At 62.8% G+C, this 57029-nt stretch carries 51 protein-coding genes and 2 pseudogenes (2 of these 53 cut by a window edge); 14 read left to right on the plus strand and 39 right to left on the minus strand.

Features of this window, described 5'->3' with window-relative positions:
• Both AC5O5R_RS13900 and AC5O5R_RS13905 read right to left on the minus strand, forming a co-directional pair.
• Positions 1-557, minus strand: the 5' end (the start) of a protein-coding gene (locus AC5O5R_RS13900; protein ID WP_172227475.1) for a glycerate kinase. Its footprint begins 583 nt before the window's first position; only the first 557 of its 1140 coding nucleotides appear in the window; the start codon lies at positions 555-557; its stop codon lies beyond the left edge, outside the window.
• Positions 558-725: 168 nt separating this feature from the next.
• On the minus strand, positions 726-1823 hold the full coding sequence (locus AC5O5R_RS13905) for a sugar diacid recognition domain-containing protein (RefSeq protein WP_172227473.1): 1098 nt from the start codon (positions 1821-1823) through the stop codon (positions 726-728).
• Positions 1824-1987: 164 nt separating this feature from the next.
• On the opposite strand from AC5O5R_RS13905, the gene AC5O5R_RS13910 reads away from it, so the two are divergent.
• Positions 1988-3316 carry an MFS transporter gene (locus AC5O5R_RS13910; RefSeq protein ID WP_172227471.1) on the plus strand — a complete coding sequence of 443 codons (1329 nt, stop codon included), beginning with the start codon at positions 1988-1990 and terminating at the stop codon, positions 3314-3316.
• A 113-nt stretch (positions 3317-3429) separates the two neighbouring features.
• Here the strand turns inward: AC5O5R_RS13910 and AC5O5R_RS13915 are convergent, their stop codons facing one another.
• Positions 3430-4278 carry an RHS repeat-associated core domain-containing protein gene (locus AC5O5R_RS13915; RefSeq protein ID WP_172227469.1) on the minus strand — a complete coding sequence of 283 codons (849 nt, stop codon included), beginning with the start codon at positions 4276-4278 and terminating at the stop codon, positions 3430-3432.
• Between the two features lie 166 nt (positions 4279-4444).
• Here AC5O5R_RS13915 and AC5O5R_RS13920 point away from each other — a divergent pair, with 166 nt between their 5' ends.
• A complete protein-coding gene (locus AC5O5R_RS13920) occupies positions 4445-5986 on the plus strand; it encodes an FAD-dependent oxidoreductase (RefSeq protein ID WP_172227467.1) in 1542 nt (513 codons plus the stop codon).
• A 100-nt stretch (positions 5987-6086) separates the two neighbouring features.
• Here AC5O5R_RS13920 and AC5O5R_RS13925 read toward each other — a convergent pair whose 3' ends face one another.
• Complete coding sequence (locus tag AC5O5R_RS13925) at positions 6087-7046, minus strand: RHS repeat-associated core domain-containing protein (RefSeq protein ID WP_172227465.1); 960 nt, start codon at positions 7044-7046, stop codon at positions 6087-6089.
• Between the two features lie 488 nt (positions 7047-7534).
• Here AC5O5R_RS13925 and AC5O5R_RS13930 point away from each other — a divergent pair, with 488 nt between their 5' ends.
• A complete protein-coding gene (locus tag AC5O5R_RS13930; RefSeq protein ID WP_172227463.1) occupies positions 7535-8632 on the plus strand; it encodes an alkene reductase in 1098 nt (365 codons plus the stop codon).
• Between the two features lie 99 nt (positions 8633-8731).
• Here AC5O5R_RS13930 and AC5O5R_RS13935 read toward each other — a convergent pair whose 3' ends face one another.
• From AC5O5R_RS13935 to AC5O5R_RS14000, 14 genes and pseudogenes are all read right to left on the minus strand, one after another.
• Positions 8732-8944 carry a cold-shock protein gene (locus AC5O5R_RS13935; RefSeq protein ID WP_172227461.1) on the minus strand — a complete coding sequence of 71 codons (213 nt, stop codon included), beginning with the start codon at positions 8942-8944 and terminating at the stop codon, positions 8732-8734.
• A gap of 237 nt (positions 8945-9181) precedes the next feature.
• Positions 9182-10093: a LysR family transcriptional regulator gene (locus AC5O5R_RS13940; RefSeq protein WP_172227459.1), complete on the minus strand. Its 912-nt coding sequence runs from the start codon at positions 10091-10093 to the stop codon at positions 9182-9184.
• Between the two features lie 116 nt (positions 10094-10209).
• Complete coding sequence (locus AC5O5R_RS13945) at positions 10210-10902, minus strand: TraX family protein (protein ID WP_172227457.1); 693 nt, start codon at positions 10900-10902, stop codon at positions 10210-10212.
• A 3-nt stretch (positions 10903-10905) separates the two neighbouring features.
• Positions 10906-11982 carry a metal-dependent hydrolase gene (locus AC5O5R_RS13950; RefSeq protein WP_172227455.1) on the minus strand — a complete coding sequence of 359 codons (1077 nt, stop codon included), beginning with the start codon at positions 11980-11982 and terminating at the stop codon, positions 10906-10908.
• 81 nt (positions 11983-12063) lie between these two features.
• Complete coding sequence (locus AC5O5R_RS13955; protein ID WP_494514461.1) at positions 12064-13314, minus strand: OprD family porin; 1251 nt, start codon at positions 13312-13314, stop codon at positions 12064-12066.
• Positions 13315-13368: 54 nt separating this feature from the next.
• Positions 13369-14568 carry a benzoate/H(+) symporter BenE family transporter gene (locus AC5O5R_RS13960; protein ID WP_172229742.1) on the minus strand — a complete coding sequence of 400 codons (1200 nt, stop codon included), beginning with the start codon at positions 14566-14568 and terminating at the stop codon, positions 13369-13371.
• Between the two features lie 20 nt (positions 14569-14588).
• On the minus strand, positions 14589-15917 hold the full coding sequence (locus AC5O5R_RS13965; protein ID WP_494514462.1) for an MFS transporter: 1329 nt from the start codon (positions 15915-15917) through the stop codon (positions 14589-14591).
• 57 nt (positions 15918-15974) lie between these two features.
• Positions 15975-16736 (minus strand): 1,6-dihydroxycyclohexa-2,4-diene-1-carboxylate dehydrogenase, encoded by a 762-nt coding sequence (locus AC5O5R_RS13970; protein ID WP_172229738.1) that lies wholly within the window; start codon positions 16734-16736, stop codon positions 15975-15977.
• Positions 16737-16880: 144 nt separating this feature from the next.
• Entirely contained in the window at positions 16881-17891 is a 1011-nt protein-coding gene (benC, locus tag AC5O5R_RS13975) for a benzoate 1,2-dioxygenase electron transfer component BenC (protein ID WP_172286438.1), read from the minus strand.
• Positions 17892-17963: 72 nt separating this feature from the next.
• Positions 17964-18449, minus strand: a complete 486-nt coding sequence (benB, locus tag AC5O5R_RS13980) for a benzoate 1,2-dioxygenase small subunit (RefSeq protein WP_172229734.1) — start codon at positions 18447-18449, stop codon at positions 17964-17966.
• The gene (gene benA, locus AC5O5R_RS13985; RefSeq protein ID WP_172286439.1) at positions 18446-19804 is read right to left on the minus strand and encodes a benzoate 1,2-dioxygenase large subunit; all 1359 of its coding nucleotides are present in this window, start codon (positions 19802-19804) and stop codon (positions 18446-18448) included. The genes benB and benA overlap by 4 nt, the downstream gene beginning before the upstream one ends.
• A 581-nt stretch (positions 19805-20385) precedes the next feature.
• A pseudogene (locus tag AC5O5R_RS13990) lies at positions 20386-20622 on the minus strand (RHS repeat-associated core domain-containing protein); the annotation flags it as partial.
• Between the two features lie 129 nt (positions 20623-20751).
• Positions 20752-21708: a benABC operon transcriptional activator BenR gene (gene benR / locus AC5O5R_RS13995; protein ID WP_172231575.1), complete on the minus strand. Its 957-nt coding sequence runs from the start codon at positions 21706-21708 to the stop codon at positions 20752-20754.
• Between the two features lie 357 nt (positions 21709-22065).
• A complete protein-coding gene (locus tag AC5O5R_RS14000; RefSeq protein ID WP_256678540.1) occupies positions 22066-22953 on the minus strand; it encodes a quaternary amine ABC transporter ATP-binding protein in 888 nt (295 codons plus the stop codon).
• Between the two features lie 415 nt (positions 22954-23368).
• Here AC5O5R_RS14000 and AC5O5R_RS14005 point away from each other — a divergent pair, with 415 nt between their 5' ends.
• Together AC5O5R_RS14005 and AC5O5R_RS14010 are read left to right on the plus strand one after the other, a co-directional pair.
• Positions 23369-24349: a LysR substrate-binding domain-containing protein gene (locus tag AC5O5R_RS14005; RefSeq protein ID WP_494510999.1), complete on the plus strand. Its 981-nt coding sequence runs from the start codon at positions 23369-23371 to the stop codon at positions 24347-24349.
• Between the two features lie 94 nt (positions 24350-24443).
• Positions 24444-25328 carry an alpha/beta hydrolase gene (locus AC5O5R_RS14010; RefSeq protein WP_172286441.1) on the plus strand — a complete coding sequence of 295 codons (885 nt, stop codon included), beginning with the start codon at positions 24444-24446 and terminating at the stop codon, positions 25326-25328.
• Between the two features lie 2 nt (positions 25329-25330).
• Here the strand turns inward: AC5O5R_RS14010 and AC5O5R_RS14015 are convergent, their stop codons facing one another.
• Positions 25331-26062, minus strand: a complete 732-nt coding sequence (locus AC5O5R_RS14015; protein WP_172233025.1) for a hypothetical protein — start codon at positions 26060-26062, stop codon at positions 25331-25333.
• Positions 26063-26196: 134 nt separating this feature from the next.
• Positions 26197-26988, minus strand: coding sequence for a histidinol-phosphatase (hisN, locus tag AC5O5R_RS14020; RefSeq protein WP_494511001.1), 792 nt, complete (start codon positions 26986-26988; stop codon positions 26197-26199).
• Positions 26989-27150: 162 nt separating this feature from the next.
• Here hisN and AC5O5R_RS14025 point away from each other — a divergent pair.
• The 3 genes and pseudogenes from AC5O5R_RS14025 to AC5O5R_RS14035 form a co-directional block, all read left to right on the plus strand.
• Positions 27151-27564 (plus strand): annotated as a pseudogene (locus AC5O5R_RS14025) (TolC family protein); the annotation flags it as partial.
• 126 nt (positions 27565-27690) lie between these two features.
• The gene (locus AC5O5R_RS14030) at positions 27691-28581 is read left to right on the plus strand and encodes a universal stress protein (protein WP_172230213.1); all 891 of its coding nucleotides are present in this window, start codon (positions 27691-27693) and stop codon (positions 28579-28581) included.
• Positions 28582-28852: 271 nt separating this feature from the next.
• The gene (locus tag AC5O5R_RS14035) at positions 28853-30973 is read left to right on the plus strand and encodes a TonB-dependent siderophore receptor (protein WP_172230210.1); all 2121 of its coding nucleotides are present in this window, start codon (positions 28853-28855) and stop codon (positions 30971-30973) included.
• A gap of 32 nt (positions 30974-31005) precedes the next feature.
• On the opposite strand, the gene AC5O5R_RS14040 is transcribed toward AC5O5R_RS14035, so the two are convergent.
• From AC5O5R_RS14040 to ptrR, 3 genes are all read right to left on the minus strand, one after another.
• Entirely contained in the window at positions 31006-31527 is a 522-nt protein-coding gene (locus AC5O5R_RS14040; RefSeq protein WP_172230208.1) for an acyloxyacyl hydrolase, read from the minus strand.
• Between the two features lie 312 nt (positions 31528-31839).
• The gene (locus tag AC5O5R_RS14045) at positions 31840-32283 is read right to left on the minus strand and encodes a flagellar hook assembly protein FlgD (RefSeq protein ID WP_172230206.1); all 444 of its coding nucleotides are present in this window, start codon (positions 32281-32283) and stop codon (positions 31840-31842) included.
• Positions 32284-32404: 121 nt separating this feature from the next.
• Positions 32405-33274 (minus strand): putrescine utilization regulator PtrR, encoded by an 870-nt coding sequence (ptrR, locus tag AC5O5R_RS14050; protein WP_494514463.1) that lies wholly within the window; start codon positions 33272-33274, stop codon positions 32405-32407.
• A 108-nt stretch (positions 33275-33382) separates the two neighbouring features.
• On the opposite strand from ptrR, the gene AC5O5R_RS14055 reads away from it, so the two are divergent.
• Positions 33383-34768, plus strand: a complete 1386-nt coding sequence (locus AC5O5R_RS14055; protein WP_172288362.1) for an aldehyde dehydrogenase family protein — start codon at positions 33383-33385, stop codon at positions 34766-34768.
• Between the two features lie 127 nt (positions 34769-34895).
• Here the strand turns inward: AC5O5R_RS14055 and AC5O5R_RS14060 are convergent, their stop codons facing one another.
• Entirely contained in the window at positions 34896-36806 is a 1911-nt protein-coding gene (locus AC5O5R_RS14060) for a DEAD/DEAH box helicase (RefSeq protein WP_172231719.1), read from the minus strand.
• Positions 36807-36948: 142 nt separating this feature from the next.
• Positions 36949-37848 carry a helix-turn-helix domain-containing protein gene (locus AC5O5R_RS14065; RefSeq protein WP_172231716.1) on the minus strand — a complete coding sequence of 300 codons (900 nt, stop codon included), beginning with the start codon at positions 37846-37848 and terminating at the stop codon, positions 36949-36951.
• A gap of 182 nt (positions 37849-38030) precedes the next feature.
• On the opposite strand from AC5O5R_RS14065, the gene AC5O5R_RS14070 reads away from it, so the two are divergent.
• The 3 genes from AC5O5R_RS14070 to AC5O5R_RS14080 all read left to right on the plus strand — a co-directional run bounded on the left by AC5O5R_RS14070 (position 38031) and on the right by AC5O5R_RS14080 (position 41955).
• A complete protein-coding gene (locus AC5O5R_RS14070) occupies positions 38031-39389 on the plus strand; it encodes a glutamine synthetase family protein (RefSeq protein ID WP_172229930.1) in 1359 nt (452 codons plus the stop codon).
• Positions 39390-39557: 168 nt separating this feature from the next.
• Positions 39558-40646: a polyamine ABC transporter substrate-binding protein gene (locus tag AC5O5R_RS14075; RefSeq protein WP_172229927.1), complete on the plus strand. Its 1089-nt coding sequence runs from the start codon at positions 39558-39560 to the stop codon at positions 40644-40646.
• Between the two features lie 13 nt (positions 40647-40659).
• Positions 40660-41955, plus strand: coding sequence for an NAD(P)/FAD-dependent oxidoreductase (locus AC5O5R_RS14080; protein WP_172229924.1), 1296 nt, complete (start codon positions 40660-40662; stop codon positions 41953-41955).
• Between the two features lie 33 nt (positions 41956-41988).
• Here the strand turns inward: AC5O5R_RS14080 and AC5O5R_RS14085 are convergent, their stop codons facing one another.
• Together AC5O5R_RS14085 and AC5O5R_RS14090 are read right to left on the minus strand one after the other, a co-directional pair.
• Entirely contained in the window at positions 41989-42294 is a 306-nt protein-coding gene (locus AC5O5R_RS14085) for a helix-turn-helix domain-containing protein (protein ID WP_172229921.1), read from the minus strand.
• On the minus strand, positions 42275-42658 hold the full coding sequence (locus AC5O5R_RS14090) for a type II toxin-antitoxin system RelE/ParE family toxin (protein WP_172229918.1): 384 nt from the start codon (positions 42656-42658) through the stop codon (positions 42275-42277). Before AC5O5R_RS14090 ends, AC5O5R_RS14085 begins: the two co-directional genes overlap by 20 nt.
• A gap of 180 nt (positions 42659-42838) precedes the next feature.
• Between AC5O5R_RS14090 and AC5O5R_RS14095 the strand changes: the two genes are divergently transcribed.
• Positions 42839-43516: a DUF3313 domain-containing protein gene (locus tag AC5O5R_RS14095; RefSeq protein WP_172229915.1), complete on the plus strand. Its 678-nt coding sequence runs from the start codon at positions 42839-42841 to the stop codon at positions 43514-43516.
• A gap of 116 nt (positions 43517-43632) precedes the next feature.
• Here AC5O5R_RS14095 and AC5O5R_RS14100 read toward each other — a convergent pair whose 3' ends face one another.
• Entirely contained in the window at positions 43633-45009 is a 1377-nt protein-coding gene (locus AC5O5R_RS14100) for an L-serine ammonia-lyase (RefSeq protein WP_172229933.1), read from the minus strand.
• Between the two features lie 146 nt (positions 45010-45155).
• On the opposite strand from AC5O5R_RS14100, the gene AC5O5R_RS14105 reads away from it, so the two are divergent.
• Entirely contained in the window at positions 45156-46097 is a 942-nt protein-coding gene (locus tag AC5O5R_RS14105; protein WP_172229180.1) for a LysR substrate-binding domain-containing protein, read from the plus strand.
• Between the two features lie 25 nt (positions 46098-46122).
• Here AC5O5R_RS14105 and AC5O5R_RS14110 read toward each other — a convergent pair whose 3' ends face one another.
• The 11 genes from AC5O5R_RS14110 to AC5O5R_RS14160 form a co-directional block, all read right to left on the minus strand.
• The gene (locus AC5O5R_RS14110; protein ID WP_172229178.1) at positions 46123-47544 is read right to left on the minus strand and encodes an undecaprenyl-phosphate glucose phosphotransferase; all 1422 of its coding nucleotides are present in this window, start codon (positions 47542-47544) and stop codon (positions 46123-46125) included.
• A gap of 176 nt (positions 47545-47720) precedes the next feature.
• On the minus strand, positions 47721-48479 hold the full coding sequence (locus tag AC5O5R_RS14115; RefSeq protein WP_172229169.1) for a WecB/TagA/CpsF family glycosyltransferase: 759 nt from the start codon (positions 48477-48479) through the stop codon (positions 47721-47723).
• On the minus strand, positions 48479-49666 hold the full coding sequence (locus tag AC5O5R_RS14120) for a glycosyltransferase family 2 protein (protein ID WP_172229167.1): 1188 nt from the start codon (positions 49664-49666) through the stop codon (positions 48479-48481). The genes AC5O5R_RS14115 and AC5O5R_RS14120 overlap by 1 nt, the downstream gene beginning before the upstream one ends.
• Positions 49663-50865: a glycosyltransferase family 4 protein gene (locus AC5O5R_RS14125; RefSeq protein WP_172229165.1), complete on the minus strand. Its 1203-nt coding sequence runs from the start codon at positions 50863-50865 to the stop codon at positions 49663-49665. Before AC5O5R_RS14125 ends, AC5O5R_RS14120 begins: the two co-directional genes overlap by 4 nt.
• Positions 50866-50914: 49 nt before the next feature.
• On the minus strand, positions 50915-51919 hold the full coding sequence (locus AC5O5R_RS14130) for a VirK/YbjX family protein (RefSeq protein ID WP_172229163.1): 1005 nt from the start codon (positions 51917-51919) through the stop codon (positions 50915-50917).
• Between the two features lie 9 nt (positions 51920-51928).
• Positions 51929-52906 (minus strand): glycosyltransferase family 2 protein, encoded by a 978-nt coding sequence (locus tag AC5O5R_RS14135; protein ID WP_172229161.1) that lies wholly within the window; start codon positions 52904-52906, stop codon positions 51929-51931.
• A gap of 5 nt (positions 52907-52911) precedes the next feature.
• Positions 52912-53436: a serine O-acetyltransferase gene (locus tag AC5O5R_RS14140; RefSeq protein WP_172229159.1), complete on the minus strand. Its 525-nt coding sequence runs from the start codon at positions 53434-53436 to the stop codon at positions 52912-52914.
• Positions 53437-53444: 8 nt separating this feature from the next.
• Complete coding sequence (locus AC5O5R_RS14145; RefSeq protein WP_172286228.1) at positions 53445-54401, minus strand: glycosyltransferase family 2 protein; 957 nt, start codon at positions 54399-54401, stop codon at positions 53445-53447.
• Positions 54391-55008 (minus strand): acyltransferase, encoded by a 618-nt coding sequence (locus tag AC5O5R_RS14150; RefSeq protein WP_172232421.1) that lies wholly within the window; start codon positions 55006-55008, stop codon positions 54391-54393. The genes AC5O5R_RS14145 and AC5O5R_RS14150 overlap by 11 nt, the downstream gene beginning before the upstream one ends.
• Positions 55009-55114: 106 nt before the next feature.
• A complete protein-coding gene (locus AC5O5R_RS14155; RefSeq protein WP_172232424.1) occupies positions 55115-56581 on the minus strand; it encodes an FAD-dependent oxidoreductase in 1467 nt (488 codons plus the stop codon).
• A 236-nt stretch (positions 56582-56817) separates the two neighbouring features.
• A protein-coding gene (locus AC5O5R_RS14160) for an oligosaccharide flippase family protein (RefSeq protein ID WP_172225046.1) crosses the window boundary here: on the minus strand, positions 56818-57029 show its 3' portion. Its footprint extends 1165 nt past the window's final position; only the last 212 of its 1377 coding nucleotides appear in the window; the start codon falls outside the window, past its right edge — the gene reads right to left on this strand; the stop codon is at positions 56818-56820.

The raw sequence follows: 57029 nt of genomic DNA on the forward strand, positions 1-57029 counted from the left end.
ACCTCGGCCAGGCGCGGGTCGAGGTCGCTGGCATCGATGCGGGCCAGCCTGGCCAAGGCCAGGCCGCCCTCTTCCAGCGTTTGCCCTTCGGCATCCAGCAGGCGCAAGCCCAGCGCCCGCAACATGCCGCTGCCGGCATCGTTGGTGGCGCTGCCGCCGATGGCCAGCACCACCCGCTGCGCGCCGGCGGCCAGGGCGGCGGCAATCAGCTCGCCGGTGCCCCAGGTGCTGCTGCGGCAGGCGTCGCGCTGGCTGGTTGGCACCAGCTGCAGGCCACTGGCCTGGGCCATTTCGATGATTGCCGTGCGGCTTTGCGGCAACCAGCCCCAGCCGGCTTCGACACTTTGCCCCTGCGGGCCGCGTACGGCCTGGCGGCGCAGTTCGCCGTGGCTGGCAGCAAGGATCGCCTCCATGGTGCCTTCCCCGCCATCGGCCATCGGGCACTCGACCAGCTCGGCCTGCGGCCAGGCCTCGGCCAGGCCGGCGGCGATGGCGCGGGCGACACCGGCAGCGTCGAGGCTGTCCTTGAACGAGTCGGGGGCAATGACGATTTTCATGGGGATTCTCCTGTCCTGATGAGCGGCATGCTGACAGTTGTGCGCCTGGGGGGCCTCGGTCAAATGCACAAAACGCGGGACGGGTTGTTTGGGCAGATGCATTTGTGCCTGCTTCGGGGCTATTTGCGGCAGGCCAGCTGCCGCCGACGCCCGCCGCAGCTCACCCCATCACCCAGCCGGCAACAACTGCAACCCCAGATACAAGCTGAGCATCCCTTCCATGCGCAACGGATCAACCTCGCCCAGTTCGGCAATCCGCTCTAGCCGGTAACGCAGGCTGTTGCGATGTATACCCAGGGCATCGGCACACGCCTGGCTCTGGCCGTCATGCGCGCACCAGGTGCGCAGGGTGGTCAGCAACTGGCCGCTGCCGTCCTTGGCGCGGATGCGCTGCAACGGTTCCAGCAGCTCATCTAGCGCATCATCGTTGCGGTGCCGCCACAACATGGCCGGCAACCGGTAGCGCTGCAGGCTGAGCAACCGTTCGCCGGGCAGTACCTCGCGCCCGTATGCCAGCAAGTCACGCACCCGGCGATAACCTCGGCGCAGTTGCTCCAGGCTCTGCGCAGCACTGCCCACGGCGAGCCGCTCCACTTCCCAGCCATGGCGTTGCAGGCGCTCGAGCAGGCGGGGCTCGTCCAGCGCCGCGCCGGCCGGGCGACACCACAGCAACGACTGGCGAGCCGGGCTGACACACCAACTGTCCGGGTAACGGCTCATCAACCATGCCGACAGCGCCTCGGCGGGAGGGCCCGAGGCCAGTTCAAAAAGGCACGGTACCCGCGGCAACTGGGGTTTCAGGCCCAGTTGCCGGGCTTCATCGAGCAGCCGTGGGGAGTCGCCGCTGCCGCCGAGCAACAGCGCCAGCAGGTCGTCACAGCGCTGCCGACGCCATTGCTGGTCGGCCTGCAAATGGCGCTGGGCCAGCAGCATTTCAGCGGTCATGCGCACCAGCTCGCCATAGGTACGCACCTGTTGCGGCTCACCAGTCAGGCCCAGTACACCCATCAGCCGGCCATCGAGCATCAGCGGCAGGTTCACCCCCGGCTGCACGCCCTTCAGGCATTTGGCCGCGTCGCTGTCCAGCTCGACGATCCTGCCGTTGGCCAACACCAGTTGCGCGCCTTCATGGCGGGTGTTGATGCGCTCCGGTTCGCCACTGCCCAGGATCAAGCCCTGGCTGTCCATCACGTTGACGTTGCACGGCAAGATAGCCATGGCCCGGTCAACGATATCCTGTGCCAGGTCATGGTCGAGTTCGAACATTGCAGGGTCCTTAGGGGTGTTAGGCTTTTGGGCCCGGGCACAGCAGGCTGGCCCAAGCGCTGTGCAAAAGCACAAAGACAGGTACGCCGCCGTCCCCGAGACTCGTCAGGGCGAGCGCCGAAACAGGCGACGCGGCGACAACCATAACAACAGAGAACCCGATCATGGCACACAGCCCCGCCCCTGACCAAGGCACGGACTCCACCCGCAACGCGCTGTACCGGCGCATCACCCTGCGGCTGATTCCGTTCATTTTCATCTGCTACCTGTTCAACTACCTTGACCGCGTCAACGTCGGCTTTGCCAAGCTGCAGATGCTCGACGCGCTGAAGTTCAGCGAAACGGTGTACGGCCTGGGGGCCGGCATCTTCTTCATCGGCTACGTGCTCTGCGGCTTGCCGAGCAACCTGGCGCTCAACCGCTTCGGACCGCGGCGCTGGATTGCGCTGATGATGATCGCCTGGGGCAGCCTCTCCACCTGCCTGCTGTTCGTCACCACGCCCACCGAGTTCTACACCCTGCGGCTGCTCACCGGCGCTGCCGAAGCCGGCTTCTTCCCGGGCGTGGTGCTGTACCTTTCGCGCTGGTTCCCGGCTGCCCGCCGTGGTCGCATCATGGCCCTGTTCATGTCGGCGATCCCGGTGTCCGGCCTGCTTGGCGGGCCGTTCTCGGGCTGGATCCTGCAGCACTTCGCTGCAGGCCAGCACGGCCTGGCCGGCTGGCAATGGATGTTCCTGATCCAGGGCCTGCCCACCGTTGCCCTTGGCATGCTGGCCGTGTTCCTGCTCAGCGACGGCTACCAGAAAGCCGCCTGGCTGAGCCCGGCAGAACGCCAGATGATCGCCAGCGACCTGCAGGCCGATGCCGCTGGCAAGCCCGGCACCAGCGGGGACCGCGTGCTGGCCGTGCTGACCAACCCGCTGATCTGGGCCTTCGGTTTCGTCTACTTCTGCATCCAGAGCGGCGTATACGCGATCAACTTCTGGCTGCCCTCGATCATCAAGAGCATGGGCTTCGACAACCCGCTGCTGATCGGCTGGCTCAGCGCCATCCCGTACCTGCTGGCCGGTGTGTTCATGATCCTCTGCGGGCGCTCGGCTGACCTGCGCAACGAGCGGCGCTGGCACCTGGTGGTGCCGATGCTGATGGGTGCCATCGGCCTGCTGATTGCGGTCAACTTCGCCGGCAACCCTGCCATCGCCATCCTCGGCCTGTCGATCGCCACCATGGGTGCCCTTACCGGCCTGCCGATGTTCTGGCCTATGCCCACTGCGCTGCTCAGCGCCGGTGCAGCGGTGGCGGGCCTGGCGATCATCAACTCGGTGGGCCAGATGGCCGGCTTCCTCAGCCCGTACCTGGTGGGGTTCATCAAGGACCAGACCGGTTCCACCGATGCCGCGCTGTACTCGCTGGCGGCGCTGATCGTGGTCGGTAGCCTGGTGGCCTTGCGCATCACCCGCGCGGGTGCGTTGAGCTCTGCAAAAGCCAGTTGAACTCATTCGGGGGTAAATCGGAGCGGCGGTGCGCAATTCGATTTACCCGCGAAGAGGTCCGCCCAGGCCACATAAAAGAACCATCCCCGCCGCTCGTCAGCCTGACATTATCGCTAAACGGTGCTGACCATTACCTCCAACAGCTCTTTAGTTGCCGGCATGTTCCGGAGGTTGCGCATTTCATCGGGCAGTTCAATGCGAACAATGCCCGATTCCCTTGCGCGTAGCATATTCACACCGAACATTTCCTGCGCCACCTCACTCGCAATCTGCGCGTAGCTGATGTTGTACTGCGAGATGTCTGCGAGTGTACGCTTCGAGGAGCTCCAGGCCTGCATCGCCCGCCCTGTCATGCCCGATGCTCCAGTGCCCAGCCGCGTCCCCGACGAAAACATCGAAGACAATGACGATTGCGCTTGCCAAGCCGCTACGATTCCGGTTGGCGTGCCCAGGATCACACTGGCCACCCCCGATACCGTTGCAATTGAATTGCCGGCGCGAGCCAGCTTAGGGTATTCGGGAATACGCGTGGGAAAGGCGAGGTACTGCTCTGCTGTCATGTTCAACTGCGCGGCATGAACTGACCTTTTGATAATGGGTGTAGCAACCTTGAGCCCTGACATGCCGGTGTTTATCAACCCAGTGAAGCCACTGAAGAACTGCTGCAGGGTACGCACAAAATCATGACCGCTTCTGTCGACATGGTTTACGGGGTCGTCCTGACAGTAGGCATAGCTGTTCAGTCCTCCTTTACCAAAGGGGCTAAATGAGTCAGCGCTGCAGAATCTCATCAAATTCGAACGATACAAGCGCTGGCCATTTCCAGGCAGATAGCCCCCCGTGGCAATGTCTCGCCACTCGCCGACAAAGCCCAAAGCAGCGTTGCTCCGCGAGTTGAACCCATACGCAGTGTGAGGCGTGGCGCCCATTACCGACTGTTGTATATCCACTGTGAGTAGCATGCCGGCTCCTGATAGCGGCGCTCAGTGAAAGGATGGGCAAACGCGGGGCATACTGAAACTGATAAAAATGCCAGTTGCACATACACCACTCCGATCGTCAGATAGGTGCACTTACTCCCGACCCCAGGCGTCAAATGGTTGCAAAGGCCCCCTTTGGAGAAGCCCGATGACCCAGCACGCCGTCGCCCGCCTGGCCCAGCTCGATCAACACCGTCCCCTACGCGTACAAGCCGGCAACGAAGAACTGATCCTGATCCGCCAAGGCGACCAGGTGCATGCCTACCAGGCCACCTGTCCGCATGCGGGCGCCCCGCTCGATGAAGGTGTGGTCTGCGCTGGCCTGCTGGTGTGCCCTTGGCACAAAGCTGCGTTCGCCGTTGACGACGGTGTGGTCTGCGAGCCACCTGCCCTGGCTGACCTGCGGCGTTACAAGGCCTGGGTGAAGGGCGACGAAGTCTGGGTCGAAGATCAACCCCTGCCCGTGATCGAGCCGCCCAGGCACAGCGATGCCCGCTGTTTCGTCGTGGTCGGCGCCGGTGCCGCCGGCAGCGCCGCAGTTGCCACCCTGCTGTCCCACGGCTTTGCGGGCCGGCTGCTGTGGATCGACCAGGAGCGCCAGCCAGCGTACGACCGCACCGCCCTGAGCAAATTCGTGATTGCCGGGGAGATGCCCGCCGACGAAGTGCCCGCATTGCTCGAAGCCGACGCCCTGCGCAAAGGCCATCTGGAACGCAAGCACGGCAAGGTGCGCACCCTGAACAGCCAAAAACGCCAACTCACCCTCGCCGACGGCCAGCAGTTCGACTATGACGCCTGCCTGCTGGCCACAGGTGGCAAAGCAATCCGCCCCGACATTCCGGGTGTCGACCTGCCTGGGGTATTCACCCTGCGCTCAAGGGAGGATGCCGCGCAGTTGCTCGACGCGGCCGAACCTGGCCAGCCAGTGGTGATCGTCGGCGACGGTTTCATCGGGCTGGAAGCCGCCTCGGCGCTGCGTAAGTACGGCGTACACGTACACGTGGTCACACGCCATGAAATCCCCCTGGCCAGGCAGTTGGGGGAGCGCATTGGCCGCAGCATCCGCGCGCTGCACGAACGTAAAGGCGTTACCTTTCATGGCCCCACCGAGGTCGAGCGGATCGAGGGCCAAGACAAGGTGGAAGCCGTGTTGCTGAGCAACGGTGAACGGTTGCAAACGTCACTGGTGCTACTGGGCACCGGGGTAAAGCCGGCCACCGGCTTCCTCCAGGGCGTGCCCCTGACCGAAGACAAATCGCTGCGGGTAGATACCGAAATGCGCGCCGCCGACCGTCTGTGGGCCGCAGGGGACATCGTGACCTTCCCGCTTGCGGGGCGGCCGGTGCGCATCGAGCACTGGCGCCTGGCCCAGCAGCAAGGGGTAATCGCCGCCGCCAATATGCTCGGCGAGCAGCGCCGCTACGCCGATGTGCCGTTCTTCTGGACATACCAGCATGGGCGCACTTACGAAGTGCTGGGGCATGCGCGGGACTGGGATCGTATTGAATTTGTCGGTGAGCCGGAGGAAGGCGACTTCATTGCGTTGCAATGCGTTGGTGATCAGGTTGAGGCAGTGGTAGCAAGGGGGTATTCAGATGCCATGGCCATGCTGTCTCTGCTAATGAAGCGTTCCCTGAGCCTGAAAGACGCGCTTGAACGGATTGGCGAACCTTTCCATTGTTCTCGTTAAGACGATTTATAGTTGTTGGCTCAGCTCTCGCCCCCCCCAAGTTCACAACCCATTCTAACGAGCACACTTGAGTCGATTCAAAACGTTCGAAGCAGGCTCATTAGCGCCTTACAAGATTTCTGGCGTAATAGAAAGCGTCATGCATATATTTTCTATTCAGTACATAAACCAAACCGACTCCCGCTGTTACACCAAATACTGCCGCCACTCCACGGGCGGCAGGACTATTCCCCAAAGCTTCTGCAGCGGTAATTTGAACTACGTATTGCGTTGCATAAGCAACCGGTAGCTTCAGCAGGAATTTTCTGGTTTCGGCCGACATTATCCGGGATGAAGATTCGACGCCTGCCGTGCGCACTGTAGCGGGGCTTGAAGTGCTGCCACTGCCTGCAAGAGAGGAATGAGTAGAGGTTGCCTCAGTGCTTGATGCAGCTATCTGCCTGGTAGCTTGGCTGGGCAGGGGCTCTGACTGCTGATCCAGAGTGGGGGCGGAGGGTCGCAAAGGGTTCATTTCCACATCGACATCCTGTGGTTGAGCGCGACGTCCGAAAGTTCGAGTTAGAAAATTTCTAATTCGCTCCCAGAACCGTCCGCCAGGATCATTTCGATTCACGGGATCAGATTGGCAATAGCTATATCCATTGATCCCGCCCTTCCCGAATGGAGACAGCGCGTCCGGCTGATTGAAGCGCATCGTGCGCGGATTAAAATCACGCTGCCCGTTGCCAAGAGGATAATTCCCCGTGGCCTTGTCGCGACGCTGGCCCACGAATGTTACCAACGTCGTCGGTTCTTGTGATTTTGAAAACCCGTAAGGGGTGTAAATTTGAAAATCGGCCGTTCGGCTGTTTTTCATGATCGTATTTGCTTGGTCACATTGCAGCGCTGAAATGATCTGGTCGTGGATGTTTAACTGTGCGCACGCGATCGAAGCGCCCCAAACCACGCGTGCGCTTGCGCCCCCAATGGTGGTAGACGTACGCCTACCTTGGTAGAAATAGAGTTCCCGTTGCTTTGCCGGCATGATGCTGGAGCTCCAGAGTTTGATGCTCAGGATCATCGGCGATCGCGCTGCAACCTGCTACTGGCAAAAATGTCAGGTTGTCCGATCTGAATTGCTTATCGCGCATGGCGTATCAAGCATTGGCGCCTGGCCCAGCAGCACGGGGTAATCGCTGCCGCCAATGCTGTACCGAACCAGTGAGGCCTGTGCCAATCGTGCGCGACCGCCTTGTCGTACCAACTCGATATCAAGGCAGGCGCCAAGGGGCCGAGCGCCTCGGCCTCAGGAATAATTGGCCCGAAACAGATTGTAGGAGCAGCCTTGTGCTGCGAAGCGCCGCGCGGGCGGCGCTCGATCTCACAGGCGCTGAAATATTGTGGCAAGCACCTGTGAGCCCCCACGCGCGCCCTGTGGCGCTTGCCCGAAAAAAGACCCCAGACAACATACAAGGACCATTGGGGAGCTCTACGCCGGGCTCCCGGTCCCCCCTTTCCCCAATCACCTCGGTATTGTGCGCACCATTGGTTTTGACCTCTGGAGCTGCAATGAAACTGCTACAACCGCTGCAAATCGGCCCGCTCACCCTGCCCAACCGCGTATTCATGGCGCCCCTGACCCGCTTGCGCAGCCTTGAACCGGGCGACGTGCCGACCGCGATGATGGCCGAGTATTACCGCCAGCGCGCCAGCGCCGGGCTGATCATCACCGAAGCCACGCAGATTTCCTTCCAGGCCAAGGGCTATTCCGGTTCGCCTGGTATTCACAGCGCCGAGCAGATTGCGGCCTGGCAGCGCATCAACGCAGGCATTCACGCCGAAGGCGGCCACAGTGCCGTGCAGGTCTGGCACACCGGGCGGGTTTCACACACGTCCCTGCAGCCTGGCGGCGAGGCGCCGGTGGCACCTTCGGCAGTGCCGGCCGGAGCACGTACCACCTTGCGTGACCAGCAAGGCAACCTGGTGCGTGTCGAAACTTCTGCGCCGCGTGCTCTGAGTGAGAGCGAAATTGCCGACATCGTCGCCGATTTTGGCCAGGCTGCGACCAATGCCCGGGAAGCCGGTTTCGACTTCATCGAACTGCACGCTGCCCACGGCTACCTGCTGCACCAGTTTCTCACCCCAAGCGCCAACCAGCGCGAAGACCACTACGGCGGCAGCGTCGAGAACCGCGCGCGCATCGTGCTGGAAGCCGTGGACGCAGCAATCGCCAATTGGAGCGCCGAGCGCGTCGGCATCCGCGTCTTCCCGCTGGGTGGTTTCAATGGCGTCGACAATGGCGAGGACCAGGAGGCTGCCGGCCTGTACCTGATCCGCGAGCTTGCCAAACGCAACCTCGCCTACCTGCACCTGTCCGAGCCTGACTGGGCCGGTGGCAAGCCGCTGCGTGACGGGTTCCGTGAAGCCATCCGCGCCGCCTATCCGGGGGTGATCATTGCTGCCGGCGCCTACACCGCCGCCAAAGGCGAAGACCTGATCGGGCGCGGCCTGATCGATGCCGTGGCATTCGGGCGCAGCTACATTGCCAACCCCGACCTGGTAGCGCGGTTGCGTGAACAGGCGCCGCTGAACGCGCACAGGCCGCAGTTCGATTATGCCAATGGGCCTGAAGGCTATACCGACTACCCGTTCCTGCAGCAGGCGTGAAGCCCCGCAACCCGGATTTCATGCAAAAAAAACGGAGCCCTTGAGGGCTCCGTTTCTCAGTGGTCGATCACGCCTGAGCGTATTCGACACACAGCCGACTTACTCTGGACGCACCTGAGCAGCCTGCATGCCTTTCTGGCCTTTTTCAGCAACGAAAGAAACCTTCTGGCCTTCTTTCAGCGACTTGAAACCGTCCGATTCAATGGCCTTGAAGTGAACGAAGAGGTCGTCGCCACCGCCGTCCGGGGTGATGAAGCCGAAGCCCTTTTCGTCGTTGAACCATTTAACCGAACCGGTTTGTCTGTTGGACATGCTCTGAATCCTCAATGCTGATTGGTGCGTTTTCAGTGAAAGTTGAAGCGGCTGTGTCGTTCGACCAACCTCTGCACGGTACATCTTGGGCGATCCGGAGCAATCTAGCTACTAGCATTTCTGCTAATTCGCATAAAAATATCTGGACACTGAGCGCCACAACTGCGGGGCAGCTATCTGCAACGCCCTCGAATCGTGCGAACGTTGCCGCGCCAGAGCCGTTCGCCGGCCACCCAGTCAGTATTCCCAGGGCACACCCGCTTCCCAACTGGCCACCAGCAGGTCGATGAAACCGCGAACCCGCGGCGACAGGTGGCGCTTGCTCGGGTAGACGATGCGGATCGGATCTGCCGGTGGCCGGTAGACCTGGAGCACTTCTACCAGCGTGCCCGCACGCAAATCGTCGCCGGTGATGTAGGTGGGCAGGTGAATCAGCCCGAAACCTGCGCGGGCGCCGTCCAGCATCGCTTCCGAGCTGTCGATGTTCAGCCGCCCGGGGTCTTCGCACAGGTGCAGCCCCGCTTCGCTGTGAAAGCGCCAGGGCATGGCCTTTTCGCCGGCGAGGAAGGCGATCTTGTCGTGCCCGTAGAGGTCGGCGGGGACCTCGGGTACGCCACGCGCTTGCAGATAGGCCGGCGAGGCACAGGTGACAAACTGCTGCCAGGCTACGGTGCGGGTCAACAGCTGCGAATCTTCTTTTGGCGCACCGATACGCACGGCAACGTCGACGCCCTCCTCGACCAGGTCGACGAAACGGTCGGTGAAGCGAATATCTGCACGCAGTTCCGGCCATTGCTTGAGGTACTGGTCGAGGATCGGCAACACATGCCGCTGGCCGAGCGACAACGGCGCCGTCAGGCGCAGGGTGCCGGTGGGCTTGCCGCGGCGCTGGGCCATGGCGCTTTCCACCTCGTCCAGGTCATCCAGAATCTGCCGCCAGCGCTCGAAGGCCACCAGCCCCTCATCGGTCAGGCTCAGTTTGCGTGTGGTGCGGTTGAGCAGGCGTACCGCCATGCGTGCTTCCAGGCGGGCAATGCTTTTACCCACCGCCGAGCGCGTCAGCCCCAGGCTGGCGCCGGCGGCAGTGAAACTGCCGGCCTTGGCGGCACTGACAAAGGCCGCGATATCGCCGAAGCGGTTGGGTTCCATGGGTTGATCCTGCCTCGATTAAGACCGCTTTAAATGGGTATGAATTGGCCGATTGCAACCGGTCCTGAAGCAGCGGGTTTACTCGCGAATGGCCGCAAAGCGGCCCCATTGCGACCTCAAACCAACCCCCTTATAACCAGCAAATGCACCGGATAAAACAGGTAACCCCAACGCCCGACAGCAGGCACCGCCCAATCATCATGGCGCAGCAACCCCCAGCCAACCGGGATCGCCAAGGCTGCTGCAGCCAGCGTCAACAAAGTAATAGGCGCCAACAGATGCGCCTGCAGCCAGCTGTTGGTCAGGTTCCCGCCCATGGCCAACAGGCAAGGCAAGCACCAGGCCACGCCGCCCTGCCGGCGTGCCATCAGCCAGGCGCCCGGCAGCAACACCCCCGGCAGGCCATACATCAGCTGCTCGCTGAACAGCCACCCCACTCCCAGCCCGGCGAGGCCGAGCACCCGGGCCGAGATCAGTGGGTGATGCACACCCCAGGCTACCAGCAACCCCAACACCAGTGTCGGCATCACGCTGAAGGTCGGCGAGCCACTGTCCAGCCAGCGATACGCCGGTTCCGACAGCACCGCGAACAGCAGCATCAGCCCCAGATAGCGCAGGTTGACGCGGGTATACAGCGCCCCTGCCCTGACGCGCCCAACATTCACCGCGATCGCCAGGCAGAACAGCGGAAATGCCAAACGCCCCAGCACGAACAGGCCATCGGCACTCGGCCACAAAAAGCGCAGGTGGTCGGCGACCATGGTCAGCATCGCCGTCCACTTGACCAGGTCCAGCCCCGCCGAGCGCATGCCTTAGCGCCTGCCCTCGACCGGGCTGACACCCAGGTAGCGGTCAGTCCAGACGGCCAGCGGCAACGGCGGTTGCTGTTCGACGATGCGTCGCCAGATCAGCGCCAGGTCAGCGCCATTGAACATCGTCCCAGGCCCGCTGCCTTGCCATACCGAAGGCACATCCACCGTCCAGCGCCCCTGGCTGTCGCGGTGCGCCATGTTGAAACGGAAGGTGTAGTTGCCCGGGATGCCCATGCGCAGGTCGGTGACCACCAGCGCGTCGCCGACCTGGTCGTAGCGCAGCCAGTCATCGGTGAACCAGCGCAGCCGCTGGTGCAGCGGCGCCCCGGCCAGTGCTTCGGCCAGATCAAGGTTGCGCGACAGGCGTTGCATTTCTGGCGGCTGGCGGTCGAGTACGCTGCTGATGCCTTCGTAATAGTGGCCATCCGGGGTCTTGGCCAGCACGCGCCAGACCAGGCTGTTGAAGGCGATGGGCACGGCACGTACCTCGCTGGCGACGACACCCTGTTGCTCCAACGCCGCCTGGAAGCGCTGCTCGGCCGCCATCCGCCCGGCCAGGCCAAAACCCAGGTAGGCAGTGCTGAACACCAGCGCCAGGGTCAGCAGGCGAGTAGCCCTCTGCGTAACGCCCTTGAAAATGGCGTAACCCACCGCTGCCAGCAGCGGCACCGTGTAGACCGGGTCGATGATGAATACCGCAGCCCAGCTCTGCGGGGTTGTCTGCAGTGGCCAGAACAGCTGCGTACCGTACACAGTGAAGGCATCGAGCAGCGGGTGGGTGATGAGCACCAGCCAGAACGCGAGGAACAGCCTGGGCAGGGTGTAGCCCTTGCCGGGCCAGCATTTGCCGACCAGCCACGCCAGCAGCAACGCCAGCCCGGTGAGCACGAACAATGAGTGGGAGAAGCCGCGGTGGTAGGTCATCTGCGACACCGGGTCGGCGTAGCGGATGATCACATCCAGGTCGGGCAGCGTGCCCAGCGCCGCCCCGTAAAGCAGCGAGCGGCGGCCCTGGATGCGGCCCAGCACGGTACCTTGCAGGGCGGCGCCGAGAACGGCTTGGGTGATGGAGTCCAAGGGTGGCATTCCTGAAAAGGTGGTTTGCCGACGCTACCCTCATCCGGCGCTGACACGCAATCGCGATTGTGGGTGCACGGGCTACAGCAACTGCCAGGTGTACACCAGGGTCAGGCGGTTCTCGTCGATGTCACTGCGGTAGTTGGACCGGGCCATGGCGTTGCGCAGCCGAATCCCCAGGCCCTTCAGCACCCCGCTCTGCACCGCATAGCCGATATCTAGGTCGCGCTCGCGGTCACGCCCTTCATAACCCTGCCCGGTATCTACATTGTTACCGGTGATGTAGCGCACCGTCGTGGTCAGCCCCGGCACGCCCATGGCTGCGAAGTTGTAGTCGTAACGCACCTGGTAGGAGCGCTCGTCGGTGTAGGCGAACTCGTAGGTCGGGACTTCGTTGCCCAGCGGCGAGATGTTGGCGAATACCCGTGGGAACGGGCTGTCGCCGTAGATACCCTGGTAGCCGACATGCAAGCTGTGCCCGCCATGCCGGGCGGTGAACATCGAGAAGAACGCCTGGTTGTCGATGTTGCCGAGCAGCGCCTCGCCCGCTTCACGCGCAGTGAAATACCCCAGGTTGGCGCTGAGTACCCAATCCCCTACCGGTTTGCTGTGCTTGAGCCCGACAAAGCCTTGCTGGTAGATATCTTCCAGTTCCCCGTACCACAGGCTGATGCTGCTCTGGTTGGCGTTGAACGCATAGTCGCCGCCCACGTAGTTGAACGCATCGCTTTGTGCCTGGCGCATCGGCACATGGCCGAGCATGGCGTTCATCTTGCCGTCGCCCCCTTCGTTGCGCAGGTGGGTGCTTTTCAGGTGACCGGCCTGCACCGTCAGCCCGTCGATTTCCGCCGAACTCACGCTCGCCCCCTGGTAGGTCGGCGGCAGCAGGCGGATGTCGCTGAAGGTCAGTACCGGCAGGTTCGGTTGCAGCTCGCCCACGCGCAGCTCGGTCTTTGACAGCCGTGCCTTGAAGGTAGGCGCCAGGCGGCTGTATTCGTCGGCAGCGCGACCATCGCCATGCACCGGTAGCAGGCCGGTGTTGACACGGTCCGGGCTGCTGTCGAGCTTGATCCCCAGCAGCCCCAGGGCATCCACGCCGAAGCCGAGCGTGCCTGGGGTGTAGCCGCTCTTGAAATCGAGGATGAAACCCTGGGCCCACTCCTCGGCCCTGGACTGCTGGTTGGCCCCGACAATGTCGGAGAAGTCGCGGCTGAAGTAGTAGTTACGGGCACTGAGGCTGGCCTTCGAATCTTCGAAGAAACCGCCTTCGGCGGCCAGCAACGGTTGGCTGAGCAAAGTCATGCCCAGGGCGACGCAGGGGGTGTGGTTCATTCCGAAGCTCTCTTGATCTTGTTTTTATGGATAAAGCGTTGGAACAGCAGCGGTTCATGGGTTACGGCGCAGCACCTCCCGTGCCTGTGGCCGGCGCAACCGCAGCAGCGCGTGGGCCAGCAGGCCGAACACCAAGCCCCAGAACGCCGCCGACAGGCCCAGGAAGGCCACCCCCGAAGCGGTGACCAGGAATGTGAACAGCCCGGCATCGCGCTCGGCCGGCTCGGCCAGGCTGCGGGCCAGGGCTTCGCTGATCGCGCCGTACAGGGCCAACCCGGCCAGGGCGGCGATCAGTGCGGCGGGAAAGGCTGCAAACAGCGACATCAGCGTGGCCCCGGCAATGCCCAGCAGCAGGTACAGTGCACTGCCGGCCACTGCCGCCACATAGCGGCGGCGCGGGTTCGCATGGGCTTCGTGGCCGGTGCACAGGCTGGCGGTAACTGCCGCCAGGTTCAGCCCGTGGCAACCAAAGGGCGCAAGCACCGCACCGGCCAAGGCACTGGCGCTGATCAGCGGGCTGGCAGGCGTTGCGTATCCGGCGTTGCGCAGCACCGCCATGCCCGGCATGAACTGCCCGGTCAGTGCCACCAGCACCATCGGCAGCGCCAGGCTGAACAGCGCCGCCAGGCTGAACTGCGGGGTGATCAGTTGCGGCGAAGCCAGCTCCAGCACCAGTGCTTCACTGCGCAACGCACCGCTGGCCACGGTCACCAGCGTGCCGACGCACAGCACCGCTGCCACTGCATAGCGCGGCTGCAGCCGGCGCATCAGCACGTAGGTGACGAACATCGCCATTACCAGCAGCGGCTGTAGCGGCAAGGCGCGGAATACCTCGCTACCGAAGCTGAACAGGATGCCCGCCTGCATGCCGGCGGCGATGGAGCCTGGCAGGCGCGCAATGATGCGGTCGAAGGCGCCGCTGATGCCGATCAGCAGCAGCACCAGGTTGGCCACCAGGTAGGCACCCACTGCCTGTTCCAGGCCGAGCTGCGGCAAGGCGGTTACCAGCAGCGCAGAGCCGGGGATCGACCAGGCGATGACCACCGGCACCCGGTAACGCAGGCTGAGCAGCGCGCCAAGCACGGCGCTGCCCATGGACACCGCCCACACCCAGGACGACAGCTGCTGGTGAGACAGGCCGGCGGCCTCCGCGGCGTGGAAGATGATCACCAGCGGGCCGGCATAAGAGATCATCGTGGCGATGCAGCCAGCGACGATGGCGGACAGCGAGCTGTCCTTGATCAGGGTTTTCATGGCACCTCGCGCAGTTCGATTCAGGCCTGGGCCGCAATGGCCTGGGCATGCCGCCGGCCGCTGGCCAGGTGCACAGCCATGGCCAGTGCGGCAATGGCACCAGGGATGGCGAAGGCGATGAAATTGAGCTGCAGCGGCAGGTTGATTCCCATCAGTGCACCGCCCAGCAGCGGCCCGACGATGGCGCCGTTGCGGCCGATACCGGAAGCCCAGCCAAGACCGGTGGAGCGCACCGACAGACCGTACATTTGCGCGGCGCCGGCATACAGCAGGATCTGCGTACCGATGGTGGTGGCACCGGCAATGAAGATCAGCAGGTAAAGCAGCGGCGTTGGGCTGTTTACCCCCAGCAGGCTGATCGATAGCGCAGCGGCGATGAAGAACGCCATCTTGACCTTGACCAGGTTGTAGCGGTCGCCCAGCCAGCCGCCAAGAATTGCCCCGGCCATGCCGCCGAAGTTCAGCGCCAGCAGGAACGAAAGGCTTGAGCCCAGGCTGTAGCCGGCGTTGGCCATCAGCTTGGGCAGCCAGGAACTCAGCGCGTAGACCATCAGCAGGCAGCAGAAGAACGCCAGCCACAAGGCCAGGGTGCGGATGGCCAGGCCGTCGCGGAACAGGTCGAGCACTGACGCCCCGCTGCTTTTGCGGTCCACCGCCTGCAGCACGTCATCGGCCTGCACGTCGCACGTCGGGTCCAGTCGTTTGAGCAGCTTGCGCGCTTCTTCGGTGCGGCCTTGGCGCACCAGAAAGCCAATCGATTCCGGCAAGTAGTAAAGGATTACCGGCAACAGCAGCAGCGGCACGGCGGCGGCGAAGAACATCGACTCCCAGCCGAACCGCGGCAACATGAAGATGCCCACGCCTGCCGAAAGCATGCCGCCCAGCGAGTAGCCACTGAACATGATCGCTACCAGCGTGCTGCGCAGGCGCTTGGGCGCGTATTCGTTCATCAGGGCCACGGCGTTAGGCATCAGCCCCCCGCAACCCAGGCCGGCGATGAAGCGGTAGATGCCAAACTCGCTGGGGCTGCTGGCGAAGCCGTTGAGAATGGTCGCCCCGGAAAACAGGGCGAAACAGATGGCGATGCCCTTCTTGCGCCCGATACGGTCGGCCAGGCTGCCGAACGCCAGCGCGCCGAACATCATGCCGAACAGCGCGTAGCTGCCCAGCGCACCGGCCTGCAACGGGGTAAGGCCCCACTCTTTCATGATTACCGGCAGTACCACGCCGTAGATGAACAGGTCATAGCCGTCGAAGATCAGCAGCAGGCCGCACCAGGCCATGACCATCCAGTGAAACGGGGTAAAGCGCGCGTTATCGATGATCGGATGTACGTCGAGGGTTCGCATGGCATCTATCGCTCTTGTTTTTGTTGTGGTGAAAAGCTGTTGCCGTGGGGGGGCTGCTCAGCCGAGGTCGCCGCCCCCTACCGGCAAGGTCACGCCGGTGATGTAGGACGCCTCGTCCGAGGCCAGGAACAGAATCGCCCCGACCTGTTCATCGATGCTGCCGTAGCGGTGCATCAGGCTGCTGTCGAGGGTCTGGTCGACGATCTGTTGGTACCAGTGTTTTTCCTGCTCGCTCTGCTCGGCGCTGTTGCGCGGCACCCGCCGCGGTGGCGCCTCGGTGCCGCCGGGTGCGGTGGCGTTGACGCGGATGCCACGGCCGGCGGTTTCGAACGCCAGGCACGCGGTCAGCGCGTTGACGCCGCCCTTGGCCGCGCCATACGGGACACGGTTGACGCCGCGGGTAGCGATGGACGAGACGTTGACGATGGCGCCGGCACCGCGTTCAAGCATGTACGGCAGCGCGGCGTGGCAGCACCACAGGGTGGGGAACAGCGAGCGGCGTACTTCGGCTTCGATCTGCTCGACCTGGTAGTGCTCGAAGGGCTTGGCCCAGATGGTGCCGCCGACGTTGTTGACCAGGATATCGAGGCGGCCGAAGGCCTCTACCGCACTGGCCATGACCCGGGCGCAGTCGCTGTGCTGTTCCAGGTCGGCGGTGAGAGTCAGCATGCCCTCGCCGGCCAGTTCGTGAACCAGTTCGGAGCGGTCCACCGCCACCACCTGCGCGCCTTCGGCCTTGAGCCGCCAGCACACACCCCGGCCGATGCCTTGCGCGGCGCCGGTAACCAGGGCGACCTTGCCTTGGAATCTGTTGTTCATACTCAAATCTCCGCCTGCCCGCGATCCCTGTGGGAGCGGGTTTACCCGCGAATGCGTCCGACCAGGCAATGTCGTTGTACCGGCCGGCCTCTTCGCGGGTGAACCCGCTCCCACAAGGGGCGGTGCTATGTTCGGGTGAAGGAATCAGGCCGCTGCGGCGAACTTCTCGTAGTAGAAGTTGGCCGGGGTAATGCCTTGCTCGCGCACGTACTGGCTGACCGCCTCGACCATCGGCGGCGGCCCGCACAGGTACAGGTCGACGTCGCCATCATTGAGGTGGCGTGGCTCGATGTGCTGGGTCACGTAGCCCTTCTGCGGGTACTGGCTGTCCGGGCTGGCCACGCAAGCGCTGAAGGTGAAGTTGGGGATGCGCGCGGCAAAGGCCTGCAAGCGGTCGAGCTCGACCAGGTCGAAGTCGTTGGTCACGCCATAGATCAGGTGCAGCGGGTGATCGCTGCCCTGCTCGGCGATCTTCTCCAGCATGGCGGTGAACGGTGCCAGGCCGGTGCCGCCAGCCAGCAGCAACAGCGGGCGCTGGATTGGCCGCAGGTAGAAGCTGCCCAGGGGCCCGGCCAGGCTCATGCTGTCGCCAGCCTTGGCCAGGCTGGTCAGGAAACTGCTCATCAGCCCGCCCGGCACGTTGCGGATCAGGAAGCTGACTTCGCCGTCCTTCTGCAGCGAGCTGAATGAATAGGCGCGGCTCTGCTCGCTGCCCGGGACCTTGAGGTTGACGTACTGCCCTGGCAGGAAAGCCAGGCGGCTCAGCGCCTCGCCCTTGATCGACAGGGCAATGGTGCTGGCCGACAACTGGCGCACGTCGCTGATGGCCGCCTCGAAGCTGGCCTGTTCGGTCTTGCACAGTTGCGATGACGCCGGAATGCGGATGACACAGTCGCTTTCGGCGCGCATCTGGCAGGTCAGTACATAGCCTTCAGCGATTTCGTCTTCGTTCAGGGCGTCTTCGATGAAATTGTCGCCCAGGTCGTAGCGCCCGGCCTCGGCCTTGCACTTGCAGGTACCGCAGGCGCCGTCGCGGCAGTCCAGCGGAATGTTGATGCCTTGGCGGTAGGCAGCGTCGGCCACGGTCTCATGGCCGCTGGCCTCGATGAAACGGGTAACACCGTCTTCGAAATTGAGTGCGATCTGGAAACTCATGTTGCACCTCGCGGGCGAGCCTGACCACGGCGCGTCGGCTGACACACCGGGCAGTGCTCGCAAAACACTGGATCAGATGTGGTAGATGTCGATGACCTGACGCACGTAGTCGTTCTTCAGCACCACCTTCTTGGCCAAGATCTGCGGCTGCTCGCCGCGCAGGTCGAGGGTGTAGAAGCTGCTGCCGAAGTAACTGTCGGTGGTCTTGTAGCGGAAGCTCAGGGTGTGCCAGTTGAAGCGCACCTGGCAGCTGCCCTCGCCCTGCTCGACGATCTCGATGTTGCTGATGTTGTGCGAGGTGCGGGTGTCGGGCACGGTCGCACTAGAGCGCTCGGTCTTGATGCGGAACACGCGGTCTTCCAGGCCGCCACGGTTGCCGTACCAGATCAGCGAGATCTCGCTTTGCGGATCTTCGGTGAGGGTGTCGTCATCGTCCCAGCTGGGCATCCAGAACGTTGCGTCGCTGGCGTACAGCTCCAGCCACTGGTCCCACTGGGCATCGTCCAGGTAGCGCGCTTCGCGGTAGAGGAAGTCGCGCACGGTCTCGTACAGGCTCATTGCACGGCCTCCACGGGGATCAGTTGCTGCTCATCCTTGAGCGCCTGGATCATGGTGTCCTGCCAGTACTTGTGTTGCAGCACGAACAGGCCTTCGTCCTCGGTGCGCACGCCAGACAGCAACGGCTGCAGTTCGATCTCCCTGGCCGCTTCGTCGGCGCCTTCAACCCAGTGCGCTGCGCCACGGGACATGTCGTTCCAGCCGGTACCGCCGCCATAGCCGGTCTGGCACGAACGGAACTCTTCCAGGTCGTCCGGGGTGGCCATGCCGCTGACGTTGAAGAAGTCTTCGTACTGGCGGATGCGCTTGGCGCGGGCATCGGCGCTCTCGCCTTTGGGGGCGATGCAGTAGATGGTGATTTCGGTCTTGTTCACCGAAATCGGCCGGGCGACGCGGATTTGCGAGCTGAACTGGTCCATCAGGTACACGTTCGGGTACAGGCACAGGTTGCGCGAGTTCTCGATCATCCAGTCGGCACGCGCCTGGCCGAAGTCAGCGGCCAGCTGCTCGCGACGCTCGTAGGCCGGGCGGTCTTCGGGGTTGGCCCAGCGGGTCCACAGCAGCAGGTGGCCGTGGTCGAAGGAATAGAAACCACCGCCCTGCTTGGCCCAGGCGCCGGCGCTCATGGTCTTGATCTCGTCACCGGCCTCGCGCTGCTTGCGCTGGTTCTGAGTGGCGGCGTAGTTCCAGTGCACGGAGCTGACATGGTAGCCGTCGGCGCCGTTCTCGGCGGTGAGTTTCCAGTTGCCCTCGTAAACGTACGAGCTGGCACCGCGCAGCACCTCCAGGCCTTCAGGCGACTGGTCGACGATCATGTCGATGATCTTGGCCGACTCACCCAGGTGTTCGACCAGGGGTTTCACATCGGCATTCAGGCTGCCGAACAGGAAGCCACGGTAAGACTCGAAGCGCGCGACCTTGGTCAGGTCGTGCGAGCCGTCGCAGTTGAAGCTGTCGGGGTAGCCGGCGTTGCTCGGGTCTTTGACCTTTAGCAATTTGCCGCTGTTGTTGAAGGTCCAGCCGTGGAACGGGCAGGTGTAGCTGGAGCGGTTGCCGCGCTTGTGCCGGCACAGCATGGCGCCGCGGTGGCTGCAGGCGTTGAGGAAGGCATTGAGCTCACCGTCCTTGTTGCGCGCGATGAAAATCGGCTGGCGCCCCATGGTCAGGGTGAGGAAATCGTTTTTCTCGGGGATCTGGCTTTCGTGGGCCAGGTAGATCCAGTTGCCCTCGAAGATGTGTTTCATCTCCAGGTCGAACAGGCGTGGGTCGGTGAACATCTCGCGCTTGCAGCGGTAGATGCCCTTTTCACGGTCGTCCTCGAGCATGGCATTGAGGTAGTCGAATCCCAGGAACATGGCCAGGGTCTCCATTGTTATTGTTCAGACCTGGTCAGGTTAGGGAGACCGCTGGCGGGGGACTATCCGGATTGTGCAGAGTGCTATCCAGCTTTACCGGGATCTCGCACTTTTGGAACCAGCCGTTTGGGGTCATGGAGCCAGCTTGCAACAACATCGTTCACAAGAGTGTTCACGCTTCCTGCCGCTTGCATTATTTCGTTAAGTGGTGCGACTACCGCTAACGCCTCCATCAAGTGACTGTTGGACGATATCGGAGTCGCAGCCGCATTGACAGGATCGCCAGCGGCTCTCTGCAAATTTTCTCCGATGTTGCTTGATAGCTTCACTGCGGTGCCTTGCACTAATAATTTTTGAGCATCTGACCAATGCGATGAATTCATGATGGGTTGTATTTGATCCCCGTAACCACGCCCGAGATTGTTGATAGTTTCTACGACTTGATTACTCACAGTATAGCCGGCGACTCCTGCATGTTTTCGAATACTTGACAGTTGCACTGGTTTCTGAGGTCTTGGCGCTTCAGGCGTTTCCCAAATTTTCCGAAGCGCAGGGGCTTTTGAAATCTTAGAAAACTTACGGTGCCCACTAGGATCAGCATAATTAACCGGATCCCCACCACAGTAGGCATAACAGTTTATTCCTCCAAGCCCCATCGGGCTCAAGCTGTCAGGACTGTGAAACCTCATCAAGACCGGATTGAACGCGCGGTATCCATTCCCTAGTAAGTAGCACCCTGTAGTAGGCTCAATTCTCTCTCCGCCGAAGCCCAGCATGGATGCAAATTGCTCACCGCCGTCATGCCCATAAACCGTGTACTGCCGTGAACCAGAGGAATTTCGCGACGTTGACATGGACCCACCTTCTCATCGAAATAAATCAAATGGTGGGACGTACATGAAATGTAAGCAACTGGTGGAAATGTCAGGTGACCACGCTAACGCGCCTCATCTGTGGCGTTTGAACGTCTGCGAAGGCAGCTCGCCGAACTGCTGGCGGTACACTTCAGAAAACCGTCCCAGATGCAGGAATCCATAATCCAGGGCAAGTTCCGTCACACTGCGCACACCACAAGTCGGGTCGTTCAGGCACGCATGCACCCGCTCAAGCTTGCGCTGGCGCACGTAATGCTTGGGTGTAGTACCCAGGTGCTGGTCAAACAAGGTATACAACGAGCGCAAACTCATGCAGGCCTGCTCTGCCAGCACGTCAGCCGATAGCTCCAGTTTCAGGTTGCGGTCGATGTAGTCAAGAATGCGCTCAAGCCCCGCCTGCGGTGCGCTCAGGCTTTCGCGACGGATATTGGTGCTCATCAGGGTCAGCAGCTTGCTGGCCACGATCTGGCTGTAATGGCCCTGCACCCTGGGCAGCGAATCCGTCACCTCCGCCTCCTGGCACACCATTGCCAGCAAATTGACGAACCCGTCCAGCTCGTCCAACCGGTAATGGTTGCGCAGGAAGCGCACGCCGCCGTCGGGGCGATACCAGCGCTGTTCGTCGCAGATCGAATCCAGCAACCGGGTGGGCACCTTGAGGATAAACTTCTCGCAGTCTTCCGAGTAGGTCAGGTCAACCGGGTCGTCGGGGTTGATCAGCAGCAGTTCCCCCGGCACCAGGTGATGCTCGCGCTTGTGCCCGCGCCACAGGCAATTGCCGTTCAGCAGTACCTGCAGGTGGTAGATGGTCTCCAGGGCTGGCGAGGTGACCCGCACGCTACCGCCGTAGCTGATGCGGCACAGGTCGAGTTCGGCGAACGTGCGGTGGCTGAGGCTGGCCTGGGGGTGGGTGGTGCGCGACAGACCGATGCAATGCTGGCCTACATGCTGGTTGACGTAATCGGACACAGCATAAGGGTCGGCGTGGTGGAACACGCTACTGCGCTCGCTCAGCAGGCGGCTTTCCATAGGCAAGGCACTCGGCATCGTTATTGTTCTGTTCGCCGCTGCCTACCGCCTTGTGGGCGGTGGCCGCGGTCGTTCACGGTTATTGTATAGCGCCGGCTGCGGGTCACGGGGGGCAGGTGACAACCGGTGGATGGGGACACTTAAGCAAAAAGGCGGGGGATGGGCAATGCGGCGATCGGATTGGATGGGCGGATAGCGGACAGGTCAGTTTTGATTTTCGTTCGGTAATCGAACACATTCTGCAGGTCTGGCCCTATCGCCGGCAAGCCAGCTCCTACAGGCCTCTCGATCCTGTGGGAGCTGGCTTGCCGGCGATAGGGCCGATGAAGGCTTGCAGATTCCTGGGTCAATGGACCGCTACATCCTGCCGCCCAGCCCAACCCTGGCTGCGCGCCCGATACTTGCGCGGGGCAATGGCAAACAATTCACGGAAGCGCCGGTAGAAATGCGGGAAGCTGAATCGTTGGCCGGCTGGTTGATCAGTTCTTGCGGGGTGCCGATCTGCACCACGCGGCCGCCCTCCATGATCGCAATGCGATGGCCGATGCGGATGGCTTCCTCGATGTCGTGGGAAATGAAGATGATGGTGCGCTGCTGCTCGGCCTGCAGGCGCATCAGTTCGCCCTGCATTTCACTGCGGATCAGCGGGTCGAGTGCCGAGAACGCTTCGTCCATCAGCAGGATGGTCGGGTCGTTGGCGAGCGCCCGGGCCAGGCCCACCCGCTGCTGCATGCCGCCGGACAGCTGGTGCGGGTAGCTGTGCTCGTGGCCAGCCAGGCCAACCTGGCTCAGCGCTTCGCGGGCACGGCTTTGCCGTTCGGCTTCAGGCACGCCGGCAATCTCCAGGCCGAAGGCGGTGTTTTCCAGCACGCTCATGTGCGGCATCAGGGCAAAGGACTGGAACACCATGCCCATTTCCTTGCGGCGCACGTCGAGCAGGGCTTTGTCGGAGAGCCCGGTAATTTCCTTGCCGTTGAGGTGAATGCTGCCGGAGGTGGGTTCGATCAGGCGGTTGAACAGCCGCACCATGGTCGACTTGCCCGACCCGGAAAGGCCCATGATGACGAAAATCTCGCCGCGTTTGACGGAGAAACTTGCATCGAACACGCCGACGACGTGGCCGGTCTTGCTGAAAATTTCGTTCTTGTCGGCGCCCTTGCGGAGCATCTGCATGGCCATGTTCGGATTAGGCCCGAACACTTTGAAGATGTTTTTTACCGAAAGAATCTCATCGGCATGGCTCATACGACCCTCTTTATTATGCTTATTAACCAATCTTTCAACATCGCACTTTCAATAAGGCGGGTAGAGATCAGTGCGAGTACGCTTGGCAGTCCGTTCAAATTCGAACGTGAGTCAAAACCGGCACGCAGAATGACCTGCTTCAAAATTATTCGACATCGATGTCACCAATGTCGCGCCGTGGCTTTAACGTTAAGCCCTGAACCAGAGCGGGTCCAACGACATTTGATTTACGCTAACCATTACCTGAAGTTATCAATCGGCGTGAAAGGCCCTGCGCAGAGCCTGCCGCCGCACCCTTGAATGCGGTAGCAGCCTTGTGCTGCGTAGATGCCGGCTCATACACTGGCGCCGTGGTGCCTGTACGGGCCTTTTCGCAGCACCAGGCTGCTCCTACGAAGAACCTCCCACTACCGACATGGTCAGACACTCCGAGCCCGATCAGACGCTGATCAAGATGCCCTCGCTGCGCGCGGTCAAAGTCTTCGTCGCTGCCGCCAAGTACCAGAACTTCACCCGCGCGGCCGAAGCGCTGTGCGTCACCCAGGCGGCGGTCAGCCGGCAGATCCGAGAGCTGGAGACCTACCTGGGCGCCGAGTTATTCACCCGCGTCGGGCGCGCGGTGGAGCTGACGGTGGCCGGCTCGATCTTTTTCGATGCGGTGCAGTTGTCGTTCGTCAACATTTCCCAGGCGGCCGAGCGCATCCGCAGCAATACCAACACCAAGCACGTGGTCACCTTGTGCTGTTCCCCGGCGTTCGCGGCCTTGTGGATGGGCCCCCGCATGTCCAGGTTCTTCGACGAGAACCCGGACATCGACATCAACCTGGTCACCACGCAGAACTTTCTGTCGATGGAGCCTGGCGTGCGCCCGGACATCTACATCACCAAGCTGGGCAAAGTGCAGGCGGGCTATCGCTCGCACCCGCTCAACCATGACGTGATCTACCCGGTGTGCACGCCGCAGTATCTGGCGCAGCACCCGGAAGTGCGCACCTTGCAGGGGTTGCGCGATGGCACTTTGCTTAACCTCAGCCCCTATGGGCGCTCGCAGGTGGCCGAGCATGTGGACTGGAACGTATGGCTGGCCTTCCATGACGTCGACCTGAAAAGCCGCGCCAACACGGCGCCGCACTTTTTCAATGCCAACGACTACAACCTGCTGGTACAGCTGGCCCTGGGCAATCAGGGCGTGGCGCTGGGCTGGCACCACCTGGTGGCGCCGCTGGTTGCCCAAGGGCTGCTGGTGAGGCCGGTGGAAGAGGAACTGGTACTCAAGGACACCTTCCATTTCCTGGCCTTCAATGAGGACAAGGAACATGAGTCCAGCTGCCGGCGGTTGCGTGACTGGTTGCTGGATGAGTTTCGGCCGTTGCTTGAATCTTTGCGCAGCCTTTGAACCCATAACCCCAGACACAACTTGTTATCAAACCCTCCCCGCCATTCGGCTGCTTTCCCACATCAACCCGAGCGCATCTGCTAAAAAAGCCTCCATGTCCACCCTCTTCCTCATCCACCTGCGCCGCCGCTGGCTTACCTGGCTGTGCGCCAGCCTGCTGGTCATCGGCCTGCCCACCAGTTGCGCGGTCCTGCAGTGCAAGGAACGCGAACTGGTGTTTCGCATCGAACCCGGCCAGGCCAGCTGGTTCCGCGGCCTGCCCAACGATGTGCAGGAACTCGACCTGCGCCCGCGCAGTTTCACTGACAACCAGAGCCTGCACGCCTGGTGGTGGCCGGCCAAACGCGCCAATGCCCCGGCCATCCTCTACCTGCACGGCGTGCGCTGGAACCTTACCGGCCAGTTGTTCCGTATCGAGCAGCTGCATGCCATGGGCTATTCGGTGCTGGCTGTGGATTACCGCGGCTTTGGCCAGAGCCGTGGCGGCCTGCCATCCGAAGCAACCGTCTACGAGGATGCACGCATCGCCTGGGAACGCTTCGCCCAGCTCCAGCCGGATGCCGGCAAGCGCCTGATCTTCGGCCATTCGCTGGGCGGCGCAGTGGCGGTGGAACTGGCCAGTGAGCTGGCGCGTGAGGCGCAAGAAAACGGTGCCAAGGCACCTGCACGCGGCCTGATCCTTGAATCCACTTTCACCTCATTGGGCGACGCCGCCGCTGCGGTCGCCAATACTTCACTCCCGGTACGCTGGTTGATGTCGCAAAAGTTCGACTCGCTGGACAAGATCAAGGATGTCGGCCTGCCGGTTTTGCTGGTACATGGGCTGGATGACCGCTTCGTGCCGCCGCGTTTCAGCCAGCAGCTGTTCGATGCCGCCCACCAGCCAAAAACGCTGTTGCTGGTGCCGGGGGCTACGCACAACAACAGCATGAGCCTGGCCGGTCAGCGCTACCGGCGTGCCATCCAGGCATTGCTCTGAAGTCACTGCACCGGCAAAAAGTTCATCAACAGCAGGCTTTGCGCGTAATTCAACCCGATCCGCCGATAGCGCTCATCCAGCAACTCGGCCAGCAAATCCAGCCGCGCGACGATTTTGCCGAACTCCACCGCAAAACTCAGGTTGCTGCCCTCCTCCGAAATCTCGTTGGAGAACAGCAACAGCACGCCATTGGCATCCTGCCGCTGGCTGAGCATCCACGTCGCCTTCTCGATATTGCGCGCCGCGTTGTTGATGAACAGCGGGTCAATGGTATCGGTCATGTAGAACTCGGTACGCCCACCGTGCGCGGTAATCAGCATGCTGCCGATGGCGTAGATGAAAGCACCGACGCGGTCACCGCGAAACTCCGGGCTCAGGGCGTAGCTCAAGGCCGCCAGGTCGCGGCGATTGCCCAATTGCGGCAAGGGTTGCCGCTGTTCGATGGCGATGCGGATCTGCCGCTCTGCGGTGGCGGCGTCGACGTAGCCAGACATCTTCCACTGGTTGGGGTTGCGCAGGTACAGCTTGTTCATCAGCAGGTACAGGCTTTGCAGGTTGTCGCGCATCGACAGCGTGGCCAGGCGGTCGACGCTGGTCTGGAACAGCTCGCTGGGCTTGCCGTTGCCGAACTGGCTGACGATGTCACGGCCTTGCTCGTGGGTGCAGGCGCCCAGGCATGTGAGGGCGCCTGCCAGCAGCAGGCGCGGGAGGACGTTCAGGTAGCTTGCAACCATCGGCACCGGGTCGATATTCGGCGGCTGTACTGGGGATCAGAGCAGCCTGGCCAAGCATAGAGCCCGGAAATCGGAAAAAGTGCAGTGGTTGGGGATATTGGCAACCTGTGCTGGCCTGTTCAGACACACATTCCTTACATGGCGTGACGCAACAGCTCCACCACCTGCGCATGCAGCACCGGGTCGCCACAGGCCACCACACACCCGCCATTCTGCGCGCTGCTGCCATCCCAGGCAGTGATCACCCCACCCGCCGCTTCGATGATCGGCATCAATGCCTGCACGTCATACGGCTGCAGGCTGGCCTCGACGATCACGTCCACAAAGCCCGACGCCAACATGCAGTAGGCATAGCAATCGCCGCCATAACGCATCAGCCGTGCCTTGCCGGCCACGGCCTCGAACGCGGCCTTGCGCTCGGCGCTGTCGAACATGTCTGGCGTGGTGCACATCAACGTGGCCGTGGCCAGGTCGGCACAGGCCCGGGTCTTCAGCGGTGTACCGCTGCGCCATGCGCCCTCCGGCGTGCCGACAAAGCGCTCGCCGGTGAACGGCTGGTTCATCACCCCGATCACCGGGCGCTCGCCATCGTTCAGGGCGATCAACGTGCCCCACAGTGGCAGGCCGGTAATGAAGGCGCGAGTGCCGTCGATGGGGTCGAGTACCCAGGTCAGCGGGCTGCTTCCAACTGCCACGCCAGCCTCTTCGCCGAGGATGCCATGCTCGGGGTAACGGGCCTGGATCAACGCACGCATGGCGTCTTCGGCCGCCTTGTCGGCCACGGTCACCGGGTCGTACAGGCGCCCGCCCTTGTCCTCGACATCCAGGCTGGCGCGGAAATATGGCTGAATCGCCACAGCGGCAGCATCGGCCAGCTGCTCGGCAAAGGCACGGAATTCGCCGATCTGTTCAGCACTCAGGGACATGGGGCAGGCCTCGTGGCAATGATGGGGCCCGCATCATACCCGACAACCCGCACTGCGCCAGTCACTACACGGCAAGAGCCACTATAATGCCATTACCGCTGCGCCGATGCTGGACAAGCATATCGATGCGCTGCAACCCTGACCCGCAACCAGCGCCGCGCCGGTGCGGTGTCGGCGCTCGACCAGCCAGGCGCAGACCAGCGTCGACAGCACCCGGGCTGCGGTGGCCCGCTACAAGCGCCAAGTCGCCCAGGACATCAACCAGCTGACGCTGCTGGTGGGCGCAACCGTTGCCGACAATCTGGCGGCCCTGCCCCTGGCCGACGAGCAGATTGCCGGGTTGCCCGGCGGGCTACCTTCCGATCTGCAGCGAAGCCGGCCAGACATTCTTCCGGCGGAATACCAGCTGCGGGCGGCCAACGCCAACATCGGCGTGGCGCGGGCGGCGTTTTCCCTAGCATCAGCCTGACCGCCAACGCCGGTAGTACCAGCCCCGAGCTAAATGGCTTGTTCGATGCGGGCTCAGGCACGTGGTTGTTACAGTCGCAGATCAGCCTGCCGTTCTTTACTGGTGGCAGGGGCGCTCCCTGTGGGAGATACCAGTGCGTAGTGAAAAAAAGCGTGAGCGGTTTTACCGGGCGCGCAGGGTCTAGACTGAACAGGATCAGGTAACCGGGGGGCTGCCACACGTGGAGGTGTGAGATGAGCCAGTTCAAGCGTCTGTTTGTCATGCTCGGCCCGCAGATGCGCCACACGCCAGCGCTGCAACGCGCGGCGGCGCTGGCGGAATCTTGCGGTGCGTTGCTGGATATCAACGTAGTCGTCGACGATGTCGACACCTTTGGCTTGATGAGTGACGGCCACGAACGTCAACGGCTGCTGGGCGATAACCGCCAGTGGCTGGCGGACCAGGCCGAGCAGCTGGGCAATGCCGGCCTGGACGTGTCCATCGAACTGCTGCTGACCCGCGACCCACTGGGCAGCGTGCTGCAACGGATAGAACGGCTGGGGTGCGACCTGCTGGTCAAGGATGTGCAACACGAACCGGTGCTCAAGCGTCTGCTGGTAACACCGCTGGACTGGCAGCTGCTCAAGGACAGCCCGGTCGCCGTGCACCTGGTCAGTGACATCCGCCTGCCCCTGCCCCGGCAGATCGCCGCCGCTGTGGACTTGAACAGCCTTGGCGCTGGCGAACACCTGGATGAGCAGGTGATCCACTGCGCCCATGCCCTGGCCCTGCAATGCAACGGGGAGCTGCACCTGGTGCATGTGTGCGATGCGGCCAGGACGCACATCGCCGACTTCGGTGCCGGTACGGTGACCATGCCCGGCTTCGAGGGCAGCGTGCGGACGGCGCAGCGGGCAGCGTTCAACCGGTTGGGCGACCATCACCAGATCCCGCTGGAACGCCGGCATTTTCTCGAAGGGGCTGCGATCAGGGCGATTGCACATTTTGTTGGCCACAGCCGGGTGGATGTGATCGTGATGGGCAGCCATCGGCATGACGCCATGCATACCTTCCTGGGCGGGACCACGGCGCATGTGCTGGAGCATCCGCTGTGCAATGTGCTGGCGATAAAGGGGGGTCGGTAAGGGAGTGGGGTTACAGGCTGCCGATTCTGGGGTTTTGGCGAGTTGCATCAGGGCTGACAGGCGCTGAAAATGCTGTGGCAAGCACCTGTCAGCCCTGATGCAATCCCCGCGAAAACGCCCCGCCCCCGCGACCAATAAAGCCCAAATCCCGCCGATTGGTATCTGGCACACCAGTGCCACTTAAAAAGAATGCATTTGATAATGATTCGTAGTAGTTTCCCGGCACTATTCCACCCTTCCCCTAGCGCCCTACTTCAGGATCGTACCGTCGATGCGTCGAACGTTCGTTTCGCTTTGCGTGCTGCACGCTGTCTCCCCGCTGGCCTTTGCCGAGCCTGAGCCGCTCAGCGACCCCGCCCGCATAGAACTCCAGGCCCTGAGCATTACCGGCAGCGCCGACAGCGAGCGCGCCGACGGCCCGGTCGATGGCTACATGGCGACCCGCTCGGCCAGCGCCACCCGCACCGACACCGCCCTGCACGAAACGCCGCAGTCGGTCAGCGTGGTGCCCAAGGATGTGCTGACCGACACCGGCGCGACACGGTTGCAAGATGGCCTGGACTACGCCGGCGGTGTCGGCCGCGCCAACAACTTCGGCGGCCAGGGCCTGACCACCTTCACCGTGCGCGGCTTCACCACGGGCGAGTTCTACCGCAACGGCTTCCCGATCAACCGCGGCTACCCCAACGCACCGGACGCCAACACCGTCGAGCGCCTGGAAGTGATCCGCGGCCCGGCCACCAGCCTGTACGGCCGTGGCGACCCCGGCGGTACGTTCAACGTGGTCAGCAAGCAACCGCTGCCCGAGTCGAAGGTGACCCTGGGCAGCCAGTTCGATGATCAGGGCATGCACCGGGCCACCCTGGACGCTACCGGGCCGCTGAACCAGGACGGTTCGCTGGCCTACCGCCTGAACCTGCTGGGCGAAGGCGGCGACAGCTTCCGTGACGACGTGGAAAGCGAGCGCTATGACGTGGCGCCGGTACTCAGCTGGCAGGTCAATGACAGCACCAGAATCGTCTTCGAGGGCGATTTCATGCGCAACAACCACCCGCTGGACCGCGGCCTCACCCGCTACGCCACCCAGACCGGCAGCGCATCGCGCGACACCTATATCTGGGAGAAAGGCAGCGACAACCTGCTGCATAACGACAACAACATGGCCCAAGTGCGTTTCGAGCACCTGCTCAACGACAACTGGACGCTGGGCGGTGGTTTCCAGTTCCTCGATGGCTCGCTCAAAGGTAACGCCGTGGAAGCCGATGGCGCACCGGCAGACGGCCGCACCCTGCAACGCAACTTCAACTACCGCAAGCTGGAATGGACCGACCGCGACTGGCAACTGAACCTGACCGGCCACTTTGATACCGGTGCGTTCAGCCACACCCTGCTGACCGGCGTGGAGTACGAGAACTACGACTACAACTCGATCATCCGCCGCTCCTCTGCTCCTTACCCGATAGACATCTACAACCCGGTGCTGGGCCAGCCCCGCCCGGCACTGGTGCGCACCACCACCTGGGACAAGGAAAACCTGCAGACCTGGGCCTTCTTCATTCAGGACCAGGTGGCGCTGACCGAGCGCCTCAAGGCCCTGGCGGGTGTGCGCTTCGAGCGCTTCGAGCATGACTACGACAACAAGCTGAACAATGCCGGTGATTTCGACAAGGGCGAAAACGGCGTGACCCCGCGCTTCGGCCTGCTGTACGACCTGACCGACACGGTCGCGGTCTATGCCAACACCGCGCGCTCGTTCAAGCCCAACACTGGCACCCCGGCCGGCGGTGGTGGCTTCGACCCTGAAAAGGGCAAGTCATACGAACTGGGCGTGAAGTGGGAGGCGCTTGACCGCCAGCTGAGCGTCGATGCGGCGGTGTATCACATCGTCAAGGAAAACGTGCTGACCCGCGACCCGGTCGACCCCAACTTCAGTGTCGCCGCCGGCCAGGTGCGCAGCCGTGGCCTGGATATCAACATCGCTGGCAACATCACCCCCGAGTGGCGTGTGATCGGCGGCTACGCCTATGTCGATGCCGAAGTGACCAAGGACAACCGCCTGCCTACCGGCACGCGCCTGGCAAACATTCCGCGCAACAGTTTCAGCCTGCTCAACACCTATGAGTTCCAGGACGGCTTCGCCAAGGGCCTTGGGCTGGGGATGGGAGTGAAATACGTGGACGACCGCAATGGCCAGACCGAGGCAGTGACCTACAACATGGACCAGTACACCGTGGTCGACCTGCTGGCCTTCTACAAAGTCAACGAGCACGTGCGCCTGAACCTGGACGTGAAGAACGTGTTCAACAAGGAGTATGACGAGGGGGCGTTCAACCTTTACGCCTATCCGGGGGCACCGCGGACGGTGCAGGCAGGGGTTTCCTACACCTTCTGATGCAGGTGGGGCCGCTTTGCGGCCCCGGTTGTTCAGATAGCCTTACTGTAGAACAGCGAGTACGACTCGATCCCGTCGTTAGGCTCTTTGATCCCTGCGTTGGAGTAGTGCATCGCGCGGATCCCCACCTTCTGCTCCCCCGGCAGTTTCAGGCCAAAACCGATACGGTCCTCGAAGTTGACCGACGAACCCAGGCGCTGGTCACCCACCTCGGTCTTGGAGAACGCTGCCAGACCAATGCCGGCCTCGATATACGGGGTGTAGGTGAAACCGCTGAACTCGTAAGTGAACACCGGGCTGAACGACAGCGAATGCGCGCCACTGGCGTCACCACCCTCCCAGTAGGTATAGCCGGCATCCCAGTAACCGGTCACATGCCCGGTACTGCTTTCCAGCCACTTCGTGTCCCAGTCGAACGACAGGCCGATACGGTATGTCATGTCGCCCTGGCTGGTGGCCCCTACGGCGCCGGACACCTGCGCGGCCTGGGCCAGGTTGGCCCCGACACAGGCCAGCACTGCAGCGGCCAGCGAAGCTGCGAGACGGGTTTTCATCAACAACTCTCCTGATGGTCTACACGGCAAGCGGGGGCTTTGGCCCCTCGGTCTTATGCGGTGACTGGCGCATCCCGACCAGTCACACGGAGTAATACTTTTCCGATTATTGACCAGATAAACAGAAAGTTGAAAGTGAATTGCCACTATTGGCGAATCCACCACCCAAGCTCCCATCGCCGGCAAGCCATGCGCCGTCTTGTGGGAGCCTGGCTTGTCGTGGCGACGAACCGCGGCGATGGGCCGCAAGGCGGCCCCTTTGCTTGACGGTCTGGCATTCACCCAAGCCCCTGCCCCGCAAGATAGCGATGATCAACGCCAGTTCAGGTTCACGGTCGCAGGCGCCTTGCCGCTCACGCTCACCTGTTGCTGTACCGTCTGACCTTGGGCGTTGCCGGTGACTTTGTACTTGCCTGGTGGCAACTGCACATACAGCAAAGGCCCGGCATCACTGACGCTGAGCACGGTTTGCCCTTGGGCATTGTCGATATCGACCGTGGCGCCACTCTGGAACTTGCCTTCCGGCCCGGTAGAGAGTTCCACGTGCAGGTCATAGCCCGGCAGCTTGCGCAGGGCATTGGCTTCATCCTGGCCGATACCGCCTTGCACATAGCGCACGCCGTGCTGTTCCTGCGGTTGCAGTTGCACCGCCTGCATGTCGATGGGCGCATTGAGGTCGGCAGCGGCGGCCAGGGTCCATGGCATGGCCAGGGTGATCAGCAGCGCCGCGCCAAGGGCATAGTGATGGTTACGCATGGTATGACCCTCCTTTCGAGGATGGCTTACCTAATATCTGATCCTCCAGGCGCAGTGGTGTTCGTGGGGATGCAGGGTCAGCTGAATGAAATTCGCACTTTAAGAAAAATAATGCTTTAAATCATAAAACTACGCGATCTTCCTCAAGTAATTTCACAAACATGCTCAAACTGCGCGACACCGTGCCCCGGCGCCAGACCAGCCAGGTTTTCAGGTAACGGAAATCCTCCGACATCGGCCAGGCACTGACCGTGCTGCACCCTGGCATATTGTCGAGCATGCTGCGCGGCATCATGGCCAGGCCGGCGCCAGCGCTGACGCAGGCCAGCATGCCGTGATAAGACTCCATTTCGTGGATCTTGCCCGGCACCGCCTGGTCCTGCACAAACCAGCTTTCGAAGTGGTGGCGGTAGGAGCAGTTGGCGCGAAAAGCGTAGATGCTTTCGCCGTTCACATCCTGGGCGCGGGTGACGGGTGCGTGGTTGAGCGGCGCGATGACCATCATCTCTTCCTCGAACACCGGCATGCCTTCCAGCGTGGGGTGCAGCACGGGGCCATCGACGAACGCCGCCACCAGCCGGCCAGACAGCACGCCTTCGAGCATGGTCCCGGAAGGCCCGGTGGACAGGTCCAGGTCAACCTTGGGGTAGCGCTGGTTATACGCCGCCAGCAAGGCTGGAATGCGCACCGCCGCCGTGCTTTCCAGCGAGCCGAGGGCGAAGGTGCCCTGCGGATCATCACCGGCCACGCTCAGCCGTGCTTCATGCACGAGGTCGAGGATGCGCCGGGTGTACTCGAGAAAATTCCAGCCCGCAGGCGACAGGCGCAGACGGCTCTTTTCGCGAATGAACAGCTCCACGCCCAAGTCTTCTTCCAGCTGCTTGATGCGCGTGGTCAGGTTCGACGGTACCCGATGGATGTGCTGTGCGGCGGCGCTGATGCTGCCGTGCTCGGCAACGGCCTTGAAAATCTCGAGTTGCACCAGGTCCACGGCCTTTCTCCAAACGTGAATGTTTCGCTCATTATTATTCAGTTTTCATTAAACCCATAGCCCACTAGTCTGGCGTCACCTGATTAACAACAACGAGAGTGTCCCGCCATGAGCGCGATCAGCAGCCTGACCCACGCCATCTCCCTCGACCCGTACAGCGGCGAGCAGATCGGCGCCTACCCGTTCGACACCGACGCCGCACTGGAAGCGGCGCTGCAACGTGCCAAGGTCGGCTACCGCCAGTGGCGCCAGGTGTCGCTGGGTCAGCGCAGCGAGTACTTGCTGGCCCTGGCCAGCACTCTCGAAGCCAAGGCCGAAGCGTTCGCGCAAATGATCAGCCGCGAAATCGGCAAGCCCGTCGCCCAGGCCCGTGGCGAAGTCAGCAAATGCGTCGGCCTGTGCCGCTGGTACGCCGAACATGGCCCGGCCATGCTCGCCGCCGAGCCGACCCAGGTTGAAAAAGCCCGCATCGAATACCGCCCGCTGGGCCCGATCCTTGCCGTGATGCCGTGGAACTTCCCGGTCTGGCAGGTATTGCGCGGCGCTGTGCCGGCGATCCTGGCCGGCAACACCTACGTGCTCAAGCACGCACCGAACGTGATGGGCAGCGCTTACCTGATGGGCGAGCTGTTCAAGGATGCCGGCCTGCCGGAAGGCGTGTTCGAGGTGCTGAACGTGACCCCGGACGGCGTCACCCGCGCCATCAACGACCCGCGCATCGCCGCCGTGACCCTGACCGGCAGCGTGCGCGCCGGCATGGCGATTGGCGCCCAAGCCGGTGCCGCGCTGAAGAAGTGCGTGCTCGAGCTGGGAGGTTCCGACCCGTTCATCGTGCTGGCTGACGCTGACCTGGATGCTGCCGTGCAGGCGGCAGTCATTGGCCGTTACCAGAACACCGGCCAGGTCTGCGCTGCGGCCAAACGCCTGATCGTCGAAGAAAGCATCGTCGATGAATTCACGCGCAAGTTCGTAGAAGCCACGCGCCAGCTGAAACTGGGTAACCCGCTGGAAGACGACACGTACATCGGCCCGATGGCCCGCTATGACCTGCGCGACGAGCTGGATGGCCAGGTTCAGGCGACCCTAGCCGAAGGCGCCACCCTGCTGTTGGGTGGCAGCAAGGTCGAAGGCGTGGCCAACTTCTATGCACCGACCGTGTTCGCCAACGTCACCCCAGAAATGACAGCATTCAAGCAGGAGCTGTTCGGGCCGGTGGCGGCGATCATCACCGCGCGGGATGCCGAGCATGCCGTGGAGCTGGCCAACGACAGCGAGTTCGGCCTGGCTTCGACCATCTACACCGCCGACTATGCACTGGCCGAGCGCATGACGGCAGCGCTGGATACCGGTGGCGTGTTCATCAACGGCTACTGCGCTTCCGACCCCCGCGTGGCGTTTGGCGGTGTGAAGAAGAGCGGGTTCGGGCGGGAGCTGTCGCACTTTGGTGTGCGTGAGTTCACCAATGCCCAGACGGTGTGGCTGGATCGTAACTGATTCTAGGCCTGGGGCCGCTTTGCGGCCCATCGCGGCACAAGGCCGCTCCTACAGGGCACTGATGCTGGGCGCTCCGCGTACCCTGCTGAATCAGTAAGTTATGTGAAGCTGCGAGGCCCTCAGGACCTCAATCCCGAACCTGGTCCTTGACCCAGTCCAGCATCCCCCCCGGCACGATCAGCTCATGCCGCGCCCGCGAACAGGCGGTATACAAGCCCGCCAGCATCCGCGCCCGCTCATTGCGGTTGCCCGCCACCTGCGGCGGCACCATCAGCTCTGGCGACACCATCACCCGGGAAAACTCCATGTTTTTCACATCCCGTACCCGCCCCAGGAACAGCTTGGGCGCCTTGTCCCAGCGGTAGCGGCTCTTGGCCTTGGCAAAGTGCTCCGGCGTATAGCCCTTGCGCAGCATGGTGGCCACGGCAACGAACGCCTTGTCATCGCCTTTGTCCTGCTCCAGCGCCTGCCAGCTGGCATAACGAAACAGCATCGGATGGCGCGGCCGCGTGCCATGCCGGTACAGCTCGATGCAGTCCTCGACGAACAGTTCGAAGTCCTTGCGGGCGCTTTGCAGCAACACGAACGGCACGCCTTGGTGAGTCAGGCGCTGAAACCAGCCAAACAAACCCCATTCGTCATCGACAATCAGCGCCGTGGGCTGCTCCGGCACCGTCACCGTGTCGAAGAAACTGACCCGGGTGTAATGCTCGGCGCTGCCACTGAATGCCGCCTGGATCGCCGCCGGATGTGCCTGAATCAGTGGGTTCAGCACATTGTCCATCGCCGGGCCGGCACGCAGTGAGTGGTCGATGCAGCGTTGCCGGATGAAACTGCCATGGTGCGCGCTGAGGCCATTAAGGTTCTGCAACTCGTCGCCCAGGGCGATGATCGACTGCGGGCTGCGGTCGAGCACGGCAAGCATCGGTGCCGACAGCTCGTGGGCCTCGTCGACGATGACATGGCTGTAGCGGCTGTCGATCACATAGCCCGTCAGTGCAAGCAGCTTGACCCGATGATAATCGCGCACCGGCAGCTGGATTTCCCGCGCCGACGGGCGAATCAGCTCCTGCCAGTACTGCCGCGCCTTCTCCAGCAGCACTTCCTGGTCCAGTGGGTGCGTGCCCGGCCCGGCCCATGGCAGGTGGTGCAACTGCAACTGGGTGTCAGCACTGTGGCAGAACGTGCGCACGGCGCGGATGCACAAGCCAACCACATCGCGAGCGGCCAGTGGCCCGATATCAGGAATCGCCAGCCATTGCGCCACCTGCGCGTCCTGCGGGCGCCACGAGCGCTTGGTGCGGTAAGGGTCACGCAGGCGCCAGCCATTGTTGGTGAGGTCACGGTTCAGCAGCTCGTCCGCCAGCTGGCCGAAGGTAAGCGCGGTGTACGCTGTGGCGTCCTTGACCCGCGCCTGCAACGCCCGCAACTGGCCCTCGGTAAGGGCCAGCAGCAACGTGCGCTGCGGGTCGAGCAGGCGGGCGAACTGGTGGATCAGGAAGGTCTTGCCAGTGCCGGCGAAGCCCTGCACTGCCACCGACTCGTCGATACCACTGAGAAATTCGCGTAACAATCGATTCTGCTGGTCGCTGAGTCTCAGGTCACTGGCCAAGGCCGGCAGGGACACAGGGTGCAGCGGTGTGGCGCGTTGGCGGTACAGGTCAGCGAACTGGAAATTCCACTGGCCCTCGGCATCCAGCAACTCTTCAGCCTTGTACTGCACCTCGGGGGACAGCAAGGCGAGACCGTTTTCGCCCAGCATGCCCAGGCCCATGGCCAAGGCTTCGTGATCGAAGTGCTGCGCCACCTGCCCCTGGAAGCGCCCGGGTGCCGCGCTTTCGACTTCATTGGCGATGCGCACGATTTCGGCGAAACGACGCTCTTGCGCATCTGCCGAGGCGGTGGCGGGCTGGCGCGGCAGGTTTTGCACGAACAGCACGGCGGCAGCGTCCAGGACGCTGGCGGTGGTGAAAAAGTCAGTGGTGGGTTCGCTGGCGAGGCGGTCGGCCTGGTCGCTGGGCAAAGGCAGGTAGAACATCGGCACCTCGGGTGGAAACAGGACGGCACCATAGCAATTTTCGCGGTGCAATGCTGGTCTCAGTGTTGCCCGGGGCGGCCTCTTCGCGGGTGAAACCGCTCCTGAATGTAACGCGCAGAGGCAGGTGGCACTGGCACCCGGTTCAACCCCTGCCGCGCTTCAACGTCTCGTTCGGAAACTCCTTGAACAACTGCCGGTAACTCTCTGAAAACCTTCCCAAATGCCAAAAAGACCAGCGCATCGCCACCTCGGCTACGGTCACGTCCCCACCGCGCAACAAATCCCGCCGCGCACCGTTGAGCCTGCGCAATCGCAGCCATTGCGCAGGCGGCATGCCGGTAAATGCCTTGAACGCCTGCTGCAGCTGGCGCAGGGAAACCCCGGCAACCTCCGCCAGCTCCACCAGGTTGAGCGTTTCCTCCGGGCAATCGGCGGCCCATTCACTGACCCGGTGCATGATCGCCCGTTCTTCGTCACGTCGCCCCAGCGCCACGCCCTGCAAGCGCTGGCAGGCGTTGTCGAGGATGAACAGGCAGTCCTCCAGCAGTTGCTCTGCCAAGGCCTGCCCCTGCAGCGGGCAATCGGCCTGGCTGAGGCGGGTCAGCGTGGCACTCAACCAGCTGCCGAACAGCGCATTCTGCCCGCTGCCCAGCGGTACCATGAACAACCCTTCCAGGCGCTGCGGGTCCAGCCCATGGTCGGCCAGGAAGCCCTGGTCGAATACCACGGCCACTTCCTGGTAGTTCTCCGGGGTGATCCAGATATTGCGGCTTTGTTCGTTCAGCAGGTACAGGCTGTTTTCGCTGCGGTCGAAACAGAACGCCAGTGAGCCGCTCGGCGCGCGAAAAAACTGCTCGACGCGAGTATTCAGCCTTTCTTCGTACACCTCCACGCCCTCAAGCCCCAGGCAACGCAGCTCGCCGCTGAAATGCCCCGGCGACATCTGCCGGTACTGTTGCTGCCAGCCAGGGGTGGCCCGCACTTGCTCGGTAACGTCGGTGGTGTGGTAAGCCTGGACCTGCAACGCATTGGCGGTTGTCACGCATTGTCCTGTGTGCACTCTTATGGTGCATTCGATGCCGAAGAAAGTGGATAGATCGCCCCTGGGGGCTGCGACCAAGATAGTCTCCAGTGCGTCACCTGGGAAGCGCAACGCCTTCGAAACCGTGCAACGGCTGGCACAGGCACCGCGCTCCCACACTAAAACCCAACCAAGAGGTCTGTATGAACGCCCCCTTCGATCAGCTGTCCACCTGGCTGAAAGAACACCGCATCACCGAAGTCGAATGCGTGATCAGCGACCTGACCGGCATTGCCCGGGGCAAGATCGCGCCGACCGCCAAGTTCCTCCACGAACGTGGCATGCGCCTGCCCGAAAGCGTGCTGCTGCAGACGGTCACTGGCGATTACGTGGACGATGACATCTACTACAACCTGCTCGACGCCGCCGACATCGACATGGTCTGCCGCCCCGACCCCACCGCCGTGTACCAGATCCCGTGGGCCATCGAGCCGACCGCGATCGTGATCCACGACACCTTCGACAAGCAAGGCAACCCAATCGAGCTGTCGCCGCGCAACGTACTGAAGAAGGTGCTCAAGCTGTACGCCGAAAAAGGCTGGCAGCCGATCGTCGCGCCCGAGATGGAATTCTACCTGACCAAACGCTGCGAAGACCCGGACTTGCCGCTGCAAGTCCCGCTGGGGCGCTCCGGGCGTGCCGAAAGCGGCCGCCAGTCGTTCTCGATCGATGCCGCCAACGAATTCGACCCGTTGTTCGAAGACGTCTACGACTGGTGCGAAATCCAGGGCCTGGACCTGGACACGCTGATCCACGAAGACGGCCCGGCGCAGATGGAGATCAACTTCCGCCACGGCGACGCGCTGGACCTGGCCGACCAGATCACCGTGTTCAAGCGCACCATGCGCGAAGCGGCGCTCAAGCACAACGTGGCCGCCACCTTCATGGCCAAGCCGATCACCGACGAGCCGGGCAGTGCCATGCACTTGCACCAGAGCGTGGTCGACATCGCGACCGGCAAGCCGATTTTCGCCAATGAAGACGGCAGCATGAGCCAGCTGTTCCTGCACCATATCGGCGGCTTGCAGAAGTACATCCCCAAGCTGCTGCCGATGTTCGCCCCCAACGTCAACTCGTTCCGCCGCTTCCTGCCGGACACCTCGGCACCGGTCAATGTCGAGTGGGGTGAAGAAAACCGCACGGCCGGCCTGCGGGTGCCCACCTCCAGCCCCGAGGCAATGCGCGTTGAAAACCGCTTGCCGGGCGCCGATGCCAACCCGTATCTGGCCATCGCCGCCAGCCTGCTGTGCGGCTACCTGGGCATGGTCGAGCAGATCAACCCCAGTGCCCCGGTGCAGGGCCGTGCCTACGAGCGGCGCAACCTGCGCCTGCCGATCACCATCGAGGACGCGCTGCAGCACATGGAGGACTGCGAGACCGTGCAGGAGTACCTGGGCAAGCAGTTCGTCCAAGGCTACGTGGCAGTCAAGCGTGCCGAGCACGAGAACTACAAGCGGGTGATCAGCTCGTGGGAACGCGAGTTCCTGATGATGAGCGTCTGACCGTCTGGGGGTGCTTTGCACCCCAATCGCCGGCAAGCCAGCTCCCACAGGTTACCCATGAGCCTGAAGCCAGCGCTGTACCTGTGGGAGCTGGCTTGCCGGCGATTGGGCTGCGAAGCAGCCCCCTTTAACACCGAACTCGAAGAACAAGACCAACGAGGTGTCCCCATGCGTCATCTGCAAACCCTGATACCCGCTGCATTCACCCTGCTGTTCGCCACCACCGCCCACGCCGTCCCCAGCGTCAGCGTGTACAACTGGACCGACTACATAGGTGACACCACTCTGGCCGACTTCCAGGCCAGCAGCGGGATCAAGGTGGTGTATGACGTGTTCGACTCCAACGAAACCCTCGAAGGCAAGCTGCTGGCCGGGCGTACCGGGTATGACGTGGTGGTGCCGTCCAACCACTTCCTCGCTCGCCAGGCCCAGGCCGGTGCGTTTCTGCCGCTGGACCGCAGCAAGCTGACGAACTGGCAGCACCTGGACCCCAAACTGCTCAAGCAGCTTGAACAGAACGACCCGGGTAACCAGTACGCCGTGCCTTACCTGTGGGGTACCAGTGGCATCGGCTACAACGTCGACAAGGTCAAGGCGGCGCTGGGCGTCGACCATATCGACTCGTGGGCGGTGCTGTTCGAGCCCGAGAACCTGAAAAAGCTCAAGCAATGCGGCGTGGCATTCATGGACTCGCCCGACGAACTGTTCCCGGCCATGCTCAACTACCTGGGCCTGGACCCGGGCAGCGAATCACCGGCCGATTACGCCAAAGCCGAAGACCGCTTGCTCAAGCTGCGCCCGTACATCACCTACTTCCATTCCTCCAAGTACGTCTCCGACCTGGCCAACGGCGATGTCTGCGTGGCCTTCGGCTACTCCGGCGACGTGTTCCAGGCTGCCAACCGCGCCGTGGAGGCCAACAACGGCGTGAACATCGCCTACAGCATTCCCAAGGAAGGCAGCAACCTGTGGTTCGACCTGCTGGCCATCCCCAAGGACGCCAGCAACCCCGACCAGGCCCTGGCTTTCATCAACTACCTGCTCGACCCCAAGGTGATCGCCAAGGTCAGCGCCACGGTCGGCTATGCCAACGCCAACCCGGACGCCAAGGCCTACATGGATGCATCACTGGTGCACAACGCCGAGATCTACCCACCCCAGGACGTGCTGGACAAGCTGTACATCTCCAGCACCCCGAGCCCGAAGATCATGCGCCTCATGACCCGCTCGTGGAGCAAGATCAAGTCCAATCGCTGAGCCGAGAACGCCCATGTCTTTCGATACCCAACACACCGCATCGTACTACGCCGCCACGGCTCGCGATGCAGCGCCCTACCCCAGCCTGGACGGCGAACTGACGGCCGACGTGTGCGTGGTCGGCGGCGGGCTGACCGGCGTCAATACGGCCCTGGAGCTGGCCGAGCGCGGCCTGTCGGTGGTACTGCTGGAAGGCCGACGCATCGGCTGGGGCGCCAGCGGGCGCAATGGTGGCCAGCTGATTCGCGGCATCGGCCACGACGTCAGCGGTTTCGCCCGGCATGTCGGCCAGGATGGCGTGCGCTACCTGAAGCAGGCCGGCATCGACTCTGTGGCGCTGGTCGCCAGCCGCATCGCCCAGTACGGCATCGATTGCGACCTGCGCTGGGGATTCTGTGAGCTGGCCAACACCCCCGCCCAGTTCGAGGCCTTCAAGGATGAACAGGATGACCTGGCCGCGCTGGGCTACCGCCCTGAAACCCGCCTGGTCGACGCCGGCCAATTGCATGAGATCGTTGCCAGCGACCAGTATGCCGGCGGCCTGGTCGACATGGGCTCGGGCCACCTCCACCCGCTGGACCTGGTCCAGGGCGAAGCCCGCGCCGCCCATGGCCTGGGTGTGCGCATTTTCGAGCAGAGCCCGGTACTGCGCATCGAGCACGGCCCCAGCGTTGCCGTGCATACCGCACGCGGCAAGGTACGGGCGAGCAGCCTGGTGCTGGGTTGCAACGCCCACCTCGATGAACTGGAACCGCGCTTGAGCGGCAAGGTGCTACCGGCCGGCAGCTACGTGGTCGCTACCGAGCCATTGCCCAAGGCACTGGCCAGCAGCCTGATCCCGCAGAACATGGCGCTGTGCGACCAGAAGGTCGGCCTGGACTACTACCGCCTCACCGCAGACCGCCGCCTGCTGTTCGGCGGCGCCTGCCACTACTCCGGGCGCGACCCCAAGGACATTGCCGCGTATATGCGACCAAAGGTGCTGAAGGTGTTCCCGCAACTGGCCAATGTGCGCATCGACTACCAATGGGGCGGCATGATCGGCATTACCGCCAACCGCTTCCCTCAGGTCGGGCGACTCAGCCAATACCCGAACGTGTATTACGCTCAAGGCTATTCCGGGCATGGCCTGAACGTGACCCACTGGACGGCGAAGCTGCTGGCCGAAGGCATTGCTGTCGGCCATAGCCAGGGCCTGGATGTGTTCAGCGCCGTACCACACCTGACCTTCCCTGGCGGCAAGGCATTGCGCTCGCCGCTGCTGGCCCTGGGAATGTTGTGGTACCGGTTGCGCGAGGTGCTGGGGTAGCAGCCAGGCAGCCGCTTCGGGGCAAATGGAGGCTTAAAGAAGAACCTGCAGGCCTTTGTCTTTAATGACATTCAGCAACTTCAAGGCAGGCCCGGAAGGGCTTGTCTCGCCCTGCTCCCATTTGCGAACCGTCGACGCACTGGTATGTAAATGCATCGCAAAGACCGGTTGACTGAAGTTGAGCGCCTCGCGCAATCGACGGATGTCCAGCGCGCTGAAATCCCGCACGGGCGCGGGACACAGCGCTTCGTAATCGCGAAGGGTGACTTTGCCGACTGCCCCGGCCTTGTGCAGCGCAACAAGGTCCTCACGTAACGATTCAATCAATTTGCTGCTCACAGCAGACCTCCATCAACACACCCGCTAGAATCGCCCGGCCAAGCGCCAACGGTGATAAGTCCAGAAAAACCTTGCCTGCGAATTGCAGCGCCTTTTGCTCTTCCTGCGTGATAGTGGCCTTGTCGCTTTTGGCGAAACCATACAGGAACACACAGCGATTGCCGATGCGGGCGGAAACCAGGGTTCGATACCCACCACGCTTGCCCATACCCTGCGCAGCTACGCGTTTTTTGAACAACTCCCCACCCAGGCTTGCATCGACCAGGCCTCTGCACATTTCATCCACTGCTTTGCAGAGCATTTCGTCCCTGAGCCTATGAGCAGCTTGCCAACGCGCGAAATCCTTGCGCCTGAAGATTTCCATTACACAACCCACCATACCCGTATCGGGCATAGCTTTCCACTACCGGTCGCTGATGACTAGTTGGCGTGATCCTATGTATCGGTAGGAAATTTCGCCGCCTGGACACGCGATGCCCACTGGCCAACCGTCTCGCACCTGCTAGCGTTGTTCTGGCCGACCCCTCATGGATGCCTCTTCATCATGAAATCACTGCCCCGCCTTACCCTGTTGTGCGCCGCGCTGCTTGCCGTAGCCGCCTGCTCCAGCCATAGCGTTGACCCCAAGGACTATTCCGGCTTCCTCAAGGATTACAGCCGGCTGCAAGAAGCCAAGAGCCCGTCGGGTGACCCGGTAATGCGCTGGATCGACCCCAAGGCCAACATCAACCAGTACAGCCAGGTGTTCGTCGAGCCCAGCCAGTTCTACCCCAAGCCGCAGCCGACAGCCGTCATCTCGGCGCAGACGCTGCAGGAGATCACCCGCTACTTCAATGAAGCGCTGCGCCGTGAAATCGGTAGCGTGATGCCACTGGCCAAGGGCCCCGGCCCGGGGGTAATCGTGGTGCGCCCGGCAATTACTGCGGTGTCCACCAGCAACGAGGGGCTCAGGCCGTATGAGGTGATCCCCATCGCGCTGATTGCGGCAGGCGTGAACACGGCCACCGGTGGCCGTGACCAGGATGTGGATGTGGGTGTGGAGGCTGCCTTCCTGGATGGCGCCAATCAGAAGGTGTTGGCCCAGGTGGTGCGCAAAGGCGCGGGTCAGGAACTTGAAAACGATACCCAGAAACTGACCTTGAATGACGTCAAGCCAGTACTGGACGGCTGGGCCAAGGACATGCGCGCCAGCTTCATCGAGGCGAAGCAGAAAGCCCGCTAACCCTTGCAGCGGACACTGCAGGAGCAGCCTTGTGCTGCGAAGAGGCCGGTTCAGGAATACAGATATCAGTGCAGCTACCGGCCTCTTCGCAGCGCAAGGCTGCTCCTACAACAGGCTCAACACTCGACGAACGCAACCGCCAGGCCGCCCCGAGAGGTTTCCTTGTAGTTGGCATGCATGTCCGCGCCGGTGTCACGCATGGTGCGGATCACCCGGTCGAGTGAAATAAAGTGCTCACCATCCCCACGCAGCGCCATCTGCACGGCGTTGATCGCCTTCACCGCAGCAATCGCGTTACGCTCGATGCACGGCACTTGCACCAGTCCGCCGACCGGATCGCAGGTCAGCCCGAGGTTGTGTTCCAGGGCGATCTCGGCCGCGTTTTCCAGCTGGGGTGGCGTGGCACCCAGCACCTGGGCCAGGCCGGCAGCGGCCATCGAACAGGCCGATCCCACCTCGCCCTGGCAGCCGACTTCGGCGCCGGAAATCGATGCATTCTTCTTGCAGAGAATGCCGACAGCCGCTGCGCCAAGCAGGAAATCCACCACATCGGCATCGCTCGTGGTCGGGTTGAATTTCATGTAGTAGTGCAACACCGCCGGGATGATACCGGCAGCACCGTTGGTAGGCGCGGTCACCATGCGCCCACCGGCGGCGTTCTCTTCGTTGACCGCCAGGGCAAACAGGTTGACCCATTCCATGGCGCTGAGCGTCGAGCCGATCACGTTGGGTTTGCCCAGCTCCTGCAGGCTGCGGTGCAACCGGGCCGCGCGACGTTTGACGTGCAGACCGCCAGGCAGGATGCCCTCGTTGCGCAGCCCGTTATCTACGCAATCCTGCATTGCAGCCCAGATACGCAGCAGGCCTTCACGCACCTCGGCTTCCGGGCGCCAGGCACATTCGTTGGCGATCATCAGTTGCGCCACGCTCAGGTTGTGCGCCTTGCACAACGCCAGCAGCTGGGCAGCACTGTCGAACTCGTAAGGCAATGCCACTGCATTCGCAGCGTCCGCCGGCGCATCGATTTCGGCCTGCTCTACGATAAAGCCGCCACCCACCGAATAGTAGGTCTGGCGCAACAGACTGCCCTGCCCGCCCATGGCTTCGAGGCTCATGGCATTGGGGTGATACGGCAGGTTCTCGTCGAGCAACAACATGTCGCGTGCGTACTCGAACGCCAGCGGGTGGCTGCCATCGAGCATCAGGCACTGCTCCTGCAGCACCTGACCGATGCGTGACTCGATGGTGGCCGGGTCGATACGGTCTGGCCACTGGCCCATCAGCCCCAGCAGGCAGGCACGGTCGGTAGCATGGCCCACCCCGGTAGCCGACAGCGAGCCATACAGCCGCACTTCGACGCGCGTTACCCCTGCCAGCAGCCCCTGCTCGCGCAGGACCTGGGCAAATGTCGCCGCTGCCCGCATGGGGCCGACAGTGTGGGAGCTGGAGGGCCCGATGCCGATTTTGAAGAGGTCGAAAACACTGATAGCCATACTAATGCCTGACCGTACCTTGATATGTATCCAAAGCACGGGTATCTAGAGAAATTGAGCTTTGACGCGATTTTGCGTGATACTGACGCCCTGGGTAACGGATGACCAACGAAACTTTCTAAGCAAGCCTTTAGTGGTACTAAACGATGAAAGGACAACTCAACGGTCAGGTGTTCGTCTGGCTGCACGTGTTCGCCTGTGCAGCCCGGCATCTGTCCTTTACCCGCTGCGCCGAAGAGCTGCACATTACCCCGGGCGCGGTCAGCCAGCAGATGCGCCAGCTGGAAGAACGCCTGGGCTACCGGCTGTTCCTGCGCCGGGCGCGTGGGGTGGAGCTGAGCGCCGAGGGGCAGCGCCTGGCGCAGACGGTGGCCGAGGCCTACGGCAGCATCGAGGCCGAGCTGCTGCGCCTGGACGCGGGTGAAATCCGGGGCACCTTGCGCGTGCGCTCGATCCCGTCGTTCCTGGCCAAATGGCTCACGCCACGGCTGCCGCGCTTTCAGCAGCGCTACCCGGACATCGAGCTGCGGCTGGTGGCTGAAGACAGTGCGCAGGCGCTGAACCCTGGTGATTTCGACCTGGCCATCGACCTGAACGATGGCAGTTACCCAGGCATGCTTTCGACACCATTGCTGGATGAACAGATCTTTCCGGTGTGCTCACCCAGCCTGCTGCGCGGGCGGCCGCCCCTGCATGGGCCGGCCGACCTGGCGCACTACCCGCTGCTGCACGACATCACCGCCTGGCGCGGCAGCTCGGAATATGCGGAATGGGAGTTCTACCTCGAGGGCATCGGTGCCGCGGGCCTGGATGTGCGGCGTGGGCATACCTTCAACCGCAACCACCTCACCATCGAGGCCGCCATTGCCGGCATTGGTGTGGCGATTGCCCGACGCACGCTGCTTAACGATGAACTGGAACGCGGGGCGCTGATCGTGCCGTTCGGCGTGCCTATCGCCAACCACAAGCGTTACGTGGTGCATTACCCGCCAGGGGGGTTGAACCAGCCGGGGGCGCGGGCGGTGCATGACTGGCTGGTGGAGGAAGCCCGGGGATTCAGGGAGCTGCATCCGCTAAACAAGGAGTAGCGGCTCCCCAGAATGCTCGCGGATCCTAATACGCTTGCTTGCCGGTGAAGGCGTTCAATGTGCGCACCAGAATCACGAAATCCAGCCACAGCGACCAGTTGTTGATGTACTCGATGTCCGAGTCAACCCGCTGGATCATCTGCTCGATATCCCTGGTTTCGCCCCTGAAGCCACGCACCTGCGCCAGGCCGGTCATGCCAGGTTTGATGTTGTGGCGGGCGAAGTAATCGACGATGTCCTGCGAGTACAACGTGTCATGTTGCAAGGCATGCGGCCGGGGCCCGACCAGCGACATTTCCCCGGTCAGCACATTGAACAACTGTGGCAGCTCATCCAGGCTGGTGCGGCGAATGAAGGCACCGACCCGGGTCAGCCGCGGGTCATTCTTCTGCGCCTGCTTCACCACGCCCTGCTCCGGCTGGTGAACATGCATGCTCCTGAACTTCCAGATGCGGAACGATTCGCCGGTCCAGCCCGTGCGTTCCTGGCGGAAGAACACCGGGCCGCGGCTATCGATCTTGATGGCCAGGGCCACCGCCAGCAACACCGGTGACGCACACAGCAGGATCAGCACCGCCAGCACCCTGTCCTCAAGGTTTTTCAAGAACAGGCTCATGCCCGTCAACGGCGTTTCCGACAGCGTCAGCACCGGGATACCGGCGATTTCCCGCACGCTATGGTTGATAAGGCGCAACGAGAAGATATCCGGCACCCAGTTCACGGCAATGCACTTGTCGAGCAGCTTGAAGTACACGTCATTGATCACTTCGGAGCCACCCAATGGCGTGACCAGGTACACGGTACGGATAGCGTGCTTGGCCACCAGCTCGTCCAGATCGGCAACATGCCCCAGCACCGGCAGCCGCTGCTTGCCCTCGGTATTCTCGCGGCCCTGATCGTCAGCGTTGTCGATCAGCACGCAACCCAGCACCCGTTCGCCGAACCACGGGTTGTTGCTGATCTTCTGATACAAAAAGTTGGCCAGGTCACCGGCGCCAATGATCAGGGCATTGTCCAGGCGCGCATGCGCGGTAAAGCGCTTTTGCAACTCACGCACCGCAAAGTGCAGGAACAACTGGGCCACGTAACCAATGACGAACAGTTGCCCGACCAATAGCCGCGAATAGGTTTCGCTCTGCTTGGTCAGGAAGGCCATCACCACCAGGAAACAGAACGTTGCCGACCACGCTTTGAACAGCCGGAAGGCCTTGATGGAAAGCCCGACGTTGGTGCGGTAGATCGCATAATGGTCGTAAATGACCGCCAATGCACCAATCAGCAACAGCAGCATGATCACGTAATCGGAGGTGATGTAGCCGAACTGGTCGTAGATCAGGTACCAGGCAATGCCGGTCACGGCGATGCCATCGAGGCCCGCCTGGATGGCGTTGCTTACGCTGCTTCTTCTCTGGAGCAAGGAGCGACTGCTTCTGGGTTCGAAAACCATCTCAGACCTCATGAATTTGAGCGTAGCGAATGCCTTTCATCAAACAGCCAGTCTTGAAACAGCTTTTGCAAAGCCAGTGGAGCAGGATAGTGCCGCGCCCAAGCCATTGATATCACTGTAGCAGCCACCCGTTGCTGGCGAGCCGGGAATCACCCAGCACGCGCATTTTGGCCGATTTATACGGTGCGCCTGGCCGAATCCACGGCTCGGCGGTACAGCAGGGTGCGCAACAAGAACAATGGGTTGCCCACCACATAACGCATGAACAAGCGCCTGGGCTCGCGTACCAGCCGGTACAGCCACTCGCCACCCAAGCGCCGCAGCCAACCAGGAGCGCGGCTGACCTTGCCACCGAGAAAGTCCAGGATGGCTCCGCCGCACACGATCAGGCACGGGCCGCCGACGGCCGCCAACCGTGCGGCCACGGCTTCCTGCTTGGGCATCCCCATCCCCAGCACGATCAGTTCGGGACGTTGCTCGCGGGCCAGCTGCAGGTAGGTTTCGACGCTGGCAAAACCGTCGTGAACGGACACCGGCACTACGCCAAACAGGCTTTCACAGCGTTGTGCGGCCTGGTCCAGGAAGGGTTGTCGGGTGCCCCAGAACGCCACCCGGCGCCCACGGTAGGCCGCCATCAGCGTTGGAATGAAGTCGGTGCCATTCATGTTCAGCCCGGGCTCCAGCCCCAGGCGGCGGTATAGCATCGCCATGCCCGAGCCATCGCGCAGCAGCACATCGGCAGCCGACAGTGCCTGGCAATAGGCGCCATCACGCACCACCAGGTTCATCGCATGGGCGTTGACGAAGCCCAGCACCGTGGCCGTTTCGGGGGTCGCCAGGCGGTCCAGCAGGTGCTGCGCCGAGGCGCCGTCTGCCACCACTTCCAGCTGGCAGATAATGCGCTTCCAGCGTTCCTGCCACAGCCACTGAGCCATCAGTCGTCATCCCTTTTTGAACGCACCCACTCGACCTGGCGCCTGATCAGGAAACTCAGGTACAAGGGAATTTTCCTTGCGGCGTAGAACGGGGCATACAGCAGTACCGAAAACGGGATCAGCTCGCGACAGAAGCGCGCCCAGGCCAGCACCACCGCCAAGCCCAGCAATGCCAGTGCACCCAGGGCGAGCCACGCCGGTGTGGCCAGGCCAAACAGCAGGTACGCCAGCCAGGTCAGCAGGTTGAGCCCCAGTAACGTCAGCACCAGCAACGCCAGCGGCGGCACCAGCAAGTCCAGGGTCATCGCCGCCAGGCTGCCGTTGCGCTGCCTGAAGGCGGCCGCCGCGCGTTTAGGGGCGTCTGCCAGCATCAGGCCCAGATGGCCATGCTCCCAGCGGGTGCGCTGGCTGGTGAGGCCTTGCTGGCTGAGCGGGAACTGGCTGGTGACCAGGGCCTCCGGGCAGAACAGTGGCGGCTTGCCCTGCTGACAGAGGTCCAGGCCCAGCTTCACATCCTCGACCAGGTGACCATTGGCCAGGTTGATCAAGGCCAGGTCGTCCCAACCGAAGGCCATGCCTGCGCCCATTAGCTGGCACGGCAGCCCCAAACGCGACCAGCCGCGTGGGCGTACCAGGTTCTTGACCCGCCAGGCGAACTCGGCCACCTGCACTTTCAACCCGGCACCGGCGGGGGCGCGCATCAGGTACAGCGACTGTACCGGCCGACCGGCCTCGCGGTAACGCCGCGCCAGGCAGTCGATGGCCCCTGCCGCGACCAGGCAATCGGCGTCGACCACGATCACCACCTCAGGCGGCTGCTCGGCCAGGTGCCGCACGCCGAAATCCAGGGCGTAGCCTTTGCCGCGCAGCAACGCATCGTGGCGCTCCACCACTTCGGCGCCGGCTTCGCGGGCCAGCTGCGCGGTGTCGTCAGTGCAGTTGTCGGCCACCACCAGCAAGCGGTCGCCTTCGCGCAATTGCGGAACAACGCTCGCCAGCGTGGCACGAATGATCGAAGCCTCGTCATGGGCGGGCACCAACACCGCTAGCCGCGGACGATCGCCGCTACCCAGCGGCCGCACCCGCACCGGCAGGCACGCCATCAGCACCTGCACCAGCAACACCAACACCGGCACCAGGACGATGACCGTCAGCAGGCCCAGCAACCAACCCAATACACTTATCATGCGAATGCCTTGAAGTAGCCGGCCAGCCTGGCCGCCTCGGTGTCGATATCGTGCCGTTGCAACACGCGCTGGTAGGCCGCCTCGCCCATCCGCTGGAGGGCCTCGGCGGGCTGCGCCAGGCAGTCGGCCATGGCGGTGGTCAGCTCGTCCACGGCTCCGGCCGGGAACAGCCAGCCGTTTTCGCCCGGCCGCACCAGTTCGGGGATGCCCGCTACATAGGTGGTCAGCACTGGCCGGCGCAGGGCCATGGCTTCCATGATCACCACCGGCAGGCCCTCGGCGAAACTGGGCAACACCAGCGCGCGGGCGGCGAGGATTTCTTCGCGCACCTGGGCACTGCTGATCCAGCCGGTGATGCGCACGTGTTGCTGCAGGCCATGCCGGGCAATCAAGGCCTCGATCTCCCCGCGCATCTCGCCGTCACCGGCCAGTACCAGCTCGAAAGCGATCGACTCGGCGGCCAGCCTGCGCGCCGCCTCCAGCAGCAGCAGCTGGCCTTTCTGTTCGCACAGGCGCCCTACGCACACCAGCCGCGGCGCCGTGGGCACGGCAACCGGTGGCACCTCATGAAAACCACGCTCCAGGCCGCAATGCACCACCTTGACCTTGGCCCAGTGCTCGTGCGCCACCCAGCGGAACAGCTGACTGCGCCCGTAAGAGCTCACCGCCGCCACAAAAGCCGCACGCCGCACCTTCTCGCCCATATGCAGAAACTGCGGCTTGTCGAACTCTTCCGGCCCGTGCACGGTAAAGCTGTACGCCGGCCCGCCCAGCGCGTTGGCCAGCATCACGACTTCGGTGGAGTTGGTGCCGAAATGGGCGTGCACGTGTTTCGCCTCCCCTGCCTGCAGCCATTGCACTACCTGGCAAGCCTCGGCCAGGTAGACCATGTGGTAAGGCCAGCTGCGGTCGGCTCGCAGGCCCAGGCGCATGGCCAGCCGCAGCGCCCGGAAAAACCGTCCAGGCTGTGCCCGCAGCACCTGCCACGTCGGCGCCAGCAGCCCCTTGAGCCCGCCTTGCAATACATAGCGGGTCTTGTCCCGTTCGCTCACGTCCTCGGCGTCCTGCACCTCGGCGTCCCACCCGCGCAGGGCGATGCGCTGCACCTCTACCCCCTGGCGCTCCAGCGCCAGGATCTCGCGACGGATGAAACTGTGGCTGACTTTCGGGTACTGATTGATGAAGTAAGCAATGCGCATACGAATCCACATCCAAACCCGCTTGATGACCTACCGCCTCAGGCAACCTTCACTTCAGGCTGTCGACTACAGGTGGTCGATCCACTGCTGATGCACTCACGACAAATGCATCCCCCTGTTTTCCTTGTAGTCCAAGGTTGCTACCGCTGCTTGGCAATGCTGCCTGCAAGCGGTTGAAAAGATCGTCGAGCAACGCCTGGCGGCGGCGATACATCGCCCGTTTCTTCGCCGGAATGTCCGCTTCTGCCCGCTGCGCGGGTGCCAGCGGGATGGCGAAGAAGTCCTCGCGATTCGACGCTGTGGCGGCGTTTTCCTGCCAGATCACGTCGTAGTTGGCCGCCAGGTCCTGGCCTTTGTCGTTGCCAAAATACGGGTGGCGGTGATGCCGGCAGGCATCGCTGACCGCATACAGCTGCGTCACGCCCAACGTCCTGGCCAGGCACTTCAAGGCTTCGAGCAGCAGGCTGCGCGGGCGCAGGCCCTCGAAGTCCTTGGTCAGGTCGCGGTAGATGGCCAGCGAGGTTTCGCTGTCGATGCCTTTGTGAATGCCCTGCACGGCACCGATGAACAGGCACAGCTCACCCTGGCTACGGCACAGGGTGAATGCCAGGGAGGCCACGCGCAGGTCGCCCTGGAACAGGTTCAGCACCAGCTCGCCTTCGCGCTTGAACCAGATCGGCCGGTCAAGCACCAGGCGGCAGCCTGGCGAATGCGCCGCCAGATCGCACAGCGTCAGGCTTTCGTCGCGCCCCAGCAGCAACAGTGCCGGAAACTGCCCGGCCAGCACTTCAAAGTGCGACGCCACCACCTCCAGGCGCTCGGGCGCCTCCCAGCGCTGGCTGATGTAGGGCCATTGCACCACGCCGATGCAGTCCACGCCCAGCCGCTGCAGACCTTGCCGTCCCAGGGCCACCGTCATGCGCCGGCTGAACGCCTCAAGCTCAGGCCATTGCCTGGCAATCTGCAGCGTCAGCTTGTACTTGTTGTTCAACGCCCGCAACGAGTAGCCCGGTTGCAAGGTGAACACGCTTTTCACGAGGGTGCCGAGCATCATGGGTTTCTCTCACTTGTACTCGATCAACGCCGATTTGCCGGCCGCAAAGCGGTGGCGCAAGAATTTCAGCTGGCCGAGCATTTCCGGGAACTTGCCCAACACCAGAAACACCGCCTGCAGCCAGTTCTCGCGCGCCGACTTGCCACCACGGCGGGCCAGGCGTACTGCCTGCAGCGGGTAGATCAACAGCAACAGCAGGCCCCAGCTGCCCAGCAGCAGGCAGGCCAGGACGATGGCCAGCGGTATGCCCAGGCCCCACAACCAGGCCCGGCGTGACTCGCGCAGCCAGTGCCGCTCTGGCGGCCGGCCATGCAGGTAAGCCCCCTCGGCATAGGCATGTCCAGCGCGCAGGCTGCGCCGCCACCACTGGCTGAAACGGGTCATGGCGGCGTCGTGCAGGGTCATTTCGGCGGCCAGGCGCCAGACCTTCCAGCCTTTGGCCCGCAAGCGCACGCACAGTTCTGGCTCTTCGCCGGCGATCAGGTCGGGGCGAAAACCGCCGACCGCGGCAAATGCGTCCGCGCGCATCAGTGCATCGCCGCCGCAGGCCTTGGCCTCACCGATGGGGGTGTCCCACTCCAGGTCGCACAGCAGGTTGTACACCGAGCGCTGCGGGAAGCGCTCACGCCGGCGGCCACACACCACCGCCACGTCGGGGTGGTCATGCAGAAACGCCTGCGCCGTGGCCAGCCAGCCTGCATCCACCTCGCAATCGCCATCGACGAACTGCACCAGCTGTATCCAAGGCGATAGCTGCCGCAAGGCGACGAAGCCTTCGTTGCGTGCGCGCGCAGCGGTGAACGGGCGGCGCATGTCCAGCGCCATTACCTCCACCCCCAGGCTGCGCGCCAGCGGCAGCGAGCCGTCGGTGGAGCCCGAGTCGACATACATGACCTGGTCCGCACCCTGCGCCAGCGAACCCAGGCAGCGCGCCAGGCGCTGGCCTTCGTTGCGGCCGATAACCACCACCCCGATCCCTGTCGCCATGAGTGTCACTCCACCGCTGCCGTGGCGGCCGGTTGCCGCGCCTTGATGGTGGCCGGCACCCCCACTGCAAGCGAGTTGTCCGGCACATCCACCAGCACCACGGCATTGGCGCCGATGATCACGTTGTTGCCGATGCGGATGCTGCCCAGCACCTTGGCTCCGGTACCGATATCGACATTGTTGCCGAATACCGGGGCAATCGGTTCGTCGACATTTTTCAAACCCACCACCACGCCGTTGCGGATGCGGCAGTCATCGCCAAAGCGGGCATAGCCACTGACGACGATGCCGCCAAAATGGTCGATGACAAAGTTGCGCCCGATCTCTACCTCGCAGGGCAGCTCGATACCGGTGATGATCTGCACGAACTTGAACAGCACCTTGTAGATGAACGAGCACAGCTTGCGCAGCAGTGCCGGGCGAACGCGGTAGCGCCAGCGGCCGAAGCGATATACCAGCAGTACCCAGAAACCCTGGGCGCCCCAGTCGCCGCCATGGGCGCGCAAATCGGCACGGATATTCTCGAACATGGCTCTACCTACCTTGTCGGTTGGCTGGCGTAGCGGGTCTTGAGCAGCAGTGACCAGGTCGCCCGGCAATGCCGCCAGCAGGCCTGGATCGCGCCCCATCCGCGTCGTTTCAACAGCGCCTTGAGTGCCAGCACCAGGTCCCCCAGGGTGACGAGCAGCATGTGCAGGGCCAGGCCCGCCACGCCATGATGCTTGCGGAAGTACAGCAACTCGCTTTCGATCTGGTATGACGAAATCTGCCGGCTGGCCGCCTCCAGCTCGGCCACCGACTTGGAGCTTTCACCGCCGATGTGCACCACCGTGGTATGCGGGTAGAACACCACCTTCCAGCCCGCCTCCTTGACCCGCTTGCAATGGTCGACCTCCTCGTAATAAAGGAAGTAGCGCGGGTCGAACAGGCCGACCTGGTCGAGCACTTCGCGGCGCACCAGGTAGAAACAGCCAGGCAGCCAGTCGCATTCGCGCACCGAGGCATGGTCCCAGTTCATTTCGTCGACCATTTTCAAGCCGGGGAAAAAGCGCCCCAGCCCGGTTCGCCCGACAAACACGTTGAGGGGGGTCGGGAAGTAGCGGCAGCTGGGCTGCAAGTCGCCATCGCGGCCCTCCAGGCGCACGCCCAGCACGCCACACTCCGGGTGGGCATCCATGTAGTCGACGGTTTTCTGCAGGGAGTCGGCGGCGACGAATGCATCGGTGTTCAGCAGCAAGGCGTACTTGCCTTGCAAGTGCGCCAGCAGCTGGTTGTTGGCGCGGCCAAAACCGATGTTCTGCTTGTTGCTCAGCAACAGCGCTTGCGGGCACACCTCGGCCAGGCGCTGCACCGAGTCGTCGGCCGAGGCGTTGTCCACCACCAGGTAGCTGGCCAGCCGTTCGCTGTCGGCCTGGCGCAGCGCATCGAACATGGGCTGCAACAACCCGGCGGTGTTGAAGTTGACCACCATCACATCCACAGGCTTAGCCATTATTGCTGTCCCCGAAGAAATACTGGCGCCGTTGCTCCCTGAGCATCGGTTCTACCTCCGGGTCGTAAGCACCCTTGCGTTGCTTGACGATGTCGATCCACGGGTAGGCTTCGCAGCGTGCCTCCACCCGCTGGATCAACGCCTCGGTGGTGCAGATGAAGGTGGCCGGATTGCCGCCATAGACGGTCCCGGGCGGCACGTCCTTGGTCACCACCGCGCCAGCCGCCACGATCGATTCCGGCCCGATGGTCACGCGGGGCATGACGATGGCACCGTGGCCGATGAAGCAGTTGTCCTTGATGTCGATGAAACCGACCGAGTCCAGGTGCTTGCCGAAGCGGTGTTCGATCAGCAATACCACGCCGTCATGACCGATCAAGGTGCAGTCGGACAACCCCACGCTGTTACCGATGCGTACCAGCGACGGGTCGGTGATGTTGCACCCCTGGTTGACAAAGAAGTTGCTGCCCACCGAGTGGAAACCGCCCCAGCGGGCCAGGTAGGCGCCCCACTCCAGGCCTGTTGGGTTGAAGAACCTCTTGTAGAACGAGGTTCCCCGCCCGGTTGCGTGGACATAACGCGTCACGGCACTACGTATCCATCCCTTCATACTGCCTGGCCTCGCAATCATTGCAATCTGGACTGTCCCTGAGGCGCTTCGGGTCTCGTTCTTCTAGGTACTGACCGCCGCGCACTCAACCCATGTACAACATGCTTCACGCTGCGGCGCCGCTGGCCGCTCTCATCTTGGCATCGAGGTGGTCGGCCAGCCGCACGGCAAACTGCAACAACGGCATGGTCGGGTTGGAGGCGCCGCCCTTGGCAAAGATACTGCTGCCGGCGACGTACAGGTTTTCGGTACCGAACACCTTGCAGTTGGCATCGACAACGCCGTACTGCGGCGAGGCGGCCATGCGCGTGGTGCCCATGTGGTGGGCATGTGGCGCCATTTTCAGTGGTATCGAGGTGTCATAGACGAAGTCGTTGAGCTTGACGAAGCCCAGGTCCATTTCGGCAAACTGCTGGGCCAGTTCGCTGCCGATGCATTTGATGGTATGCCGGTCATCAGCGCTCAGGGCCCAATTGACATTGACCTTGGCCACACCCAGCGCGTCCTTCTCGTCCAGCAGCGAAATGCGGCTTTGCAAGTTGGGAAACTGCTCGATCATGGTGCTGATCACGCCGTCACCGGGGCAGCTGAACTTGGCGACGAACTCGACCTTGCTGGAAATACCCATGTCGCAGGCCAGGTTCTCCAGAAAATGCTTGACCTCGGCCGTGCGCCCATAGGTTTGCACGTCGGCCAGCAATACGGCCGTGACATTGCCTTTACCGGCCTTGTACTCGTCGACGAAGGCATCGGTGGTGTAGTACTGGCGGGGCTCCGGGTCCTGCCCTGACTTGAGGATGAAAGTGCCCAGCTCGATGTTCAGGTGTTCCATGAAACACCCACCGACCAGCCCCTCCTTGCTCACCACGCCTGCCGCCAGCAGTGACTGGCTGTTCAGCAACTGCCGGGCATTCTCGATGGCGCCGGTGGCCAGGATGAAGTTGCTTGCCACCAGGCGCTGACGGTTGTGCTGGTAGTCGGACAACACCACCGCAGCCAGGCGGCCGGAAGCCGTGTCGAACTCCAGGTCGACACAGTTGCAGTTGATGAACACGTCCAGGCCCTTGGTCTGTTCAAGGGCCGTGGCGTATTTCTGCGCGAAACGCGTAGGCGGGCTGAGCAGGAAGCGATCAGGCTCGAAATCGCCGCCGTTGAGCCCGGTATTCATTGCATGGAATTCCGCCCCGCTGGGCAGGTCGACGATCTCCATGGCCGCTGGCAGGTAGCCTTCAATCTCCGAATAGGGGATCGGCCAGCCAGGCAGCTCGCCAGGCGGGGCGAGGGTGAAGTCGGAGGGGGTGAATGGCCGGCAACGGCCGGCCCAGTGGTTGGAGGTGCCCCCCAGGTAACGCAGGCGGGTTTCCTCGGCATACAGTTCCAGGCCCGTGGATTCACAGGCATACAAGCCTTGCGACTGCAGCGCGTGCTCGCGCCCCCCGCCTTCGGCGAGCAGCACGCTCCAGCCAGCGGCGGCCAGGCGCAGGCCCAGCGTGATGCCGGCAGGCCCGGCACCGACAATGCAGAAATCGTAGCTGTCGCGCAGCGTCTTTTGCTGCTGATAGTCATTGATCATGCTTGCGCGTTCCGGAAGTAACGGGACGGCAGGACCCAGCCGTTGATCACAACAAAACCGGGCTTTTCAGCGGATTTGCCAACGACCGCCGACGAAGCGCCAAACACCGCGCCCCCCACGCCCAGCAATACACAACTCTGAAGAAAGCCCCGACGACCCAACTGCGCAGTACAAAACGTAAGCTTCCCCATGATCGCGTGACCTGTACCGTTGAAAGTTTTACCCTGCAAGCTGCGTCACAGCCAGTTGAAGAAGGCTGTCAGCAGCGCCCCGCACAGCGCCCCGACCGGTAGCATAGGCAGCACCACCAGCTCACGTTTGAGGCTGAATATATCCAGTTTGCAATTCACATACACGACCAGCACCAGCGTCGGCACGGTATGCAGGGCAACCCCCCAGATCGCCCACTCCACACCGCCAAGCGCCAGCAGCAGCGGTAGCAGCCCCC

The organism is Pseudomonas sp. 8_5_2, from assembly GCF_059295255.1.

Excerpts from the sequence above, each read along its gene's own strand:
- AC5O5R_RS14055 (WP_172288362.1), top strand. The coding sequence starts at position 33,383 with ATGAGCGCGATCAGCAGCCTGACCCACGCCATCTCCCTCGACCCGTAC.
- AC5O5R_RS14120 (WP_172229167.1), bottom strand. The coding sequence starts at position 49,666 with ATGATAAGTGTATTGGGTTGGTTGCTGGGCCTGCTGACGGTCATCGTC.
- AC5O5R_RS13930 (WP_172227463.1), top strand. The coding sequence starts at position 7,535 with ATGAAACTGCTACAACCGCTGCAAATCGGCCCGCTCACCCTGCCCAAC.
- AC5O5R_RS14005 (WP_494510999.1), top strand. The coding sequence starts at position 23,369 with ATGGTCAGACACTCCGAGCCCGATCAGACGCTGATCAAGATGCCCTCG.
- benB (WP_172229734.1), bottom strand. The coding sequence starts at position 18,449 with ATGAGCCTGTACGAGACCGTGCGCGACTTCCTCTACCGCGAAGCGCGC.
- AC5O5R_RS14070 (WP_172229930.1), top strand. The coding sequence starts at position 38,031 with ATGAACGCCCCCTTCGATCAGCTGTCCACCTGGCTGAAAGAACACCGC.
- AC5O5R_RS14040 (WP_172230208.1), bottom strand. The coding sequence starts at position 31,527 with ATGAAAACCCGTCTCGCAGCTTCGCTGGCCGCTGCAGTGCTGGCCTGT.
- AC5O5R_RS13925 (WP_172227465.1), bottom strand. The coding sequence starts at position 7,046 with ATGATCCTGAGCATCAAACTCTGGAGCTCCAGCATCATGCCGGCAAAG.
- AC5O5R_RS13940 (WP_172227459.1), bottom strand. The coding sequence starts at position 10,093 with ATGGAACCCAACCGCTTCGGCGATATCGCGGCCTTTGTCAGTGCCGCC.
- AC5O5R_RS13905 (WP_172227473.1), bottom strand. The coding sequence starts at position 1,823 with ATGTTCGAACTCGACCATGACCTGGCACAGGATATCGTTGACCGGGCC.
- AC5O5R_RS14030 (WP_172230213.1), top strand. The coding sequence starts at position 27,691 with ATGAGCCAGTTCAAGCGTCTGTTTGTCATGCTCGGCCCGCAGATGCGC.
- AC5O5R_RS14095 (WP_172229915.1), top strand. The coding sequence starts at position 42,839 with ATGAAATCACTGCCCCGCCTTACCCTGTTGTGCGCCGCGCTGCTTGCC.
- AC5O5R_RS14000 (WP_256678540.1), bottom strand. The coding sequence starts at position 22,953 with ATGAGCCATGCCGATGAGATTCTTTCGGTAAAAAACATCTTCAAAGTG.
- AC5O5R_RS14125 (WP_172229165.1), bottom strand. The coding sequence starts at position 50,865 with ATGCGCATTGCTTACTTCATCAATCAGTACCCGAAAGTCAGCCACAGT.
- AC5O5R_RS14155 (WP_172232424.1), bottom strand. The coding sequence starts at position 56,581 with ATGATCAATGACTATCAGCAGCAAAAGACGCTGCGCGACAGCTACGAT.
- AC5O5R_RS14130 (WP_172229163.1), bottom strand. The coding sequence starts at position 51,919 with ATGATGCTCGGCACCCTCGTGAAAAGCGTGTTCACCTTGCAACCGGGC.
- AC5O5R_RS14075 (WP_172229927.1), top strand. The coding sequence starts at position 39,558 with ATGCGTCATCTGCAAACCCTGATACCCGCTGCATTCACCCTGCTGTTC.
- AC5O5R_RS13910 (WP_172227471.1), top strand. The coding sequence starts at position 1,988 with ATGGCACACAGCCCCGCCCCTGACCAAGGCACGGACTCCACCCGCAAC.
- AC5O5R_RS14140 (WP_172229159.1), bottom strand. The coding sequence starts at position 53,436 with ATGTTCGAGAATATCCGTGCCGATTTGCGCGCCCATGGCGGCGACTGG.
- AC5O5R_RS14080 (WP_172229924.1), top strand. The coding sequence starts at position 40,660 with ATGTCTTTCGATACCCAACACACCGCATCGTACTACGCCGCCACGGCT.
- benA (WP_172286439.1), bottom strand. The coding sequence starts at position 19,804 with ATGTTCCTGGGATTCGACTACCTCAATGCCATGCTCGAGGACGACCGT.
- AC5O5R_RS14135 (WP_172229161.1), bottom strand. The coding sequence starts at position 52,906 with ATGGCGACAGGGATCGGGGTGGTGGTTATCGGCCGCAACGAAGGCCAG.
- hisN (WP_494511001.1), bottom strand. The coding sequence starts at position 26,988 with ATGTCCCTGAGTGCTGAACAGATCGGCGAATTCCGTGCCTTTGCCGAG.
- AC5O5R_RS14015 (WP_172233025.1), bottom strand. The coding sequence starts at position 26,062 with ATGGTTGCAAGCTACCTGAACGTCCTCCCGCGCCTGCTGCTGGCAGGC.
- AC5O5R_RS14090 (WP_172229918.1), bottom strand. The coding sequence starts at position 42,658 with ATGGAAATCTTCAGGCGCAAGGATTTCGCGCGTTGGCAAGCTGCTCAT.
- AC5O5R_RS13920 (WP_172227467.1), top strand. The coding sequence starts at position 4,445 with ATGACCCAGCACGCCGTCGCCCGCCTGGCCCAGCTCGATCAACACCGT.
- AC5O5R_RS13945 (WP_172227457.1), bottom strand. The coding sequence starts at position 10,902 with ATGCGCTCGGCGGGGCTGGACCTGGTCAAGTGGACGGCGATGCTGACC.
- AC5O5R_RS14115 (WP_172229169.1), bottom strand. The coding sequence starts at position 48,479 with ATGGCTCAGTGGCTGTGGCAGGAACGCTGGAAGCGCATTATCTGCCAG.
- AC5O5R_RS13960 (WP_172229742.1), bottom strand. The coding sequence starts at position 14,568 with ATGAAAACCCTGATCAAGGACAGCTCGCTGTCCGCCATCGTCGCTGGC.
- AC5O5R_RS13915 (WP_172227469.1), bottom strand. The coding sequence starts at position 4,278 with ATGCTACTCACAGTGGATATACAACAGTCGGTAATGGGCGCCACGCCT.
- benC (WP_172286438.1), bottom strand. The coding sequence starts at position 17,891 with ATGAGTTTCCAGATCGCACTCAATTTCGAAGACGGTGTTACCCGTTTC.
- AC5O5R_RS13965 (WP_494514462.1), bottom strand. The coding sequence starts at position 15,917 with ATGCGAACCCTCGACGTACATCCGATCATCGATAACGCGCGCTTTACC.
- AC5O5R_RS14035 (WP_172230210.1), top strand. The coding sequence starts at position 28,853 with ATGCGTCGAACGTTCGTTTCGCTTTGCGTGCTGCACGCTGTCTCCCCG.
- AC5O5R_RS14150 (WP_172232421.1), bottom strand. The coding sequence starts at position 55,008 with ATGAAGGGATGGATACGTAGTGCCGTGACGCGTTATGTCCACGCAACC.
- benR (WP_172231575.1), bottom strand. The coding sequence starts at position 21,708 with ATGGAAAGCCGCCTGCTGAGCGAGCGCAGTAGCGTGTTCCACCACGCC.
- AC5O5R_RS13955 (WP_494514461.1), bottom strand. The coding sequence starts at position 13,314 with ATGAACCACACCCCCTGCGTCGCCCTGGGCATGACTTTGCTCAGCCAA.
- AC5O5R_RS14110 (WP_172229178.1), bottom strand. The coding sequence starts at position 47,544 with ATGGTTTTCGAACCCAGAAGCAGTCGCTCCTTGCTCCAGAGAAGAAGC.
- AC5O5R_RS13970 (WP_172229738.1), bottom strand. The coding sequence starts at position 16,736 with ATGAACAACAGATTCCAAGGCAAGGTCGCCCTGGTTACCGGCGCCGCG.
- AC5O5R_RS14010 (WP_172286441.1), top strand. The coding sequence starts at position 24,444 with ATGTCCACCCTCTTCCTCATCCACCTGCGCCGCCGCTGGCTTACCTGG.
- AC5O5R_RS14100 (WP_172229933.1), bottom strand. The coding sequence starts at position 45,009 with ATGGCTATCAGTGTTTTCGACCTCTTCAAAATCGGCATCGGGCCCTCC.
- AC5O5R_RS14060 (WP_172231719.1), bottom strand. The coding sequence starts at position 36,806 with ATGTTCTACCTGCCTTTGCCCAGCGACCAGGCCGACCGCCTCGCCAGC.
- AC5O5R_RS13935 (WP_172227461.1), bottom strand. The coding sequence starts at position 8,944 with ATGTCCAACAGACAAACCGGTTCGGTTAAATGGTTCAACGACGAAAAG.
- AC5O5R_RS14045 (WP_172230206.1), bottom strand. The coding sequence starts at position 32,283 with ATGCGTAACCATCACTATGCCCTTGGCGCGGCGCTGCTGATCACCCTG.
- AC5O5R_RS14105 (WP_172229180.1), top strand. The coding sequence starts at position 45,156 with ATGAAAGGACAACTCAACGGTCAGGTGTTCGTCTGGCTGCACGTGTTC.